This window comes from SAR86 cluster bacterium (assembly GCA_029268615.1).
GTDB lineage: Bacteria > Pseudomonadota > Gammaproteobacteria > Magnimaribacterales > Magnimaribacteraceae > JAQWNM01.
Genome location: JAQWNM010000003.1, coordinates 1 through 41,685, shown reverse-complemented (window position 1 = coordinate 41,685; position 41,685 = coordinate 1). Strand labels below are relative to the sequence as shown.

At 33.1% G+C, this 41,685-nt stretch carries 33 protein-coding genes; 13 read left to right on the top strand and 20 right to left on the bottom strand.

Features of this window, described 5'->3' with window-relative positions; translation table 11 throughout:
• The 3 genes from P8J93_00960 to infA form a co-directional block, all read left to right on the top strand.
• On the top strand, positions 1-2,423 hold a 2,423-nt coding region (locus tag P8J93_00960), incomplete at its 5' end, for a cadherin domain-containing protein (protein ID MDG2060373.1).
• 35 nt (positions 2,424-2,458) lie between these two features.
• Positions 2,459-3,580 carry a hypothetical protein gene (locus P8J93_00955; GenBank protein ID MDG2060372.1) on the top strand — a complete coding sequence of 374 codons (1,122 nt, stop codon included), beginning with the start codon at positions 2,459-2,461 and terminating at the stop codon, positions 3,578-3,580.
• Between the two features lie 386 nt (positions 3,581-3,966).
• Positions 3,967-4,185, top strand: a complete 219-nt coding sequence (infA, locus tag P8J93_00950; protein MDG2060371.1) for a translation initiation factor IF-1 — start codon at positions 3,967-3,969, stop codon at positions 4,183-4,185.
• A gap of 1 nt (position 4,186) precedes the next feature.
• Here the strand turns inward: infA and clpA are convergent, their stop codons facing one another.
• From clpA to icd, 3 genes are read right to left on the bottom strand one after another with little or no spacing between them, the layout of a single operon-like run.
• Positions 4,187-6,442 carry an ATP-dependent Clp protease ATP-binding subunit ClpA gene (gene clpA, locus P8J93_00945; GenBank protein ID MDG2060370.1) on the bottom strand — a complete coding sequence of 752 codons (2,256 nt, stop codon included), beginning with the start codon at positions 6,440-6,442 and terminating at the stop codon, positions 4,187-4,189.
• Entirely contained in the window at positions 6,436-6,801 is a 366-nt protein-coding gene (clpS, locus tag P8J93_00940) for an ATP-dependent Clp protease adapter ClpS (GenBank protein MDG2060369.1), read from the bottom strand. The genes clpA and clpS overlap by 7 nt, the downstream gene beginning before the upstream one ends.
• Positions 6,802-6,818: 17 nt before the next feature.
• Positions 6,819-8,075 (bottom strand): NADP-dependent isocitrate dehydrogenase, encoded by a 1,257-nt coding sequence (gene icd, locus P8J93_00935; protein MDG2060368.1) that lies wholly within the window; start codon positions 8,073-8,075, stop codon positions 6,819-6,821.
• 108 nt (positions 8,076-8,183) lie between these two features.
• Between icd and mnmA the strand changes: the two genes are divergently transcribed.
• Entirely contained in the window at positions 8,184-9,260 is a 1,077-nt protein-coding gene (mnmA, locus tag P8J93_00930; GenBank protein ID MDG2060367.1) for a tRNA 2-thiouridine(34) synthase MnmA, read from the top strand.
• Here the strand turns inward: mnmA and P8J93_00925 are convergent.
• Positions 9,257-10,558 (bottom strand): amidohydrolase family protein, encoded by a 1,302-nt coding sequence (locus P8J93_00925; protein MDG2060366.1) that lies wholly within the window; start codon positions 10,556-10,558, stop codon positions 9,257-9,259. The two genes, mnmA and P8J93_00925, sit on opposite strands and share 4 nt — an antisense overlap.
• A 76-nt stretch (positions 10,559-10,634) precedes the next feature.
• On the opposite strand from P8J93_00925, the gene purB reads away from it, so the two are divergent.
• Positions 10,635-12,002, top strand: a complete 1,368-nt coding sequence (gene purB / locus P8J93_00920; protein MDG2060365.1) for an adenylosuccinate lyase — start codon at positions 10,635-10,637, stop codon at positions 12,000-12,002.
• A gap of 102 nt (positions 12,003-12,104) precedes the next feature.
• The gene (locus tag P8J93_00915; GenBank protein MDG2060364.1) at positions 12,105-13,682 is read left to right on the top strand and encodes an isocitrate lyase; all 1,578 of its coding nucleotides are present in this window, start codon (positions 12,105-12,107) and stop codon (positions 13,680-13,682) included.
• A gap of 58 nt (positions 13,683-13,740) precedes the next feature.
• Here the strand turns inward: P8J93_00915 and P8J93_00910 are convergent, their stop codons facing one another.
• The 12 genes from P8J93_00910 to P8J93_00855 form a co-directional block, all read right to left on the bottom strand.
• A complete protein-coding gene (locus P8J93_00910; GenBank protein ID MDG2060363.1) occupies positions 13,741-14,187 on the bottom strand; it encodes an Hsp20 family protein in 447 nt (148 codons plus the stop codon).
• 105 nt (positions 14,188-14,292) lie between these two features.
• Positions 14,293-14,466, bottom strand: a complete 174-nt coding sequence (gene nqrM, locus P8J93_00905) for a (Na+)-NQR maturation NqrM (GenBank protein MDG2060362.1) — start codon at positions 14,464-14,466, stop codon at positions 14,293-14,295.
• A 4-nt stretch (positions 14,467-14,470) separates the two neighbouring features.
• Positions 14,471-15,367 carry an FAD:protein FMN transferase gene (locus tag P8J93_00900; protein MDG2060361.1) on the bottom strand — a complete coding sequence of 299 codons (897 nt, stop codon included), beginning with the start codon at positions 15,365-15,367 and terminating at the stop codon, positions 14,471-14,473.
• A gap of 130 nt (positions 15,368-15,497) precedes the next feature.
• Complete coding sequence (gene nqrF / locus P8J93_00895; GenBank protein MDG2060360.1) at positions 15,498-16,736, bottom strand: NADH:ubiquinone reductase (Na(+)-transporting) subunit F; 1,239 nt, start codon at positions 16,734-16,736, stop codon at positions 15,498-15,500.
• A gap of 3 nt (positions 16,737-16,739) precedes the next feature.
• On the bottom strand, positions 16,740-17,351 hold the full coding sequence (gene nqrE / locus P8J93_00890) for an NADH:ubiquinone reductase (Na(+)-transporting) subunit E (GenBank protein MDG2060359.1): 612 nt from the start codon (positions 17,349-17,351) through the stop codon (positions 16,740-16,742).
• A gap of 1 nt (position 17,352) precedes the next feature.
• Complete coding sequence (locus P8J93_00885; protein ID MDG2060358.1) at positions 17,353-18,021, bottom strand: NADH:ubiquinone reductase (Na(+)-transporting) subunit D; 669 nt, start codon at positions 18,019-18,021, stop codon at positions 17,353-17,355.
• Positions 18,014-18,811, bottom strand: coding sequence for a Na(+)-translocating NADH-quinone reductase subunit C (locus P8J93_00880; protein ID MDG2060357.1), 798 nt, complete (start codon positions 18,809-18,811; stop codon positions 18,014-18,016). The genes P8J93_00885 and P8J93_00880 overlap by 8 nt, the downstream gene beginning before the upstream one ends.
• A 1-nt stretch (position 18,812) precedes the next feature.
• Positions 18,813-20,015, bottom strand: coding sequence for an NADH:ubiquinone reductase (Na(+)-transporting) subunit B (locus P8J93_00875; GenBank protein MDG2060356.1), 1,203 nt, complete (start codon positions 20,013-20,015; stop codon positions 18,813-18,815).
• A gap of 1 nt (position 20,016) precedes the next feature.
• Positions 20,017-21,369 carry a Na(+)-translocating NADH-quinone reductase subunit A gene (locus P8J93_00870; protein ID MDG2060355.1) on the bottom strand — a complete coding sequence of 451 codons (1,353 nt, stop codon included), beginning with the start codon at positions 21,367-21,369 and terminating at the stop codon, positions 20,017-20,019.
• A gap of 97 nt (positions 21,370-21,466) precedes the next feature.
• A complete protein-coding gene (locus P8J93_00865) occupies positions 21,467-22,939 on the bottom strand; it encodes a glyceraldehyde-3-phosphate dehydrogenase (protein ID MDG2060354.1) in 1,473 nt (490 codons plus the stop codon).
• A 2-nt stretch (positions 22,940-22,941) separates the two neighbouring features.
• Positions 22,942-24,069: an acyl-CoA dehydrogenase family protein gene (locus P8J93_00860; protein ID MDG2060353.1), complete on the bottom strand. Its 1,128-nt coding sequence runs from the start codon at positions 24,067-24,069 to the stop codon at positions 22,942-22,944.
• 4 nt (positions 24,070-24,073) lie between these two features.
• Positions 24,074-25,264 carry an acyl-CoA dehydrogenase family protein gene (locus P8J93_00855; GenBank protein MDG2060352.1) on the bottom strand — a complete coding sequence of 397 codons (1,191 nt, stop codon included), beginning with the start codon at positions 25,262-25,264 and terminating at the stop codon, positions 24,074-24,076.
• A gap of 93 nt (positions 25,265-25,357) precedes the next feature.
• Here P8J93_00855 and P8J93_00850 point away from each other — a divergent pair, with 93 nt between their 5' ends.
• Together P8J93_00850 and P8J93_00845 are read left to right on the top strand one after the other, a co-directional pair.
• Positions 25,358-28,303: a CarD family transcriptional regulator gene (locus P8J93_00850; protein MDG2060351.1), complete on the top strand. Its 2,946-nt coding sequence runs from the start codon at positions 25,358-25,360 to the stop codon at positions 28,301-28,303.
• Positions 28,304-28,305: 2 nt separating this feature from the next.
• Complete coding sequence (locus P8J93_00845; GenBank protein ID MDG2060350.1) at positions 28,306-29,223, top strand: CsiV family protein; 918 nt, start codon at positions 28,306-28,308, stop codon at positions 29,221-29,223.
• Here P8J93_00845 and P8J93_00840 read toward each other — a convergent pair whose 3' ends face one another.
• Both P8J93_00840 and P8J93_00835 read right to left on the bottom strand, forming a co-directional pair.
• The gene (locus tag P8J93_00840) at positions 29,224-30,615 is read right to left on the bottom strand and encodes an exonuclease domain-containing protein (protein ID MDG2060349.1); all 1,392 of its coding nucleotides are present in this window, start codon (positions 30,613-30,615) and stop codon (positions 29,224-29,226) included.
• 8 nt (positions 30,616-30,623) lie between these two features.
• A complete protein-coding gene (locus P8J93_00835; GenBank protein ID MDG2060348.1) occupies positions 30,624-31,208 on the bottom strand; it encodes a NifU family protein in 585 nt (194 codons plus the stop codon).
• A 138-nt stretch (positions 31,209-31,346) separates the two neighbouring features.
• On the opposite strand from P8J93_00835, the gene metH reads away from it, so the two are divergent.
• The 4 genes from metH to P8J93_00815 are packed head-to-tail and all read left to right on the top strand — an operon-like array spanning position 31,347 to position 38,335.
• A complete protein-coding gene (gene metH, locus P8J93_00830; protein ID MDG2060347.1) occupies positions 31,347-35,003 on the top strand; it encodes a methionine synthase in 3,657 nt (1,218 codons plus the stop codon).
• The gene (locus P8J93_00825) at positions 34,996-36,063 is read left to right on the top strand and encodes a tRNA (uridine(54)-C5)-methyltransferase TrmA (protein MDG2060346.1); all 1,068 of its coding nucleotides are present in this window, start codon (positions 34,996-34,998) and stop codon (positions 36,061-36,063) included. Before metH ends, P8J93_00825 begins: the two co-directional genes overlap by 8 nt.
• Positions 36,063-37,247 (top strand): acyl-CoA dehydrogenase family protein, encoded by a 1,185-nt coding sequence (locus P8J93_00820; protein MDG2060345.1) that lies wholly within the window; start codon positions 36,063-36,065, stop codon positions 37,245-37,247. The genes P8J93_00825 and P8J93_00820 overlap by 1 nt, the downstream gene beginning before the upstream one ends.
• Positions 37,247-38,335, top strand: a complete 1,089-nt coding sequence (locus tag P8J93_00815) for an acyl-CoA/acyl-ACP dehydrogenase (protein ID MDG2060344.1) — start codon at positions 37,247-37,249, stop codon at positions 38,333-38,335. Before P8J93_00820 ends, P8J93_00815 begins: the two co-directional genes overlap by 1 nt.
• A gap of 4 nt (positions 38,336-38,339) precedes the next feature.
• Here the strand turns inward: P8J93_00815 and P8J93_00810 are convergent, their stop codons facing one another.
• Together P8J93_00810 and P8J93_00805 are read right to left on the bottom strand one after the other, a co-directional pair.
• Positions 38,340-39,269 (bottom strand): FAD-binding protein, encoded by a 930-nt coding sequence (locus P8J93_00810; GenBank protein MDG2060343.1) that lies wholly within the window; start codon positions 39,267-39,269, stop codon positions 38,340-38,342.
• A complete protein-coding gene (locus P8J93_00805) occupies positions 39,266-40,018 on the bottom strand; it encodes an electron transfer flavoprotein subunit beta/FixA family protein (GenBank protein MDG2060342.1) in 753 nt (250 codons plus the stop codon). Before P8J93_00805 ends, P8J93_00810 begins: the two co-directional genes overlap by 4 nt.
• A gap of 96 nt (positions 40,019-40,114) precedes the next feature.
• Between P8J93_00805 and P8J93_00800 the strand changes: the two genes are divergently transcribed.
• The coding region (locus P8J93_00800) for an electron transfer flavoprotein-ubiquinone oxidoreductase (GenBank protein MDG2060341.1) at positions 40,115-41,685 on the top strand (1,571 nt) is incomplete at its 3' end.

Here is a 41,685-nt window from a genome sequence, read left to right as displayed (position 1 = left end):
ATGAGACCAAGACGTCTTACTCAGTTACCATCAATGTTAATGATGGTATTAGTACCAACAGTCAAGGGCTCACTATTAATATTGGTAATCTGAATGATAACAATCCGGTTATCTCTGGATTGGCATCTTCCGTTTCTGCAGTTGAGAACCAAACTGCAGTTACTTCGGTGTCTGCTTCTGATGCTGATGGAAACTCATTATCTTATAGTCTAAGTGGAACAGATGCTGGATCATTAAGTATCAATTCCTCTGGAGTAATCACTTTTAACTCAGCACCAGATTATGAGACCAAGACCAGTTACTCCATCACCGTTAATGTAAGTGATGGAAGCAATACTGCCAGTCAAGAAGTTACTGTAAACATAACCGATGTGGATGAAACCCCGAATACAGCACCTACCATTTCAGGACTAGAAGCAAGTGTTTCTGTTGATGAAAATCAAACCTCAGTGGTAACTGTCTCAGCTTCTGATGCGGACGGGGATTCTTTGTCTTATAGCTTAACTGGAACAGACGCTGGATCACTGAGTGTCAATTCTTCTGGGGTCATCACTTTTAACTCATCTCCAGATTATGAATCTAAGAGTTCTTATGTTATCAGTTTAAATGTTAGTGATTCTGAAGACACAAGCAGTCAAGAATTAACTATCAATATCTCCAATGTAAATGAAGCACCTACATTATCTGGAACCGGAAGTGTTTCAGTTGAAGAAAACCAAACTGATGTAAAATCAATTTCTTCTAGTGATCCTGAAGGAGATTCCATTAGTTACTCATTGTCAGGTACGGATGGCTCTGACTTCAGTATCACTGGTTCTGGATTTATATCTTTTAATACTGCTCCAGATTATGAGACTAAGAATTCTTATTCGATCACCATTACTGCCAGCGATGGATCGTTAAGCGTTTCTGGTGATTTGACTATCAATGTAACCGATGTAACAGAAGCGCTGAGCGGTAACATTACAGGAACGTCAGGAAATGACATATTAATAGCCTCTTCTGGTGACGATACATTTAATGGTTTAGGAGGCAGTGATGAATTAGGAGGTGCCGGAGGGGATGACACTTTCAATATCACTGAAAAGAGTGGAACTTTCACGGATATCATTGAAGGAGGAACAGGAGATGATACTTTAAACATCAACTACAGCGGAGTGACCAGCTTGGCTAGTTTTGATGATCTTTACTGGAATAAAGATACTGGTTGGTGGAATTTTATAATTGGAAATCATATATATTTCAAATTTAGAGATATTGAGAATCTAATAATTGGAGACAATGTTTATATTCAGATATGGGGTGATTCGGGTCAAGCCTGTTCGGGTAATGTAAACTGCTATGGGGGATGGTTTAGCTCCAATGAGAATGCTGTCTATTTTACTTCTCAACTAGAATCAGGATATCCTCGAGACGGGGCTAGGTTATGGTGGTCCGACGAATCTGTCTCAGATCAGAATGAATTAAAGAACAATTTTTCTACTGGTAGTGCGATTAAAATCTTAGGGTCAATAGCTGGCGATGATCTTAGGTTAGAAAATATGGATAGAACAGTTCATACCGGTAGTCTAAATATTCATATGGGCGATCATCCAGATGGAGTACTTAGTGACAGAATTTCGGGATTAGATATAAAGAGTGGTGACAGTGTCAATTTAGGAAAAGGAGGCTCATTTGTTATGTTAGGAACTTTAACTCCAGTTTCTCAATTGGATCTTTCCGGACTAGAGGGCGGTTCAAATGTACTCGATAGATGGGGAGAACCTAGTGCTGATTTTTTAAGTTTTGAACAATATGACTCTTCTTCAGGAAGAGAGCTCACTCTTGATATGGTTTCAGGGTTCGAAAGGATAAGAGGCACCAAAGGAGCAGATATCATAAAAGGAAATTCCTCAGATAATTGGCTTGAAGGATGGGGAGGAGATAACACTGTATATGGCTATGCAGGTCAGGATGCTTTAAGAGCTAACATCCTTAATTCTTCTATTGAAGGTAATTCAACACTTTATGGCGGAGCTGGTAACGATCAAATTTACTGCTATGGATCACCTGCTACTTGTACCATAGACGGTGGAACTGGCAGGGACTATGTTGAATTTCAAGAGAATGCACAAGGAACTGTCGTTATAAGAGGCGGGGATGGATACACCGGGTCAGTTAATTCTAGTCAGGAAGTTCAAGCAGGTATAAATGGTCCTACAATAGCTTATGACAAGGTAAATGGATTTGATTTCAGTAAGCATAAGATAGGACTAGATAATGGACTTACCTTTTCAGAGCTTTCTTTTAGTGATTACGATGGAGGAGTTCTTGTTCTTTATGGAGAAGAAAGGCTTCTTTGGATAGTTGGGGCAAGTACATCAGACATGGTCGAAGGAATATTTACTTCAGTTGATATTGATGAGTCAGTTGCATATCAGTAGACAGAACAAATTGGTGGTTATGACGGGACTTTAAAATGAATAAATTTAGAAACAATGGATATGTAATTCTAATTATTAATCTAATATTTAGTTCTATTATTTTTTCTTCTGAAATAGAGTTATTACAAGATATAAATATTATCCATGACGATCATATTAGACAGATAGGCCTTATTCAACATCAGTACAAACAATCAATGGATATTCTTGATTACAAGAGTCATTATGCCCAAACTAGATTAAATGAAACTTCTTCTGAATCGTTCTTTATATCGCACGTGTTAAAAAATAGATTTCGTCTTTCTGCAGAATTTGGTCAGTCTAATAATCAAATACAAAGAAGCACATATCCTGATGAGATTAATACTAATAGTGATAATTATTCAGTATCTATAGGTTCTTCTTTAATAGAGAATAAATCTTATAATACAAGTTTTGAAATATTTCAAACTTCAGAAAAACAGGACTCTCTAAACATAGATTGTTATCAATTCGGAAGTCAAATAATTGGTGGCTCATGCGCAGAAGCAGAAATTCGTTTTATAGATGCAGAACAGTATAGAAAGACTGGAGTGAAGTCTTATAATCCAATTCTTAGAATTGAAGGTAAATCTAAGGAATTAGGTATAACGATACGCGTAAAAGATGTCATTCAAAAGAATTTTATGATTAATCATAGTTTACGATTAAGCAGAGCAAAAATAAACATAAACTATATTTCAGATCTTCTTGATACTACTGATAATTTTATTCTAGGAAGTAGGGTAGGTAGCTCTTCAATAGGAGAAATAATAAGTAATTTCAAAACACAATTACCTCAAAAGAATCCTTGGGATGAAAATCAACTAAGATATACATTAAGTATCTTATATAAGATAAATAATTCATTTACTTTTACTACTCAGTTAGGAGCCTTGCGAGTTAGTAGATCAAATTATATTAAATCCCCTTATCAAAAGGATCTGAATTCAAACATAACAGTAAATTTAAATCTTAATTATAGATTTTCTGAAAGAATAACAGCCTATGGGATGTTAGCTCTAAGCAATCACTATTTACTTGGTCTAAAGCCGTTGTCATATAACAGAAAGAGCGTTTCTTTTTTTGATCATCCTTATGGTGAGTTACATATGGGGATAGTTTTCAATATAAAATAATAATATATGTTTCGGAAGATCTATTAATTCCTGAGATAGTCGACAAGATGGTAGCTCTTTCTAAGAAGAGTAAACAATATATTGTGCTTATATATAAACCTATCCACTATATAGTGTTATTAATACTTCGCATAATGTATATTATGTTAAATAATAAATAGAACAGTAAAAACATATATATACGCATAGGAATACTTTTAGCCCCCTATTCTTTATATTTAACTTATAGAATTTTTAGACAGCAATGAGACGGTCTATTACGTAACTGGCAATAGCAATTATTATAACTATCAAAGCAAGAACAGCTAATAGTGAGGTAAATTTAAATTCTTTTTCTTTCATGAGTTCTTTCAATAATGATTAAGCTAAGGCACAATTGTAATTATATGGCTAAAGAAGAATTAATAGAAATGGATGGAGAAGTTATTGAAACACTTCCCAACACTACTTTCAGAGTAAAACTAGAAAATGACCACGTCATAATAGCTCATATTTCTGGAAAAATGAGAAAGCATTACATAAGAATTCTGACAGGTGATAAAGTTAAGTTAGAGATAACTCCTTATGATCTGACAAAAGGTAGAATTATATTTAGAGAAAAATAAACTATTTTATTTTTTCAGCTTTTTTATGTCTCTCATATTTCAATACAATATCTTTTCTCTCTAGTTCAACTAATACTTTTCCTCCATTCTTAGATAGTTCTCCAAACAGGATTTCCTCTGATAATGGCCCTTTTATCTTTTCTTGTATAAGTTTCTGCATAGGTCTTGCGCCCATTTTTTGATCGTATCCATTCTTAAGTAGCCATTTCCTAGCTCCTTCAGTTACTTCTATTTGAACACTCTTTTCATCTAATTGAGCTTGTAGCTCTACTAGAAATTTATCTATAACTGTCATTATTACTTTTACTGGTAGAGGGTTAAACTTCACTATTGAATCAAGTCTATTTCTAAATTCTGGACTAAACATCTTTTTAATAACTTCCATTGCATCTGATGCATGATCTTGTTCTTTGAATCCCATTGATGCCCTACTCATATCTTGAGCTCCAGCATTTGTTGTCATTATTAGTACTACGTTCCTAAAATCAGCTTTCCTGCCATTATTATCTGTTAGTGTTCCATGATCCATAACCTGAAGGAGAATATTGAATACTTCTGGATGTGCTTTTTCAATCTCGTCTAATAATATTACACAATGAGGATTTTTTGTTACTGCTTCCGTGAGTAGACCTCCTTGATCATATCCAACATAACCAGGAGGAGCTCCAATCAATCTAGACACAGTATGTCTTTCCATGTACTCCGACATATCAAACCTCAATAGCTCTATCCCCATTGTTAAAGCTAATTGCCTTGAAAGTTCTGTCTTCCCTACCCCTGTAGGCCCAGAAAATAAGAATGATCCAACTGGTTTTTGATCAACCCTTAAACCTGCTCTAGAGAGTTTTATAGCAGAAGATATCTCATGTACAGCTGTATCTTGGCCAAAAATTACCCTCTTTAGATTTCTTTCTAAATTACGAAGGTTCTTTTTATCAGTAGAAGATACGCTGTTCTCTGGTATTTGAGCTATAGAGGCTATAATTTTTTCTATGTCTATTTCTGTTATTTTTCGTTTATTATTTTTGGGGTCTTTCAATCTATTCTTTGCTCCCGCTTCATCAATCACATCAATAGCTTTGTCTGGTAAAAACCTATCATTTAAGTATTTAGATGATAATTCTGCAGCTTTTTTTATTGCATCGTCTGTGTATTTAACTTCATGATGTTCTTCATAACTCTTTTTTAAACCTTGTAATATTTTAATAGTCTCTTCAACACTTGGCTCTTTTACTTCTACTTTTTGAAAACGTCGTGATAATGCTCTATCTTTATCAAAAATACCTCTGTATTCCTTATAAGTTGTTGAACCAAAGAATTTTATACCATTTTTAGCTAGAGATGGTTTTAGAAGATTAGAAGCATCCATAACTCCACCAGAAGTAGCTCCAGCTCCAATAATCGTATGAATTTCATCTATAAATAAAATTGAATCTTGAATTTTTTCTAAATCTGAAAGCACTGATTTTAATCTTTTTTCAAAATCTCCCCTGTACTTGGTGCCTGCTAAAAGTGCTCCCATATCCAAACTATAGATAGAACAAGAAAGCATTATTTCTGGCACTTTCTTTTGCACTATAAGTCTAGCTATACCTTCTGCAATTGCTGTTTTACCAACTCCAGATTCTCCTACTAATAATGGGTTATTTTTAGATCTTCTGGCTAATATTTGGATAACACGATCAACCTCTTTAGAACGGCCTATGAGAGGATCTATCTGTCCATTTAAAGCCTGTATATTAAGATTAGTTGTATATTTATCTAAGCTTGAACTAGAATCTTTTTCTGGATTATCTTGGTCATCTTCAATGGAATTATTAGATTCTTCTCCTAGGTCCCCGTGACTAATATATGCAACAACTTCTAGTCTAGTTAAGCCCTGTTGTTCCAATAGGAAGACACTCTGACTTTCTTTTTCGGTATATATTGCTACTAGAACATTTGCGCCATTTACTTCTAATTTGCCTGTTGACTGAACATGAAAAACAGCCCTTTGGAGGACTCGCTGAAAGCCTAAAGTGGGTTGAATTTCTGTATTTTTATTTTCTTCTATCTTAGGGGTAGTTTTATTTATAAATTCTTTTAAATCTTTCCTTAGTATTTCTACTGATCCTCCACAACTAGTTATAACTTTTGATGCATCTGAATTGTCAAGAATTGCTAATAACAAATGTTCTATGGTTACAAATTCATGTTTTTGTTCATGAGCTTCCTTGAAAGCCAAAGTTAAATTATTTTCTAATTGATTATCTAACATTCTTCATCCTCTACTTCTTCAATATCTGTAATTAATGGGTGGCCATTTTGTTTAGCAAAATTATTAATCTGGGAACTTCTAGTCTCTGCAATTTCCTTTGTAAATATTCCGCACACTCCTATCCCCTTGGTATGCACTGTGAGCATTATTTGAGTTGCCTTTTCATTGTCCATCCCAAAAAAATTTTGTAGGACAAAAACTACAAACTCCATTGGAGTGTAGTCATCGTTTAATATTAAAACTCTGTATAAGGAGGGTCTTTTAGTAAGCGGACTAGTTTCTTCTTCTAGCACATAAGAAGCGCCATCCTCTTGAAGGTCATCTTCTTTGTTTTGATTAATAGAAGATAGTAAGTGCATTTTTTTAGATCATTTAGTTACATGTTTTCTACAATAGCCTGTCCAAACTCAGAGCACTTAAGAAGGGTTGCATCTTCCATTAATCTTTCAAAATCATAAGTTACCCTTTTTTGATTGATAGTTTTAGATAGTCCTTCAATAATAAGATCAGCTGATTCAGTCCAACCCATAAATCTAAGCATCATTTCAGCTGAAAGTATTAATGAACCTGGGTTTACTTTATCTAGATTAGTATATTTGGGAGCAGTGCCATGAGTTGCTTCAAATAATCCAATTTCATCGCCTAGATTAGCACCAGGTGCTATACCTATGCCACCAACTTCTGCTGCAAGTGCATCAGAAATATAGTCTCCATTTAAGTTTAGAGTAGCTATGACACTATATTCCTCAGGTCTGGTTAATATTTGTTGAAGAAAGGCATCAGCTATAACATCTTTAATAATAATATCTTTACCGGTAATTGGATTCTTAAAGCTCCTCCATGGACCGCCATCAATTTCTACTGCTCCATATTTATCTGAAGATAGATCATAGCCCCATTCTTTAAAAGAGCCTTCTGTGAATTTCATGATATTACCTTTATGAACTAGAGTTATAGAATCTCTATCATTTTGTATGGCATACTCTATGGCTTTATCTACTAGTCTTTCAGTACCTTGTTTAGAAACAGGTTTTACGCCTATTCCACAAAAATCAGGAAATCTAATTTTAGAAACACCCATTTCATTTTGAAGAAAGTCTATAATTTTAGTAGCTTCATCAGAGCCTGCTTCCCATTCAATACCAGCATATATGTCTTCTGAATTTTCTCTAAAGATAACCATATCTGTTTTTTCTGGAGCAATAACTGGACTTGGTACCCCATTGAAATATCTTACTGGTCTTTGGCAAACATATAGATCCAGTTCTTGTCTAAGAGCGACATTTAAAGATCTTATTCCTCCACCAACAGGAGTAGTTAAAGGGCCTTTGATAGAAACCACATATTCCTTAATTGCTTCTAGGGTTTCTTCCGGTAACCAAATATCATTTCCATAGGTGGTAACGGCTTTTTCACCACAATAAATTTCCATCCAAGATATTTTTCTTTCGTCGTTATAAGCTTTCTCTACTGCCTTATTAACTACATCTATCATTGCGGGAGATATATCTGAACCTATGCCATCACCTTCTATAAAGGGGATAATAGGGTCATTGGGAACTATAAGTTCGCCATCAGGAGAATATGAAATTTTACTGCCTGAATCAGGTATTTGTATGTGCTTATATGTCATAAGATTAATTAATTTATTGATCTCTGTATAATTAGAGATTGTGATTATATAGTAGTTAAGTTGGGATTCCCAAATTAGCCTATCCATCTAAATGAAGATTTTTTAAACATGTCAAAGAAAAGAGTGTTAATTGGATTATCAGGAGGTGTAGATTCTTCTGTAGCAGCTCATTTATTGAAAGAGCAAGGTTATGCTGTAGATGCTCTCTTCATGAAAAATTGGAATGATGATGACGGGTCACCTTATTGCAGTATTAAGGAAGATTTTATGGACGCTTCTTTTGTTGCAGATCAGCTAAATATAAAATTAGTCCAAGAAAATTTCTCAAAACAATATAAAACAAAGGTTTTTAATTATTTTTTAAGAGAATTAAAAAGAGGAAGAACTCCTAACCCAGATATACTATGCAACAGGGAAATTAAATTTGATGTTTTTTATAATTATGCAATGGACAAAGGGTACGATTTTATTTCTACAGGGCATTATGCTCAAATTAAAAATATTAATAAACGTTTAGCCTTATATAAAGGCGTAGATAATAATAAAGATCAGAGCTATTTTTTATATTCAGTTCCTAAAAGTACTTACTCTAAAATCTTATTTCCGTTAGGGTCTTTATATAAAAAAGATGTTCGTGCGATAGCCAAAGACATACATTTAGTGACCTCGGATAAAAAAGACAGCACAGGTATATGCTTTATAGGTGAGAGGCCATTTCCAGAATTTCTATCTGAATATATAGCTTCAGAAAAAGGAGACATAATAGATAGTAATAATAAGCAAATTGGAACTCATAATGGTTTACCCTTTTACACTTTAGGGCAAAGAAAAGGACTAGGCATTGGTGGCATGAAAGATTCAAATAATAATCCTTGGTATGTTGCTGAAAAGGATTTAGAAAATAATACCCTTAAAGTTGTCCAAGGGAATTGCAATAAGCTACTTATGTCAAAAGAGTTACTTATTAAGAACCTTGAAACTCATCATGCATTAACAGATGATACTAAGTATTCAGTGAAAGTTAGGTATAGGCAGGCTGACCAAGACTGCGTAATTAAAAAAGAAGATAGTCAATACAGGGTATTATTTGATAAATCTCAGAGGGCTATTACTCCCGGTCAATCAGCAGTTATTTATAAGGACAATGAGTGTATAGGTGGCGGAGAGATAGATTCAATAAACTAAGGGGTTTTATAAACTTCACCAGCTTTCATTACAAAATCTATAGATTGAAGAGAAGATATATCATCTATTGGATTAGTTGAAACAGCTACAATGTCAGCATACTTTCCTTCTTGTAAGGTACCTAAAAGTTTATCTTGGCCTAAGAGTATTGAGGCCTCTTTGGTTGCTGAAAGAATAGCTTGTAAAGGGGGCATGCCCGCTTCAACCATTAAAACAAATTCTTTAGCATTTTCTCCATGAAGGGAAACTCCTGAATCGGTACCAAAGGCTATTTTTACTCCAGATTGATAAGCTTTTCCAAAAGATGCTTGAATTAAAGGGCCTATTTTTGCTGCTTTTAGCCTAACAATTTCTGGAAAATAGTTTTCTTCTTTTGACTTTTCTTCAACCCACTTGCCCGCCATTATAGTAGGTACAAGATAAGTACCATTTTGGATCATAAGTTTTCTGCCCTCTTCGTCCATTAAAGTTCCATGTTCAATAGAGTTTACCCCAGCTATAACTGCTCTTTTAATTCCTTCTGCTCCGTGTGCATGAGCTGCTACTTTAAAACCATAGTCTTTTGAAGAAGTGATAATAGCTTTCAATTCCTCTTTTGTGAATTGAGGGTTTTCTCCATTTTTTGCAACACTCAAAACTCCACCGGTAGCTGTTATCTTGATAAGATCAGCACCTTCTTGATATCTACTCCTAACAGCGAGAAAAGCGTCACTAGGGCTATTTACAACAGCATTTGATTTACGAAGATTTTTTTTGAGGTTTTTTCTTGCTCCATTACTTTGATCTCCATGCCCTCCTGTAGAAGAGATTGTAGATCCAGAGGTATAAATTCTAGGACCAGGAAGTATTCCTTTATTAATTGCATTTCTTAGACTAATCGTAACTAAATCAGAATCTCCAAGATTTCTGACAGTAGTAAATCCAGCTAGTAACGTTTTTTGAGCATTAACCACAGAATTTATGGCATTATCAGCCTCAGTAAGTATATATTTCTCATTGGAGCTATTTTTATTATGCTCACCATCAAGGTGAACATGCATATCTATGAGACCTGGTAATACAGTATAACTCCCAAGATCTATATAAATATCTTCTATATCTGGCTCAATAAAACCTTGCTCAATAGATATAATCTTTTCTCCAGATATTATGATACTCATATTCTGCAGAGGACTTGGATTGTTGCCATCAATTAGCTGACCAGCATGAATAACTGTCTTAGAAGAAGTTATCTGAGAAAATATTAATACAAAAAGACTTAAAAGAAAGGAATTAGCATTGAAAGATATTTTTTTCATATCTCTAGTCTGGATCGAGTTAACCTATTACGCAAGTATTATAGGCACATTAAGTTATAATAAAAACTTTTAAATAATGAATTTAAACAAATTAACAGCAATCTCTTCCGTTGATGGAAGATACAGACATGTATCTGAATTACTAAGTCCTTATTTCAGCGAGTTTGCACTCATGAAATATAGACTTTTAATTGAAGTAGAATGGTTTATTCTTCTTTCTTCAATTAAAGGAGTAAAAGAACTCATAGCCCTTAATAAAAGAGATGTTAATTTTTTAAGATCAATTTATCTAAACTTTGATTTAAAAGAAGCTCAAAAGATTAAAAAACTTGAAAGTAGAACAAACCACGATGTTAAAGCTGTTGAATACTATTTGAGAAATAAATTTACTGAAAAACCAAAATTAAGTAAAAGCGAAGAATTTATTCATTTTGCCTGCACGTCTGAAGACATAAATAATTTAGCTTATTCCCTAATGTTAAAGGATGCATGTCAGGATATTTTGATACCTTCTATTAAGAGCATTAGAAAAGTCTTAAAAGATAAGTCTCGTTCTTATTCAAGTGTTGCAATGTTATCTAGAACGCATGGCCAAAGCGCTTCACCAACTACCATGGGTAAAGAATTTGCTAACTTTGTCTATAGAATTGATGGATTACTGTCTTCAATATCGAAGATCAAATTATCAGGAAAAATAAACGGAGCAGTAGGAAACTATAATGCACACTTAGTAGCTTATCCGGATGTAGATTGGTTGAAAGTATCTAATCTTTTTGTAAAAGGATTGGGGCTCAACTTCTCTTTATATACTACTCAAGTAGAGCAAAAAGATTCTTTGGCAGAATTAATGCATGCCTATGTAAGGCTTAATAATATTTTATTAGATTTTTCTAGAGATGCCTGGGGCTATATTTCTATAGGTTATTTCAAGCAGAAATTAAATGATGGAGAGGTAGGTTCTTCAACTATGCCTCATAAAGTTAACCCTATAGATTTTGAAAATGCTGAAGGGAATTTAGGAATATCAAATTCTATGTTTGAACATATAGCTCACAAGATTGTTATTTCTAGATGGCAAAGAGACTTATCAGATTCAACTGTTCTAAGGAATATAGGAAGTGCTTTTTCTTTATCTCTTATTGCCTACGAATCTCTAAAAAAAGGAATTAAAAAATTAGATATCAATAAGAAAAGCATAAAAGATGATTTAGAAAATTCATGGGAACTCTTATCAGAAGCAATCCAAACAATTATGAGAAAGAATAAAATCCCTCATGGATACGAAATCATGAAGGACTTATCTAGAGGTAAATCTTTAGATAAATCTAAAATTAAACTTCTTGTTGAATCTTTAAATATTGAAGACAATGATAGAGAGATTCTCTTACAACTTAGTCCATCAGATTACATTGGGTTAGCTAGTATTCTTGCTAAAAAAGTCTAATAACTTATTGATTTATTACCCTCTTTGTTTAAACTTCGACCTTTCTAAAAGAAAGCAAGTTTTTTATTATTTAGTTTTATTTTATTATTATTTAGGATCACTATGTTGAAATATAAAGATTGTATTGAAGAATTCTCTAAATTAAAAAATTCAGGAAAGAAAGCCTTCGTAAATATTAATCCGGAGCACTCAGCAAGGATGAAATTTCAGAATCAATTTAATACTGGAGTTGATATTGCTAAATATACAGCATCAATTATGCGCAAGGATATGGATGAATATGATGCAGATTCATCTTCCTACACTCAGTCCTTAGGTTGTTGGCATGGTTTTATAGGGCAGCAAAAGTTAATTTCTATAAAAAAACATTTTGGAACGAATAATAAGAAGTATTTATATTTATCAGGATGGATGGTCGCCGCACTTAGATCAGAGTTCGGGCCTTTGCCTGATCAATCTATGCATGAGAAGACCTCTGTAGCCAACTTAATTAATGAACTTTACACTTTTTTAAGACAAGCAGATGCTCGTGAACTTTCTTCCCTTTTCAGAGATCTTGATGAAGCAAGCGAAGATAAAGCAATAATAGAAGGAAAAATTGATGACTACGAGACTCATATTGTGCCAATCATAGCTGACATAGACGCAGGTTTTGGTAATGAAGAGGCTACATATTTAATGGCAAAGCAGATGATTGAGGCCGGAGCATGTTGTATTCAGATAGAAAATCAGGTATCAGATGAGAAGCAATGTGGTCATCAAGATGGAAAAGTAACAGTTCCTCATGCAGACTTTTTGGCTAAAATTAATGCCGTTAGATATGCTTTTTTAGAATTGGGTGTAGATGATGGTGTTATTGTTGCAAGGACTGATTCCTTAGGAGCCGGTTTAACTAAGCAAATTGCTATTACTCATGAAGCTGGAGATTTAGGAGATCAATATAATTCCTTTTTAGATGTAGAAGAAGTAAATACAGAGGATATGAACCATGGCGATGTACTTATAAATCAAAATGGTAATTTAGTTAGACCCAAACGTTTACCGAGTAATTTATACCAATTTAAAAAAGGAACTGGAGAAGAAAGATGTATTTTAGATTCTATTACAAGTTTACAAAATGGAGCTGATTTAATCTGGATTGAAACAGAAAAACCACACATAGGTCAGATAGGTGCGATGATGAATGAGATCAGAAAAGAAGTGCCAAATGCTAAGCTCGTATATAACAACAGCCCCTCTTTTAATTGGACATTAAATTTTCGTCAGCAAATATTTGATACTATGCAAGATGATGGGAAAGATATTTCTGACTACGAAAGAGATGATCTAATGAATGAAAAATATGATGCAACTGTGCTTGGATTAGAAGCTGATGAAAAAATTCGTACTTTTCAGTCAGATGCAGCAAAAGAAGCTGGTATATTTCATCATCTCATAACCTTACCAACATATCATACGACGGCTCTTTCTACCGACAATCTTGCTAAAGAATATTTCGGAGAAAAAGGGATGCTGGGATACGTACAAGGTGTTCAAAGAAATGAGATAAGACAAGGGATAGCTTGTGTTAAGCATCAGAATATGGCTGGATCAGATATGGGAGATGATCACAAAGAATATTTTGCTGGAGAGGCAGCACTAAAAGCTTCTGGAAAAGATAATACTATGAATCAATTTTAACTTATGTGTTGTACAAAAAAAGGAAGCAAGTTAGCTTCCTTTTGTTTATAATATCCTATTATCCCAAAAGATTTTTTTTAGAAGTTAATTCTATTTTCTGAGGTTTTTTATGATCAGGTATTATTCTTTCGATACCAACATAAAGCATGCCGTTAGATAAAGCGGCACCTTTAACAATCATATCATCTGAAAGTATAAATTTTTTGATGAAATCTCTTGAAGCCAGACCTTGGTGAACAAGACCCTCTGACATGTCATCCTTTTTTTCTCCTTTTATAGTCAAGGTATCTTCGGCAAGCTCTATATCTATATCTTTTTCATCGAAGCCAGCTAAAGCTAGTTCAATGGTATATTGGTCGTCACTAACTCTTCGTATATTATACGGTGGATAGTTTGACGTTTGAGACTTTGAATTTGCTAGAGAAGACAAAGCATTGAGAGATCTATCGAATCCTACGGCGTATGGAGAAATATCTCTCCATATAGTTTCTATTGTTGTAACCATAATTTACTCCTTAATTTAAGCAAGTTAATAAAAATGGACCCTATTTAGGCATCCATATTATATATATGGTTAAAATTAAATTTTACAAGAGGATAACTAATAGAATCATTCTATGCACTTTGATTTATCTCCACCACATAAATCACAGTTAATTTGCCCTTCAATTGATTTCATTCCTCCGCAAGATCCACTTATCGGTTGTCTACCAAACAGCACTCCTACAGACATTAAGGCTACTAATATAACTAAGAAAATAAATGTTAATATAAGCGTAGTCATGAACTTATTTTAATACTCTATTGTATTCAGAGGAAGTCTTAAATATAAGAGAGTCATTTTCTTTAATAACAAAAATAGCTTTAATGTTATTTTCTTCAGAAAAAATAAATCCTTTATCTGCTCCTAGAACATTTAAAGTAGTAGCTAAAGTATCTGCTTCCATAGCAGTATTATGAATTACGCTTACTGAAAGAAGGTCGGATTTAACAGATAATCCTGTTCTAGGATCAAATGTGTGTGAAATTTTTTCTCCTTCTATCATTTTATAATTCCTGTAAGAACCAGATGTTGCAAGTGAGAAATCACCAAAATTTTGATTATTTAAGAGCATGAGAGGTTTAGAAAAATTAAAGGGGTTTTCTATTCCTACTTTCCATGTAACGCCATTTTTATCTCCTTTGACTCTAATCTCTCCACCTATTTCAATAAGATAGTTATCAATGCTATGAGACGATAAATAAATAGCTAACTTATCTATCGCATAACCTTTTGCTATGGCAGAAAGATCTATTGAAACATCTTTATTTTTTAAAATGGAATTACTTACTTGATTTACTTTAAAAGAGTTGCATCCAATATTAGATATCATTTGTTCTAAATTTTTAGAGTCGTCTTTAACGGAAGGTCCAAAACCCCAGGCATTTACAATATGTCCAATAGAGACATCAAATGCACCTTTAGATAAATTACAAATTTTTTGTCCATAGGAAAGTACGTTGATGAGATCTTGCGTAACATAAATTAACTCATTTATATTTGCGTTATTTATTTCGTTTACTGTTGAATTAACTATATAAGTAGACATTTCTTGATTAACTTTGTCTATAACGTTAAAGATGCTCTTTTCGTTAACTATGCTTGGAACTTTTCCAGAAATAAGCACCTTATAATTAGTGCCCATAATGCTGCCTTCAAAGGTGGTATTAATAGTTTGATTACATGCAACAAAAGTAAGCATGAAAAGAAGAAGAAATAAGTACTTCTTCGCTCTTTTTAAGAAAATGAATTTTGTTTTATTATTAAAAAAAAGATTAACTTCCAAAATCATCAAATTTGATAGCTTCGGGTTCCACCCCTAGGTCATCTAGCATCTTGAAACATGCATCCATCATCATAGGTGGTCCGCACATATAATAAGCACAATCTTCAGGTGACGGATGATCTTTTAGATAATTATCATGTATTACTTGATGGATGAAGCCAGTATAGCCATCCCAGTTATCTTCAGGCAAAGGATCAGACAGTGCAAGGTGCCAATTAAAATTCTCATGAATTCTAGCTAACTCATCATACTCTTCAGCATAAAATACTTCCCTAATACTTCTTGCTCCATAATAAAACGTAATCTTTCTTGATGAATTTAATCTAAGTAGTTGATCAAATATATGAGAGCGCATAGGAGCCATACCTGCTCCTCCTCCAATAAAGATCATCTCACTTTCACTCTCTTCTGCATAAAAATCTCCAAAAGGGCCAAAAATCCTTAGGGTATCCCCTTCCTTTAAATTAAATAAATACGAAGTCATCTCTCCAGGTGGAAATTCTGTACCAGGAGGAGGACTAGCTATTCTAATATTAAATTTCATGATGCCTTTTTCTTCTGGATAGTTAGCCATAGAATAAGCCCTTATAACTGATTCATTTACACTCGAACTGTTATTAAATACTCCAAATCTTTCCCAATCTTCTTGGTATTCTTTTTCTATTTCGAAAGAGGTATAGTCAAGTGAATAAGGAGGAATTTCCATTTGAACATAGCCTCCTGCTTTAAAACCAACATCTTCACCTTCAGGTAATTTCAGAACTAGTTCCTTAATAAAAGTTGCAACATTCTTATTGGATATAACTTCACAATCCCATTTTTTAGCTCCGAAAACTTCAGTGGGAACTTCAATTTTCATATCATCTTTAACTGGCACTTGACATGATAGTCTCCAGCCTTCTTTTCTTTCTCTATTAGAAAAATGTGGTTCTTCTGTAGGTAAAATGGATCCTCCTCCATCAAGCACTCGACACTTGCACTGAGCACAAGTGCCACCGCCACCGCAAGCAGAAGATAAGAATAAGTTTTGATTGGCTAAAGTCTGTAAAAGCTTACCACCAGCTTGAACCATTAAAGATTTATCATCATCACCATTAATATTAATAGACACTTCTCCCGTAGAGACTAAAACTCTTCGGGCTCCAAGAATAATAAATACCATAGTATTGACAGCTAAGGTAAAAACTAAAACACCTAAAATTATTTCATTTTCAAAAAAAGTATTCATCTTTTAAAGTGCTATTCCTCCAAATGACATAAAACCAAAACACATCAAACCAACAATTATAAATGTAATCCCTAAACCCTCTAATCCGTCTGGAATGTCCGCATACTTAAGCCTCTCTCTTATGCCTGCAAGTCCTATGATTGCTAAAGCCCAGCCCGTTCCTGCCCCTAATCCATAGATAATACTTTCCGCAAACTCATAATTTTTTTCAACCATAAAAAGAGATGCTCCTAATATTGCGCAATTAACTGTAATTAAGGGCAAGAATACTCCTAAAGCTGTATAAAGGACCGGAATATATTTATCAAGAAACATCTCGAGGATTTGAACTATTGCTGCAATAATACCGATATAACTTATGAGGCCTACAAATTGTAAATTTGTGTTAGGTAATCCCATCCAACTTAAGGCTCCTTCTTTTAACACATATGTATAAATTAGATTATTTATTGGGACGGTGATAGTTAATACCACTATGACAGTTATTCCAAGTTGAATCGCTGAGTTTAATTGTTTAGAAATTGCTAAAAAGGTACACATCCCTAGGAAAAAAGCTAAAGCTATATTTTCAATAAAGATTGAGGTTATAAATAAATTTAAATAATACTCAAACATCTTAGGTGCCTACTTTGTCGTCATCTAGACTATTTCTAGTAATTTTAAATTGAGGTTCTTCAACTTGAGCAGTTTTCCAAGTCCTAAGACCCCATATTAGAAATCCAATAATAAAGAATGAACTAGCTGGCAAGAGCATAAAATTATTACCTTGATACCATCCACCATTTTGGACTAATGGTAATATCTCTATACCAAAAAAGGAGCCAGCACCTAAGAGTTCACGAAAAAATGCAACTATCAGTAAAATAACACTATAGCCTAATCCATTTCCTAGTCCATCTAGAAAGCTATGCCATGGTGAATTTTGCATAGCATAGGCTTCAGCTCTTCCCATTACTATGCAGTTAGTAATTATTAGTCCTACAAAAACACTTAGAGTCTTACTGCTTTCATAGTCATAAGCTTTTAATAATTCATCCACTAAAATAACTAAAGAAGAAATTATAGTCATTTGAACTATTATTCTTATATTAGTTGGTATGTGATTACGGATAATAGACACAAAAAGGTTTGAAAAAGAGACAACGGTAGTTAAGGCAATACACATTATTAAAGTTACTTTCAAATTACTTGTTACTGCAAGAGCTGAGCAAATTCCCAGAATCTGAAGTGCTATGGGATTCTCATTGAATATAGGCGTAATAAGGGCCTCTTTAGATTTAGACATTAGTAATTTCCTCAGAAGAAAGACGTTTTTTTATTTTTTTAATGAAGGGCAAATAGCCTAAATCTCCAAGCCAAAAAGAAAGTAAATTAGATACGCCTTTGCTAGTTATCGTTGCACCCGAGAGTCCATCTACTTGATAATTAGAATTTTGAGACTGTTTATTAACAGTTCCTTTTATAACTGAAATTAAGACCTTGTATTCATCTCCATAAATCTTTTTTCCTTTCCAGATGTTCTTCCACCTTGGGTTGTCAACTTCAGCTCCCAGTCCAGGCGTTTCTTTATGTTCATAGAACTCTAAACCAATTATTGTTTGCAAATCTGGTTTTAATGCTAAATATCCATAAAGTGTACCCCACAGGCCATAACCTCTAACGGGAAGGATGATAGAAGATAATTGATCTTTGTCATAATGTAAAAAAATCTTTTGATAATTCTCTCTTCTTTTTAGTATCGCAATGTCTTGATCAGAACTTAAAGCTATTGATGTATCAATGTTTCTTGCCAGTAACTTTGGATCAAAGTTTTCTAAATCCATAGAATCTACAAATTCACCACTTCTTAAATCTAATATTTTTTCTTCTATAGAAGAAAACAGTTCTTCTATAGATTTATTTTGTTCTAAAAGGCCTGCTGATGCTAAAACTTTAGACTGTTGATCTAATTTCTTATTAGCATTTTGTATATCCCGAAGTCCAACTGCTGCTGAAGAAATAATGGCTGAGCATATTAGACAAAGAGTTATAGCTACAAATATAGTTTTTAAAATCGTGTCATTATTTTTAATCATGTTATATAGATTTTAATCTTTGTTTAATATTTCTCTCTTGAACAAAATGATCAATAAGGGGAGCAAAAAGGTTTGCAAAAAGAATTGCTAACATCATACCTTCTGGAAAAGCAGGATTTATTACTCTTATTAAAACAACCATAATTCCTATTAAAAAACCATAATACCATCTTCCTAAGTTTGTATGAGATCCTGAAACAGGCTCTACAGCCATAAAAACAAGACCAAAAGCATATCCTCCTATAACAATATGCCAATAAAAGGGTAAAGAAAACATTGGGTTAGTGTTTGAACCTATCAGGTTAAAGATATTAGACATGAAGAAAGATCCTAATAACACTCCTAGAATAATTCTCCATGATGCTATTCTGGTATATAACAAGACGAGAAGTCCTAAAAGAATAAATAAAGTGGATGTTTCTCCAACGGAGCCTGGAATATTTCCAATAAATGAATCTATCCAACTATAGCTGATAGAAATTCCTTCTAAACCTTCTTGGGCTCCTATTCCTAATATAGTAGGAGAGCTATATCCATCTAAAGCTACCCAAACAGAATTACCAGACCAATGTACTGGGTAAGCAAAATATAAAAAAGCTCTTCCTATAAGAGCTGGATTGAGGAAATTCTTTCCAGTACCACCAAATATTTCTTTGCCAACTACAAGTCCAAAACTTATTCCTAAAGCAACTTGCCACAATGGTGCATCAGGAGGGCAACATAAAGCAAATAAGATAGTGGTGACAAATGCTCCTTCGCTAACTTCATGACCTCTGACTATTGCGAAAATTATTTCCCATAAAATTCCGACTATAAAGGTTACTAAATAAATAGGTATAAAAAAGCAAGCTCCATACCACAAGCAATCTATTAAACTATTAGGATCGTATTCACAGAAGAGATTAATAAAGAAGAGGTGCCAGTCTTCTTTTGGTAGTATATTATTAACTTCCATAGCTGAAAGGGCTTGAAAGCCAATGTTATACATTCCATAAAACATTGCAGGCCATGCAGCCACCCAAACTACAACCATAATCTTTTGTATATCAGCAGAATCACGAACATGTATTAGACCAAAAGTTCTCCTTTCAGATGAGTAGAGAAAATTCTCTAGCACATCAAATATTGGAAAAAATTTACTAAGAACTCCATTTTTTCCAAAGTTAGGTTTTATATTGTCAAGAAAATTTCGTAATGGTTTCACCTTATCCCTCAGCCTCTATAGAAGAAAGATTTGATCTCAAAATAGAACCAAAATCATATTTACTAGGACAAACATAACTGCAGAGCGCTAGATCTTCTTCGTCTAACTCTAAACCTCCTAAAGCTTGAACCTTTTCTGTATCCTTTAAAACTAAATATCTTAAAAGTATTGTAGGAAGCAAATTATAAGGAAGCACCTCTTCATATATCCCTATTGGCACTATAGATCTATCTGCTCCATTCATGAGTGTTTTTAAACCTAATAATTTTGTAGGAAAAATAGAATGAGCGAATAAAGAAAGTTTAGAATGTTTATTTAAGCCTGGCATCATCCAATTCAAGAATTCTCTATCTGCCATACTAGACTCTTCAAGAACCGAAACTTGAGTATGAAACTTTCCTAAATAAGCAAAAGGTCCTACAGCCTCTCTGCCATTTATAACAGATCCAGATATTATTCTATTATCAGAAAGTTTTAATTGGCCCGCACAAAGTTCATCAGTGCATGCCCCTATTCTTACCTTTAATATCCTTGGACTTTCTACTTGAGGTCCGCACAGACTAATATATTTATGTATAGGTATTCTTCCATTTAAAAATAAATAACCAAGATTTATAACATCAGAATAATTAATGCTCCACAATATATTTTTTAGTGAGGCTGGCGAAATATGATGCATATGTGTTCCTGATAGACCTGAAGGATGGGGCCCATCAAAGATTCTATGATGAACATTTGGAAATTTAAATTCCTCAGAACTAAAATCTTTTGAAGTGCAAAGATAAATTTTAGAGTCTAAGAAACGACTTAATATAGAAATGCCAGCATGAAAATTATTTCTTTCTATAGAAATCACTTCATTAGGATTTAAAGAAAGGGGATTTGTATCCATACAGTTTATAAACAAAGATTCTGGAAATGAATCTATGGATGGAGTTTTACTAAATGGTCTAGTTCTGAAAGAAGTCCATAGACCTGAATTTATTAACTGCTCTCTTATCTTAGAAGGATCTATAGTATGCAGTTCGTTAGATTTATAAGAATTAAACTCTTTAAAATGTTCTTCTTTATCTAAATTTATGACTATAGATTGCAAAGATCTTCTGGCACCTCTATTTATAGATTCAATTTCTCCTGATCCAGGGGAAGTAAATACCACTCCTTTATTTTTTTTATCTTCAAATAATATATCACCTGCTTTAACTGTATCTCCTTCTGAAACAAGCATAGTTGGTTTCATTCCGACATAATCGTCTCCTAACAAACCAACAGATCGCGAAGCAGACATGGTAACAGCAGCACTGTTTGGGGAGCCCTTTAAGGGAATATTCAAACCTTTTCTAATCCTAATCATGCCCTCTCAATGTAGATTAAAAACCTATTAGTGGCTATTTACTAAGAAACTTATGGGTGCGTATTATAGAGATCGTTAGTAGAATTATCTACCAAGATTACTCAAAATTAGGGTATCTTTTAAAAGAAATTCCTGTTATTTGCTTAACAAGCCCCAAAAGTTGAGTACTATATCCAAATTCATTGTCATACCAAATATAAAGAGAACAATTTTTATCGTTACAAATAGTAGCTTCCGAGTCAACTATACAAGCATGCCGACTACCAACAAAATCAGAAGAAACTACTTCACTAGAGTTAGTAAAATCAATCTGGTTTTTAAGAGCTGAGTGAAATGCTTTTTGCCTGAGCAAGTTATTAATCTTTTCTTTGGAAACCTGTTTATTAAGGTTTAAGTGCATTATAGCTAAAGATACATTAGGTGTAGGTACTCTGATAGCATTTGCCGTCAGTTTACCTTTTAACTCTGGAAGTACTTGTGCTACGGCTTTACCGGCACCTGTTTCGGTAATTACCATATTAAGAGCAGCACTTCTGCCTCTTCTAGATTTCTTATGTAGATTATCAATTAAATTTTGATCATTTGTATATGAGTGCACACTTTCTATATGACCACCAACAATACCAAACTCTTCTTGTACAACCTTTAGGACGGGAACAATTGCATTTGTAGTACAAGATGCAGCTCCTATGATCTTATCTTCTGAATTAAGAATCTTATTATTGATGCCATGTACAATATTTTTAATACCATCTTTTCCAGGAGCAGTTAAAAGAACTTTAGATATTCCCTCATTAATAAGATGCTTACCTAGGCTTTCACTGTTCCTCCATACTCCCGTATTATCTATCAAAAGAGCATCTTTAATACCATGATTAGCATAATCTACAGAATCAGGATCTTTTGCGTAAATGACTTTCACTTCACAACCATTTATAACCAGCATATTTTCTTCTTCAACCACTCTAATAGTACCCTTAAATGGTCCATGAACAGAATCCCTTCTCATCAGGTTTGCTCTTTTTATTAAATCATCATCTCCAGAGTTTCTTACCACTATTGCTCTGAGTCTGAGATTCTTTCCTCCACCAGAATCTTCTATCAATAGCCTTGTTAAGAGTCTACCAATTCTACCAAATCCATAAAGGACAATATCCTGGCTATTCGATTTATTTTTCTCTTCTTTATCTATTAAGTCTTTTAATAAGTCATTAACGAATTGTTCTAGTGGAACCTCTTTGTCTTCGTAAAGAAATGCCGCTGCTATGATTCCAATATCAATTTCCGATTCACCTAAGTTAAGCTCAGATAGAATCTCAACGACTTGATAGGTTTCAAATTCACTTAATTCATTATTTTCAGCTTCTCTCACAAAACGATGAGCTATCATAATCTCAGAAACAGATAAATTAACTAATGGTTTACCGTATAAAAGAATATGGACATTATTCCTGTAAAGTCTTCCAATCGAAGGTAGCATCTCCTCTGCTAAAGCTTGTCTGTATTGAAAATCACCAAAAGCATCAGTAGGCCTTTCTGGTCTTAATCTTTTATCTGGTATATCTGGCATTTTTAAAGTTCAGAATATCTTTTTAAATGAAAATCAGCATTTCCAAATATAGTATTTATTGTAGTTAGTCTTTTAAAGTAATGACCAATATTCAACTCGTCTGTTACTCCCATTCCTCCGTGTAACTGAACGGCTTGTTGACCAACTAGTCTTGAGGCCTTGCCAATTTGATACTTTAATCCAGAAATTGCTTTAGAGGAATCTTTTGCAGATTCAGCAAGTTTCATTGCACACATGTACAGAAGAGATTTTGATTGCTCATATTCCATAAACATATCTACCATTCTATGTTGTAGTACTTGAAATTTTCCAATAGGTTGACCGAATTGTTTTCTTGTTTTCGTGTATTCTACTGTATCTTTATATAAAATCTCCATAGCACCAACTGCTTCAGCACAGATAGCCAAAGTTGCTACGTCTATAGCACTTGATAAAGGATTCAACCCTTTATCTAACTCTCCTAATAATGACGAGTTATCAATTTTTACATTTTCAAGAGTTAGTTCTGATGCTTTTTTACCATCCACAGTTGAGTAGCTTCTTTGAGAAAGACCAGGCAAATCTTTATTAACAATAAACAGAGAAATTCCATTTGGTTCTGTTTGACCTCCAGACGTTCTAGCTGAGACAATAAAATAATCTGCAGAAGGACCATTCATAACAACACATTTGTAACCATTTAATGTAAACCCTTTATCTTCTTTAGCGGCGGTTGTAGTAACATCTGATAAATTGAATCTACTTTGAGGTTCTGCAAATGCAGTTGCTAATTGAACTTTTCCTGTAATAGCTTTTTCTAGAATCTCTTTTTGTTGTTCATTTGAACCAATTGAATCTAATAATCCAGCTCCTAAAACTATGGTTTCTAGATAGGGCTCTAAGACAAGACCTTTACCAAATTGCTCCATAATAATCATAGTATCAATCGCAGAACCGCCAAATCCACCAGATTTTTCGGAGATACTTAGTCCTAACCAACCTAATTCTCCAAAGGTATTCCAATTATCTTGACTAAAACCTTCATCTAAAGAAAGAATTTTTTGCCTAGTTTCCCAGTCATAATCTTTTGTTATAAATGATTCTACTTGATCCTGGATCAAGGTTTGTTCTTCGCTGTATGTAAAGTCCATAATTTTAAAGTCCTAATATTGCTTTTGCTATAACATTTCTTTGTATTTCATTACTTCCACCATAGATTGACACTTTTCTATAATTTAAATAATGAGCCATCCCAGGAGCAGCGTAAGATGGTCCTATTGATGCATTTGAACCAAGTTCATTTTCAGGTATAAATGGATGGGAGTAATAACCCATCATCTCAATAAAAAGCTCAGAAAGAGTTTGCTGAAGTTCTGTTCCTTTTATCTTAAGAATAGATGATTCTGGTCCGGGTGCTCCTCCTGAAGATAATGCTGAAAGAGTTCTTAATTCTGTATATTCAATAGCAGATAGCTCTATCTCGGCAGCGAATAACTTATTCATAAAAAATTTATCATCCATTAAGGTGCCCTCTCCCAGTGGTGTTAAGGAAGCTATTTCTTTCATCTTGTTTAATTCTCTTTTCAAGGAGGCCAAGCCAGCTATTCCAGTTCTTTCATGCATAAGAAGAAATTTAGCAATATTCCAGCCTTGTCCTTCCTCCCCTACTAGATTAGATATAGGGACTTCAACATTTTCAAAAAAGACCATGTTAACTTCATGCGATCCATCTATAGTTATAATAGGTTGCACTTCTATACCTGGAGTCTTCATATCTATTAAAAGAAAACTAATACCCTCTTGCTTAACGTCAGTAGATTCTGTTCTTACTAAACAAAATATCCAGTCTGCGTGCTGGGCTAAAGTTGTCCAAGTTTTAGTGCCATTAACTATATAACAATCGTCATTTTTTACCGCTTTTACTTGGAGTGAAGCTAGATCTGATCCTGAACTTGGTTCCGAATAGCCTTGACACCACCAAACATCACTATTAATAATTCCTGGTAGATGCTCTTCTTTTTGCTCCTCTGTTCCAAATGTATAAATTACAGGACCGCACATATTGACTCCAAAAGGAATTAGAATTGGAGTATTTTCTGATGCTAATTCATTTTGAAAAATATATTTTTGAGTTGGAGACCAGTTAGTTCCTCCGTACTCTTTTGGCCAATTTATGGCAAAATAATTATTCTCTGCTAATATTTTTTGCCACCTCACTATTTCTTCTTTTTCAAGAGGAAGTCTGTTATCTTGCTTCTTTTTTATATCGAGAGGATAAAAATCTTCAATAAAAGATTTAATATCTGCTCTAAATTTAAGATCTTCTTGTGAATACGTTAAGTCCATTTATTTAATTTTATTTTATTTAAGAAGATTATTATTATACACCTTGCTAATTGAAAAAAAATATTGAAACTTATTTAATTGATTACAAATAAAATGGATTTAGACGAATTATTACAAATTAACTCCTCTAATCTTAAGTCTAAATTAATAATTACTAAGACTTCTTCTGAGGCGGAACATTTAAAAGAAAAGCTTGTTAGTCGCTATAAAAAAATTGGGCTTATCCCTAATACTGAAACCCTACCTTACGATTTCTTTTCTCCACCTTCTAATTTAATTAATGAAAGACTTTATGCTTTAAGTCAAAACTTTTCAGAAAATAAAGCACTGACTATCATCTCTATCGATACTTTAATAAGTCCATCGCCAAAACCTCAGCAAATTCTTAATAAATTTGGAGATCTAAAAGTTAACGATAAGTTAAATAAAAAAGATTTTATTGAAAGCTTAATGAGTGAAGGATATTCGCGTGTAGAAATAGTCAATGAAATAGGTACCTATGCAGAAAGAGGTTCAATAATAGATGTTTATATAACTAGTTTAGAAAACCCTATTAGAGTTGAACTTTTTGATGATGAAATTGCATCTATGAGGTTTTTTAATACAAAAGATCAGTTAACAATTAATAATGTAAATGAAATTCAGCTTAAAACTCCATATGAATATCCCCTTGATAAGGAATCTGTTGATATGTTTAAACAGAACTGGAGGTCTAGTTTTGATTCATATGAAGAAGATTGTGAAATTTTTAGGTCAATATCTAAACAAAAAAAATCTTCGGGTGCTGAAATGTACCTACCTTTTTTTTACGGAAATAAATATTCACCTATTGATTACCTTAAAAATGTCTCATTAGTATTTATAGATGAAAAATTTAAAGATTCTTTGAATGATTTTAGGGCGCTAATTAATTCTAGATTTGATGAATACGGGCACGATCAAGCAAGACCTCTAATTCACCCAGATTTACTTTATTCAACTTCCGATGAACTTAATACTTTCCTTGAAAATAAAGAATTATTTTTTTACAAAAATAATATAGATATCTTAAGCTCATCAAATGAAGCAATTCAGGACGTAAATGAAAATAATAATCCATTTACTTTAGACCTTAATTCTTTACCTGAGCCTGGTGAGAGAGTTGTTCACTTATCTCATGGAATAGGTTTATTCATAGGTCTTAAAAATATTGATACAGGTAAGGAGATAACTGATTGTTTGGAGATAGAATTTGCTGAATCCAGTAAATTATATGTTCCAATTCATTCTACCGATTTAATCTCCAAATATTTTGGACCTGATAATATAAAATTAGACTTCTTGGGCTCAAAAAAATGGCTTTCTAGAAAAGAAAGAGCATTAAAGCAATCATTTGATGTAGCAGCTGAGCTTTTAGAAATACAAGCTAAAAGAATTGAGGCTGTTTCTAAAAAATATATTATTCCAATGCCAGATTATGATGAATTTTCTAAAGGTTTTCCCTATCAAGAAACATCTGATCAACTCAGAGTTATTAATGAAGTAGAACTTGACCTAACCGCAGATAAACCAATGGATAGAATCATTTGTGGAGAAGTGGGTTTTGGGAAGACTGAGGTTGCTCTTAGAGCAATTTTTATAGCGTGTTTTAACAATAAACTAAGCTGCATGTTAGTCCCTACAACGTTACTAGCACAACAACACTATGATAATTTTATTGATAGGTTTAAAGGTTTCGGACTAGAAATAGAATCTTTATCGAGAAATAAATCTGATAAAGAAAGAAGAGATATTTTACAAAAATTAAGTGATGGATCCTTAGATCTTATTATAGGAACTCATGCCCTTCTTCAAGACTCTATAGTTCTCAATAATCTTGGTCTTTTAATTATAGATGAAGAGCATAAGTTTGGTGTAAGGCAGAAAGAAAAAATTAAAAAAATTAAAGATGATGTAAATGTATTGAGTCTTTCAGCTACGCCTATACCAAGATCTTTAAATTTAGCTCTTTCTGAATTAAAAGATCTATCAATTATCGCTACCTCACCAATAGGAAGGGTACCCGTAAATACTTTTGTTTATCGTTATAACGAAAACTTGATAAAAGAAGGAATCCAAAGAGAACTTATGCGAGGAGGTCAAGTTTATTATTTATGTAACGATCTAAACTTAATAGAGGATAGAAGGCTACGATTAAAAAAATTATTTCCCAATACGGAAATATCAATAGCTCATGGAAAGATGAAGCCCAAAGACATTGAAAAGGTGATGATTAATTTTCAAAGCAATAAAATATCTATTCTAGTTTGCTCTACTATTATTGAAAGTGGCATAGATATACCTAATGCCAATACTCTAATAGTCGAATCTGCAAATAAACTTGGCTTAGCCCAACTCCATCAACTAAGAGGTAGAGTAGGAAGATCTAAAAGGCAAGCTTTTAGTTATTTTCTTAAAGATTCAGGAGAAAGAAACTCAAAGTCAGAAAGCAGATTAGAAGCTCTGATGGAATCAGACTCCTTATCAGCTGGATTTCTTTTAGCGATAAAAGATTTAGAGATCCGGGGAGCAGGAGAGCTATTAGGCTCAAAACAAAGTGGTGCAATAGAATCAGTAGGTCTTGAAATGTACATGAGGTTGTTAAAAAAGACCGTAAAATATTTAAAAGAAGGTTTGATAAATGATGATATAAATTTACTGGAAGACAAAACTATTATAAATTTAGGTAAATCAGCTTATATCCCTTCAAACTATCTCCCTGATATTAATCAAAGACTCCTTGCATATAGTCGTATATCAAACTCCTTAAGTCCGGATGAATTAAAAGAAATACAATTAGAAATGATAAATAGATTTGGTCTTTTACCAGAAGAAGTCAGGTCCTTGATGATTCAAACAGAGATAGCTTTATTAGCAAGGCAAAAAAATATTAAAGAAATCAATTCTTATGGAGAGTATCTAATACTTAAATTTACCAATGGTTCTTCACATAGTTTAAAAAAAGAAGAAGAGAAAGATGAGTCTTTTAATTTTTTAGTAGAATATATATCAAAAATATAAAAATGAAGAGTCTAAAGGTAATTTTATTAAGTTTTTTTGTTCTACTGACGGGCACATCCCTTTATGGTAAAGATATTAAAGACACTATTAAAATTTTTAATCAAAACCCTGATAAATACCCAAGTTATAAAGTAAGTCTTATAATTTTTTTAAATGAAAATAAAGACTCTGGCCTAGATGAAGAGGTATTTAAGAAATTAGGACCTTTTAAACACAAAGATCAGTTGATTAAACTTCATAATATTCCGGAGTTACTTGTAGAGCAAGAGTCATTGGATGAGGCTTTTAATTCAGATCTTAATAATCTCATAACCTTAGAAGAGATTAACATAAATATAGAGAGTTCAAGTGAGTTAGAGGCAACTAAAAAAGGTCTAAATGTGCAATTTTTTGAAAATCTAAGAAACGATAAACTAGATTTAGATCTAATAGTTTCAAGACTCAAGAGAGAAAAAGATTATACTATTATATATTCAAAATCCTGGTATCAGCCTATATTTTCTTACGATTCTAGAAATTTTATTCACATTGATTCAAAGATTAACAATATAAAAGTATATGGTTATATTAGTCACTACAAAGAAAAGTACTTACATTCTGAAATGCAACTAAGATATTCTATAGAAGATGAAAATGGATTAGAGTATAAAGAACCTAAAAATTTAATATTTTTCAATGACTTACAGAAAGGTATTAAATCTAATAATTTAGAGTTTCGAAATCTTTTAAATCAAATAATGAACTTTGATTTTTCAAATCCCTTGGGATTAAAAGAAAAAAAGGAAAACTTAGAAGTAGATCCCATTAAAAATTTTAGTGATTTATATGAGATTAAAGAGGAACGAAAAATTGATGACGGTTTGTATAATTATTTTGATCATCCCTATTTTGGTGTCCTTATTAAAGTTGAATCCTTATAGTTAGATTGATTCTAAGTAATTAGATAGCTGCGTAAGTATATTTTTATTTTCTCCCTCTGCATCTTCCAAAAGTTTACTTGTTCTTTTCTTGCATTTTTCTAAAGTAAGCCAAGGCCCTTCGTCATAAAGTCTATTTTGTAAAAATTCATCATACTTTCTCATCATTAACTCTGTCGCAAATTCTGGTCTATTAGAGCATAAAAGCCTTTCAGCTAAATCCGTATATCTTGAGTCATCAAAACCTTCAATTAATTTCTCTCTATCTTCCCAAGGTGATGTATTAAATCTCTCCATCCACAAACTATCAGATTCTGAAGCAAAACCAGAATATACAGTTTGTTCAAGATATTTATGAGGTGGATATGTGACTTGATTATTAGTTAATAGATCTGAAATTCTAGATTGAAGCTTAGTATTGTTCTTAATTTTTAATGCCCTATCTTCTAATTGTGAGATAGGAATATCTATATAGTTTTCAATATTATCTATATCTAAGTAGTTTATTATCGGCATAGATTTATTAATTCTTACTTTTTTAATAGCGGAACCATTTAATGCAATCTGCTCAAGTAACTCAGAATCAGATAAATCATCTAGTTCGTCAGGATCAAAGTATAAATCTGCTACTGCAACTTCATTATTCATTTTTCTATTTTGGCCACAAAAGGTAATAGGATAGGTAAATTTATCTCTACGGACTATTTCTCCCATCATAGCAAACCCTTCTGATTGAAGAATATCTAAGTTTCCTTGTTTAGAGGCTCCCTGGATGGATGCTTTCCAAGCTAAAGGAGCTGTTTCGATTACCTTTTTGGAAAGCTCTACCATTAAATTACAATCTGCAAGAGCATCATGTGCATCATCTGATGATACTTCGTTAGCTTCAGCCCAGTCTGTAAGCTTCATGCTCACCCTTCCTTCTATAAGAGGCAGGTTAAGTGAGTTAGGAAAAAAATTAGCAATAACTTGAAAAGTTGAGAGCATATCTAATCTTGTAGCTCCATCCATATTTGTTATGTAAGATGGAAGCAGGCACCAAAAGAATTGTCTTCGAAATAATTCTTCATCAAATCTATGCCCATTATAGGTAATATAAATGGGTCTATTTTTAACAGACCATTCTAGCCACTTCTCTCTTAGCTCATGCATCATCTCATAATGACTTTTATTATTGATACCTAGGCAGTCTGTTTTTTTATGAACTAATAATGCATCTGGACTAGGCAATATCCATGGAAGCAAACTACATCCTATATCTTGAGTATCCAAGACTTTAATATCTTCATCTGTAAGAATTGACCCTACTTGGATGATCTGATCAAAAGTTATATTGAGACCAGTTGTTTCTGTATCGGTAAATATATAGCAAGAATCTGAATTTGGATTTGACAATATTAAAATTATTTATAGTAAGCGTTATCTTTTAAAGAATGATCCGTTACATCGAGTACAGATTTCAGATTCGGTACTTTTTCTAAAAGTGTTTTTTCAACACCATCTTTTAAAGTTACATCCACCATTCCACAACCCTGACATCCTCCACCAAACTGCAATATCGCAGTTTCTTCATTTAAAATCTCAACTAATGACACCTCACCTCCATGCGAGGCTAGGCTTGGATTTATCTCTGAGTATAAAATATAATTTATGTGTTCATCCATCCTTGCGTCCTCGTTTAATTGAGGAATCTTTGCATTTGGAGCCTTGATGGTTAACGTTCCTCCAAATCTATCAGATGAGTAATCTACAACAGCATCTTCTGTGTATTGCAGGGTTTGGGTTTCAATAAATACTTTGAGATTGTCTAAATCATTTGTCATAAATGCTTCTAGATCATCATCTTGTTTTGCATAAGCTATACATGTTTCTGCTTTTGGGGTGCCAGCTTCAGCAACAAATATTTTAATACCTAAGGTATTTTCTTGTTTATTTAAAAGTTCTTTTAAATAATCCTGTGCTGAATTTGTAATTTCTATTCCTGCCATATATTTATTTTAACAAGAAAAAAATAATATTTAAGTTTATTGTTCACCTTTTTAAATAACACTGTTAAATATGATGTGGTAACTTTAAAATACTACACCTGTACTAAATTCAAATATTTAATCAAGTAACTTAAACTTATGATCTTAGAAAAGGATTTTCAAAAACTCCTAATGTCCAAGGTTCTGCTTTTAGATGGGGCTATGGGGACCATGATACAAGGACATAAGTTGACAGAAGAAGACTATCGAGGTTCTCGCTTTAAGGATTTTGAACATGATCTAAAAGGAAATAATGATCTTTTAAGTTTAACTCAACCTAATTTAATTAAAGAAATCCATCTTAGTTTTTTAGAAGCAGGCAGTGATCTTATAGAAACGAATACATTTAATTCTAACTCTATTTCACAAGACGACTATAAACTGCCTGAAATTACTAAAGAATTAAATATAGCGGGCGCTCATTTAGCAAGAGAAGCGATAAATAAATCAGGTAAAAAGGCGTATGTAGTTGGTTCTATCGGGCCTACTAATAAAACAGCCTCTCTGTCACCTGATGTTGCAGATCCTGGTGCACGAAATATAGATTTCGATACGCTGGTATTCAACTATGGTGAATGCATTGATGGGTTACTGGAAGGAGGTAGTGACATACTTATGTTAGAAACTATATTTGATACACTAAATGCTAAAGCTGGAATATTTGCTTACCTACAAAAATGCGAAGAATTAAATAAGAAAATACCTCTAATAATATCTGGCACTATAACCGACGCTTCTGGGAGAACATTGTCAGGACAAACACCAGAAGCTTTCTGGACTTCAATGAAACATGCCAATCCATCTGCAATAGGCTTTAATTGTGCTCTTGGTGCTGAACAATTAAGACCTCACCTTTACTCTCTAAATAGAGTAGCAGATTCACCTATAAGTTTACATCCAAATGCCGGCTTACCAAATGAAATGGGAGAGTATGACGAAAGTCCAGATCAAATGGCATCTACTATAAAAGAATTTCTTGACGATAAATTACTTAATATAGTTGGCGGGTGTTGTGGAACAACACCGGAACATATTGCTGCTATACATGAAATATCTAAATCAGCTAAACCGAGAAAAGCTACATCACAAAAAAATGAAACTGTTTTAAGCGGCCTAGAAATGCTTTCAATAAATGATAATTCATTATTTATAAATATTGGAGAAAGAACAAATGTAACAGGATCAAAACGGTTTTCTCGGCTTATAGAAGAAAAGCAATACGAAGAATCTTTGGAAGTTGCCAGAGAACAAGTAGAAGCAGGCGCTCAAATAATCGATATAAATATGGATGAAGGTATGCTTGATTCTGAAAAGGAAATGGTTCATTTTCTAAAATTAGTAGGGTCTGAACCAGATATTTGTAAAGTTCCTATTATGATTGATTCTTCTAAATGGGATGTAATAGAAGCAGGCTTAAAAGTGGTCCAAGGAAAATGCATTGTTAATTCTATAAGTTTAAAAGAGGGAGAGGAAGAATTTATACAAAAAGCTACACTTTGTAAAAAATATGGAGCTGCAGCTGTAGTTATGCTGTTTGATGAAAATGGACAAGCAGACTCTTATCAAAGAAGGTGTGAAATTTCAAAAAGAAGTTATGATATTTTGGTAAAGAAAGTTAATTTTAATCCTGAAGATATTATTTTAGATCCTAATGTATTTGCCGTAGCTACAGGTCTGGAAGAGCATGTTAATTATGCTCAAGACTTTATAGAGTCATGCGATTATATTTCTAAGAATCTGCCCTTTGCCAAGATTTCTGGAGGAATTAGTAATGTTTCATTTTCCTTTAGAGGCAATAATAAAGTAAGAGAAGCAATGCACTCTGTTTTTCTTTTTCACGCAATTAACAACGGCTTATCTATGGGGATAGTAAATGCTGGGCAATTAGAAGTTTACGAAGACATAGAAACTGAATTAAAAGAATTAATAGAAGATGTAATTCTTAATAAAAGAAGCGATAGCACTGAAAGATTGGTTGATGTAGCACAAAGTTATATGTCAGAAGGAAACACAAACAAGGCTCAAGTATTGGAATGGAGGAAACTTGAAGTCAGTGAAAGAATTTCACATTCTTTAGTGCATGGAATTAATAAATTTATTATAGAAGATGCCGAGTTAGCTAGACAAATCCTACCTACCCCTATCGAGGTTATTGAGGGTCCATTGATGAGTGGCATGAATACAGTTGGAGATCTTTTTGGATCTGGAAAAATGTTTTTACCTCAGGTAGTAAAAAGTGCAAGAGTAATGAAAGAAGCGGTTGCCTATCTAGTTCCTTATATTGAAGAAGAAAAAGACGGTGCTCTAAAGTCTAATGGAAAGATAATTATGGCAACTGTTAAAGGAGATGTTCATGATATTGGTAAAAATATTGTAGGGGTTATATTGCAATGCAATAATTTTGAAGTAATAGATTTAGGCGTCATGGTTCCAGCAGATAAAATACTAGATGTTGCTGAGAAAGAAAAAGCTGACTTTATTGGTTTAAGCGGATTAATTACCCCTTCTTTAGACGAAATGATCCATGTTGCTGAAGAGATGACAAGAAGAAATCTGTCTATACCCCTGTTAATTGGAGGGGCTACTACATCTAAAGCTCATACTGCGTTAAAAATAGAACCTAACTATAAAAAAGGACAAACAATTTATGTAATAGATGCTTCAAGAAGTGTAGGCGTAGCCCAACATCTTGTCAGCAAAACAACAAAAGATTCTTTTATCCAGGAAACTAAAAATGATTATGTAAATGTAAGAAAAAGACTTCTGGATAAAAAAACAAATCCTTTGATGTCTATGAAGGACGCAAATAAAAATAAACTTAAGCTTGATTGGAAAGGATATAAACCGACTAAACCTAAAAAACTAGGAGTACAGTCTTTTAAAAATATCTCTATAAAAGAATTAAGGGATTACATAGATTGGACTCCTTTTTTTAGATCTTGGGATCTAACAGGTCAATACCCAAAAATACTTAAAGATGATGTAGTTGGAGAGGCAGCTAAGCAGTTATTTAAGGACGCAAAAAAAATGTTATTAGAACTTGAAAAAAATAAGTTAATAAAAACAAGAGCTGTGATAGGTTTTTGGCCTGCTAATCAATATGAAGATAATAGTGTCAAAATATTTAAGGTAAAGAATTCTAAAGAGATAATGACTCTGAATTTTTTAAGACAACAAAAATTTCAAGGAAAAGGAAATCATAATCTTTGTTTGGCAGATTTTATTTCACCTGAATCAGGTGAAGAAAAAGATTATATTGGTGGATTTGCTGTAACAGCTGGATTGGGTGTTGAGAAAAAATGTAAAGAATACGAAGAAAATAATGATGACTATTCTTCTATTATGTTGAAGGCTTTAGCTGATCGTCTTGCTGAGGCTTTAGCTGAATATATGCATCGAAAAGTAAGAACTGACTATTGGGGTTACGATACAGAAGAACAGCTCTCAAATGAAGATCTTATTAAAGAAAAATATATTGGTATACGTCCAGCTCCAGGTTATCCAGCTTGCCCTGATCATTCTGAAAAAACTAAACTCTTTAAGCTACTAGATGCTTATAATAATACAGGCATAGAATTAACAGAAAATTTTGCTATGTCTCCCGCCGCCTCAGTTAGCGGTTGGTATATATCTAATAAAGATAGTAAATATTTTGGAGTAGGTAAAATTGGAGAAGATCAAGTACGGGAAATATCGAATGCTAGAAAAGAAGATTTTGAAGTTACAAAAAAATATTTAAGACCAAACATTGACTAAGGATTACTCTAAAAAATACTTAACTCAATTTAATGAAAAGAAATTAATTTTTACTGATTTTTTTCAAAACTATACTTCTGATCTCAGTTTTTACAAGTCTCCAGAAAAAGGTTTTAGAACTAGGGCTGAGTTTGGGTTTAAATCTCATAATGCTAATTTAAATTTTACAATGGTTCAAAATAAAACTAGGTTTAATGTTGATAAATTAGACATATGCCATCCAAAAATTAATACTTTAATGGGGATGTTAAAAGAAGAACTATCTTTTCATAAAGAATTATATGATTATTTATTTCAAGTTGAATTTCAAGTTTCCAGAAATGAAGATTCATTTATTACTCTAATCTATCATAAAGTATTAGATTCTGAGTGGCATAAAGAAGCTCAGTTACTTAGTAAAAAAATATTAAGTTCTATAATCGGGAGGAGTAGAAACCAGAAAATTATCATCGGCAAAGATTTTATAGAAGAAGAATATAAGGTCTGCAATTCAAATACCAAAATACTTTTATATGAACAATGTTTTAGCCAACCAAACCCTTATGCTTGTGATCATATGTTAACTTGGACAAAAGAAAACATCTCAAATTATGGGAATTTAGTGGAACTTTATTGCGGTATCGGCACTTTTACGATACCACTTGCATCTTGTTTTGATTCTGTTCTCGCTACTGAAAATAATCGTTCTTGTAGAAATGGTTTAATGCAAAATCTATCCATCAATAATATAACTAATGTACATACAGGCAGGTTATCTGGAGAAGAAACTCTTGAAGCTGTCCTTGGAAAACGTCTTTTTAGAAGGCTTGATAATATAGACCTCAGGAATAATAAATATGAAACTTTGTTTTTAGACCCTCCTAGAGATGGTTTAAATGATTACACTATAGATAAGATGAAAGATTTTAAACAAATTATATATATGTCATGCGGTTTTAATTCATTAATTAAAGACTTAAAAAAAATTAATAAATCTCATAATATAGTCAAAGCAGCCCTTTTTGATCAATTCCCTTTTACTGATCATATGGAAACTGGTGTTTTGCTCACTTTAAAATAATGGATATTGAATTTACAAAGAAACAACAAAAATTAAGATTTCAATTAAGGGAATATTTTGATGATCTATTAAATAAAGATTTAAAAAAAGAACTAACAAATGGCTTAACAGATGGTGGCGGAGGACCGGAATTTAAGAAAGCACTAAAAAAAATAGGTAAAGATGGGTGGATAGGTTTAAGTTGGCCAAAAAAATATGGGGGCCAGGAAAGATCTACCTTAGATCAATATATATTTACTGAAGAAGTGATGAGATCTGGATTTCCTTTCCCTTTCCTAACTACAGAATCTGTTGGACCCACAATAGCTGAATATGGAAATAAAAAAATAAAAGATGAAATCATTCCTCAAATCCTTGCAGGAGAGATCGTTATAGCAATAGGGTATTCTGAACAAAATGCAGGTACTGATTTGGCCTCTTTAACAACTAAGGCTGAAAAAAAGGATAATTCATGGTTGATAAATGGTCAAAAAATGTGGACAAGTTTGGCTGATTATTCTGATTATATTTGGCTTGCAGTTAGGACAGATCCTCAATCTAATGACCATAAAGGGTTATCGATGATGCTAGTGCCCTCTTCTTGCAAGGGAATTACAATTAACCCGATCTTTACTTTAGGTGACGTCAGAACAAACACAACCTTTTATGATGATGTCAAAATTCCTCAAAAATATCTAATTGGAGAAATCAATCAAGGTTGGAAATTAATTACCGGTCAGTTAAATAGAGAAAGAGTTTCTTTAGTGAATAATGCACCCATAGAAAGGGCTCTAGAGGAAGTAATTAATTGGGCTAAATTGGTAGAAATAGATCAAAAAAAAATGTTGATAGATGAACCCTGGGTTCAGAATAATCTTGCGAAAGTTAAGGTAGGAGCTGATGCTTTAAGAATCTTATGCTGGAAACAAGCTTGCGCCTTAGATAAAGAAGAATTACATATGGCTGATGCATCAGTTGTGAAAGTATATGGTAGTGAATTTTTTATAGAAGCTTACAGATTACTAATGGAAGTATTGGGGATTGAATCTTTGTTAACTAAGAATTCTGAAGGCAGAATAATAGAAGGAAGATTAGAGATGCTCTATAGAGTTAGTTCTATACTAACTTTCGGAGGAGGCACAAATGAAATTCAAAGGGACATAATATCAATGGCTGGATTGTCCATGCCGAGGCAAAAAAGGTAATGGATTTCTCATACACCAATGAACAAATGCATCTCCAAAACTTAGTTAAAAATATTTTAGCTAATTACACTAATGCAGATGACGGAAAAGTATTTAATCCATTTTGGAAAATACTAGTAGATACAGGCATCTTAGGTTCTAGCCTTCCTAAAAAGTACGGAGGAACAAATTTATCTTTTTTGGAGTCCTGTATTGTGGCAGAAAATTTAGGATTAAAAGCTGTTATTAGTCCTTTTATAGTAACTACCTCTTCAGCTATTGCTATTGAACAATTTATTTCTAGTTCTCGTAAATTAAAAATTCTATCTGATATCGTTAGAGGTAGAAGCATAGTCACTTTAGCCTTAAACGAAGAAAATATAATAAATCCATTTATTTGCAAAACTAAAATAACTAAAAAAAATAAATTATTAATACTTAATGGTTCTAAAGTATGCGTTCCTTATGCTAAAGAATCAGATTATCTCTTAGTTTCCTGTTTAATGAATAGCAAGATAGAAGTAGTTCTTATTGATACAAATAGTCCAAATATAGAGTTCAAAGAACAAGCTACATCTACAGGAGAACCGCAATATATAGTAAATTTTCAAAATTTAAAGATAGATCAAGATTTTGTATTAAGATGTGACGAAAATAATGGATTAGAGATTCTTGAAAGAATAATAAATAAAACAGTTACTTTATTTTGTTCATATTCAATAGGCCTAAATGAGAGTATGCTCGATCTAATTACTTCATATACAACTACAAGAGAAGCCTTTAAAACACCTATAGCTAGTTTTCAAGCGGTAAGCCATAGAGCTGCTAATTGTTATATTGATATAGCTTGTCTTAGAGCTGTTACTCAACAGGCTATTTCTTCTTTATGCAAAAAAAAGGAATCAAGTCAATCAGTTGCCATTGCTAAAGTGTGGTGTGGAGATGTATGTCATAGAACGAGTTATTCTGCACAACATTTACATGGGGGTATTGGTATAGATAGAGAATACCCTTTATTTCGGTTTTGTCTTATGGCTAAACAATTAGAATTAACTTTAGGATCCTCCCAATTCCATTTAACAGAAATAGGTAATAAAATATCTCAATAAAAAGTTAAAGTTTTGATTCAAGTTCAGGTAAGGCTTCAAATAAATCTGCTACTAATCCATAGTCAGCAACTTGAAAAATTGGAGCTTCTTCATCTTTATTAATAGCTACTATGACTTTGCTATCTTTCATTCCAGCTAAATGTTGGATGGCACCTGAAATACCAACTGCTATATAAAGATCAGGGGCTACAATTTTACCCGTTTGCCCTACTTGCATATCATTAGGAACAAAACCTGAATCTACAGCAGCCCTAGATGCTCCAATCGCAGCACCTAATTTATCTGCTATCCCATTTAGTAGTTCAAAGTTATCACCATTTTGCATTCCTCGACCACCTGATATGACAACTTCAGCTGCAGTTAATTCTGGTCTATCTGATTTAGCTATTTCTTCCTTAATAAATTTTGATACTGACGCATCAGGAGAAGATTCAATACTTGAAATCTCTACTTGAGTTCCATTAGATGAACAAGCATCAAATCCAGTAGTCCTGATAGTTAAAACTTTTATTGAATCTGTACTTTGTACAGTCGCTATGCAGTTACCAGCATAAATAGGCCTCTCAAATGTATCTGGGCTTACTACTGCACTAATATCTGAAATCTGTGAAACATCCAAGAGAGCAGCAACTCTGGGCATAAAGTTTTTACCATTACTAGTTGCTGGAGTTAATATGTGGCTATAATCTTTACCTAAATCTTTAATCAGTAAAGATATATTTTCAGCAAGGCAATTTTTATATAACTCATCATCAGCTACTAAAACTCTAGATAGACCCGATACAGAAGTGGCTTGCTCCCCTACTGTGGCACAATTAAATCCGGCTACTAATAAATCTATCTCGCCTCCAATTTCTGAGGCTGCTGTAACTGTATTTAGAGTAGAGCCTTTAAGTTCTTGATTGTCATGTTCTGCTATTACTAAAATTTTCATGAGATCACCTTTGCTTCATTTTTTAATTTATCTATTAGTTCTTCAACAGATTCAACTTTAATTCCTTCTGCTCTTTCAGGTGGAGGAGTAACTTTTAAGGTATTGATTCTTGGAGTTGCATCTACACCAAGGTCCTCTGGAGTTAGAGTGTCCATAGGTTTCTTTTTAGCTTTCATAATATTAGGTAATGAAGCATACCTTGGCTCATTTAAACGTAAATCTGTAGTAATAATAGATGGTAAAGTTAACTCTAAAGTTTGTAGCCCTCCGTCAACCTCTCTAATGACTTCTAGAGATCCATCATTAATCGTTATTTCAGATGCAAATGTTCCTTGAGAATAACCAAGAAGAGCAGCTAACATCTGCCCAGTTTGATTTGAGTCATTATCTATAGCCTGTTTGCCTAGTATTATTAACTCTGGTTTTTCTTTTTCTATGACGCCTTTTAATAATTTAGCTACCCCCAAAGGTTCAACTTCAATATCTGTTTCCACTAAGATAGCTCTATCTGCTCCTAAAGCCAAAGCAGTTCTTAATTGTTCCTGAGATGCAGATGTACCTACTGAAACAGCAATAACTTCTTCAACCTTACCACTTTCTTTTAATCTAACAGCCTCTTCAATGGCTATCTCGCAGAATGGATTAACAGCCATTTTAACATTTGCTAGATCGACTCCAGAACCATCTGACTTAGCTCTGACCTTGACGTTGTAATCAACAACTCTTTTAATTGGAACTAATACCTTCATAAAATACCTTTAAAATGATTATAATGTAGATGCGCGCGTATTCTATAACTGCTGAACCAACCAGACAATTAAAAAATAGAATAAATTATGGAAGAAATAAATAGAGAATCAATGGAATACGATGTAATCATCGTAGGTGCTGGACCAGCGGGTTTGTCTGCTTCAATAAAAATTAAACAACTTGCAGCTGAGAGTAATAAAGAAATTTCAGTATGCGTCATAGAAAAAGGTTCAGAAGTTGGAGCACATATACTTTCTGGAAATGTATTTGATCCAAAAGCTTTAAATGAACTTATACCTAATTGGAAAGAATTAGATGCACCCTTAAATAGTCCTGTAAAAAAGGATTCAGTGAGATATATGTTAAATGAAAAAACTATGATTCCAGCTCCTGTTTTCTTTATGCCAACATTTAACAATCATGGGAATTATATAACTAGCTTAGCTAATTTATGTCGTTGGTTGGCAGAGTATGCTGAAAATTTAGGAGTTGAAGTTTTTCCAGGATTTCCAGCATCTAGCTTAATTTATGAAGAAAATATAGTTAAAGGAGTTTCTACAGGGGATATGGGAGTTTCTCAAAATGGAGAAAAGAAAGAGAGCTTTGAAGAAGGCATTGATTTAATTGGTAAATATACTCTTCTAGCAGAGGGGTGTAGAGGTCACCTTGGAAAAGAAATTATAAATAAATATTTATTAGATGAAGGTAAAGATCCTCAACATTATGGAATTGGCTTCAAAGAAGTATGGGATATTGATCCAGACATACATGAAGAAGGGTTAGTGATACATTCATTGGGATGGCCAAGTAAAAGTACTCCAAGTGGCTCTTATTTTTATCATGGAGAAAATAATCAAGCATACTTGGGATATGTAGTGCCATTAGACTACAAGAACCCTTATATAAGTCCATTTGAAGAATTTCAACAATGGAAACATCACTCTTCTATAAAGAAGTATCTAGAAAAAGGGACCAGAGTTTCATATGGTGCTAGGGCTCTTATTAAGGGAGGATATCAATCCAGACCAAAAATGTCTTTTCCGGGAGGCCTCTTGATAGGAGATGATGCTGGAACACTGAACTTTCCTAAAATAAAAGGAACACATACAGCAATGAAATCTGGCATGTTAGCTGCTGAAACTATTTTTGAAGCATTTAATGATGAAAATTTTGATGCTGATTTATTAAACTATGAAATTAAATTTAAAGAATCTTGGCTATACACAGAACTTTATAAAGCACGTAATTGGAATCCTTTTTTACATAAATTTGGGGCATTGCTAGGTGGAGTTTTAGCTACTATTGACCAATTGATATTTAGAGGTAAATTACCTTTTACCTTAAATCATACAACCCCAGATTATGCTTGTACTGAGGAAGCAAGTAAGCATGCTAAAATTGAATACCCTAAACCTGATGCCTCTTTAAGTTTTGATAAACTATCGTCTGTATTTTTATCTAATACTAATCATGAAGAAGATCAACCATGCCATCTTCAACTAAAAGATGCCTCAATACCGATCAGTGTTAATTTGCCTTTATATGACGAACCTGCCCAACGTTATTGTCCTGCCGGAGTTTATGAGGTTGTTGAGAAAAATAATGAGAAAAAATTTGTAATTAATGCTCAAAATTGTGTTCACTGTAAAACATGTGACATCAAAGA

Excerpts from the sequence above, each read along its gene's own strand:
- P8J93_00955 (MDG2060372.1), top strand. The coding sequence starts at position 2,459 with ATGAATAAATTTAGAAACAATGGATATGTAATTCTAATTATTAATCTA.
- infA (MDG2060371.1), top strand. The coding sequence starts at position 3,967 with ATGGCTAAAGAAGAATTAATAGAAATGGATGGAGAAGTTATTGAAACA.
- clpA (MDG2060370.1), bottom strand. The coding sequence starts at position 6,442 with ATGTTAGATAATCAATTAGAAAATAATTTAACTTTGGCTTTCAAGGAA.
- clpS (MDG2060369.1), bottom strand. The coding sequence starts at position 6,801 with ATGCACTTACTATCTTCTATTAATCAAAACAAAGAAGATGACCTTCAA.
- icd (MDG2060368.1), bottom strand. The coding sequence starts at position 8,075 with ATGACATATAAGCACATACAAATACCTGATTCAGGCAGTAAAATTTCA.
- mnmA (MDG2060367.1), top strand. The coding sequence starts at position 8,184 with ATGTCAAAGAAAAGAGTGTTAATTGGATTATCAGGAGGTGTAGATTCT.
- P8J93_00925 (MDG2060366.1), bottom strand. The coding sequence starts at position 10,558 with ATGAAAAAAATATCTTTCAATGCTAATTCCTTTCTTTTAAGTCTTTTT.
- purB (MDG2060365.1), top strand. The coding sequence starts at position 10,635 with ATGAATTTAAACAAATTAACAGCAATCTCTTCCGTTGATGGAAGATAC.
- P8J93_00915 (MDG2060364.1), top strand. The coding sequence starts at position 12,105 with ATGTTGAAATATAAAGATTGTATTGAAGAATTCTCTAAATTAAAAAAT.
- P8J93_00910 (MDG2060363.1), bottom strand. The coding sequence starts at position 14,187 with ATGGTTACAACAATAGAAACTATATGGAGAGATATTTCTCCATACGCC.
- nqrM (MDG2060362.1), bottom strand. The coding sequence starts at position 14,466 with ATGACTACGCTTATATTAACATTTATTTTCTTAGTTATATTAGTAGCC.
- P8J93_00900 (MDG2060361.1), bottom strand. The coding sequence starts at position 15,367 with ATGGGCACTAATTATAAGGTGCTTATTTCTGGAAAAGTTCCAAGCATA.
- nqrF (MDG2060360.1), bottom strand. The coding sequence starts at position 16,736 with ATGAATACTTTTTTTGAAAATGAAATAATTTTAGGTGTTTTAGTTTTT.
- nqrE (MDG2060359.1), bottom strand. The coding sequence starts at position 17,351 with ATGTTTGAGTATTATTTAAATTTATTTATAACCTCAATCTTTATTGAA.
- P8J93_00885 (MDG2060358.1), bottom strand. The coding sequence starts at position 18,021 with ATGTCTAAATCTAAAGAGGCCCTTATTACGCCTATATTCAATGAGAAT.
- P8J93_00880 (MDG2060357.1), bottom strand. The coding sequence starts at position 18,811 with ATGATTAAAAATAATGACACGATTTTAAAAACTATATTTGTAGCTATA.
- P8J93_00870 (MDG2060355.1), bottom strand. The coding sequence starts at position 21,369 with ATGATTAGGATTAGAAAAGGTTTGAATATTCCCTTAAAGGGCTCCCCA.
- P8J93_00865 (MDG2060354.1), bottom strand. The coding sequence starts at position 22,939 with ATGCCAGATATACCAGATAAAAGATTAAGACCAGAAAGGCCTACTGAT.
- P8J93_00860 (MDG2060353.1), bottom strand. The coding sequence starts at position 24,069 with ATGGACTTTACATACAGCGAAGAACAAACCTTGATCCAGGATCAAGTA.
- P8J93_00855 (MDG2060352.1), bottom strand. The coding sequence starts at position 25,264 with ATGGACTTAACGTATTCACAAGAAGATCTTAAATTTAGAGCAGATATT.
- P8J93_00850 (MDG2060351.1), top strand. The coding sequence starts at position 25,358 with ATGGATTTAGACGAATTATTACAAATTAACTCCTCTAATCTTAAGTCT.
- P8J93_00845 (MDG2060350.1), top strand. The coding sequence starts at position 28,306 with ATGAAGAGTCTAAAGGTAATTTTATTAAGTTTTTTTGTTCTACTGACG.
- P8J93_00835 (MDG2060348.1), bottom strand. The coding sequence starts at position 31,208 with ATGGCAGGAATAGAAATTACAAATTCAGCACAGGATTATTTAAAAGAA.
- metH (MDG2060347.1), top strand. The coding sequence starts at position 31,347 with ATGATCTTAGAAAAGGATTTTCAAAAACTCCTAATGTCCAAGGTTCTG.
- P8J93_00820 (MDG2060345.1), top strand. The coding sequence starts at position 36,063 with ATGGATATTGAATTTACAAAGAAACAACAAAAATTAAGATTTCAATTA.
- P8J93_00815 (MDG2060344.1), top strand. The coding sequence starts at position 37,247 with ATGGATTTCTCATACACCAATGAACAAATGCATCTCCAAAACTTAGTT.
- P8J93_00810 (MDG2060343.1), bottom strand. The coding sequence starts at position 39,269 with ATGAAAATTTTAGTAATAGCAGAACATGACAATCAAGAACTTAAAGGC.
- P8J93_00805 (MDG2060342.1), bottom strand. The coding sequence starts at position 40,018 with ATGAAGGTATTAGTTCCAATTAAAAGAGTTGTTGATTACAACGTCAAG.